The organism is Limosilactobacillus urinaemulieris (genome assembly GCF_932750685.1).
In the GTDB taxonomy this organism is placed as follows: Bacteria; Bacillota; Bacilli; order Lactobacillales; family Lactobacillaceae; genus Limosilactobacillus; species Limosilactobacillus urinaemulieris.
On record NZ_CAKOBX010000001.1, the window covers coordinates 173,014 to 230,684 of the forward strand.

Genomic DNA, 57,671 nt, shown 5'->3' on the forward strand with positions numbered 1-57,671 from the left:
GAACATTTAATACTGGTTTGAGACCAAAAATGGTCATGGAAACCATATTTGAACAAAGAGAACTAATAAAAGTTGCCAGCCAAATTAATGGCGAAAAGTTATGATAAACTTCCTCCAAAATAAAAATAGTGCTTGCAATTGGCGCATTAAACGCTGCCGCCAATCCAGCAGCGGCACCACTAGCAATACCAACACGGCGGTTAAGCGAATTAACGTGAGCCGTTTCGGCAACCCCCTGGCCAATTGTTGCTCCCAACTGGATTGATGGTCCTTCGCGGCCGAGAAACAAGCCAGAACCGATAGCAAAAATTCCACCGAGATACTTTCGCCATAAAACTGGCCACCATTTTTCATCAAATTGGCACTTTAACTGCCCCTCAACCTGAGGAATCCCGGATCCCTTAATATTCGGGTATCGCTGTGCGAGCTGTCCCAAAATTAATGCCAGAATTACCGAACCAGCTGCCCAATAAATTAGTCCCGTTGGGTGATGATGAAAATAAGCAAAACTCGTACTAACAAACTCCAAAAGGTGTTGAATGATTAACCGAAACGTACTAACCACTAACCCTGTCAACAATCCAATAATAATGGCACGAATCATTTGCTTAACTTGGCTATCCTGGTTAACAATTGCTTGCTTATTCATTATTTCTCCTAACTTTTCCCTAAGATTCACCCAAGTATTGTACTACATCTCCAAAGAAAAAGCAGGTGGTGGATAGTGATTAATCCAGAACCTGCTAGTTAAGGTCTTATTCAGCTGTTGTTTTCTTTAAGCCATGACGAACCAGATAAACAATTGTTGCAACGATGAGGACAATTGCCCCAACAATAACCGAAATCCGGGTATCAGGATTAATGAACATAAAGATCACAATTACAATTAGCATAATAAACGCGAAGTAATTTGAGAATGGATAGAGGGGTAACTTAAACGGATGATCTACCATCAAGTCCGCATTATTCTTCCGGAAACGTAATTCGGCAAGAAGAATCACAAACCATGGAATCATTCCTGGCAGAACTGAAGAACTAAAGACAACGACAAACATATCGGAAGTTGAGTGATTATAAATTGAGGAAATCATATCAATGATAAAACCGATTAAAATCCCCCCAGAAATTCCAAGAATTGCTGCATCAGGGACAATTCGCTTAGAAAGACGACCAAAAATCTTTGGCGCATCCCCTTCGTGAGAAAGCTTAAACAGCATCCGACTTGAACTGTAAATTCCGGAGTTAGCACCAGAAAGGGCTGCCGTTAGCACAACAAAGTTAATAATTGATGCCGCAGCAGTAATCCCCACCTTGGCAAAGGTTGATACGAATGGTGAGCCAACACTGCTCAGCTTATCCCATGGGTAAATCGTTACGATAACAAAGATTGCTCCAACATAGAAAATCAGGATCCGGAAAAGAACCGACTTAACAGACTTAATAATTGCTTCTTGCGGGTCGGCAACTTCACCAGCAGAAATTCCTAGCAATTCAATTCCCTCATATGACCCAACGATAATTGACATTGAGAAGAAGAAACCACTAATTCCGCCCGTAAAGAAACCGCCATGTGCCCAAAGGTTACTAAAACCTGTTGGGTGCCCACCGTTACCAAAGCCGAAAAGAATCACCATGAAGCCCAGAAAAATCATGAAAATAATTGTGACAACCTTGATCATCGCAAACCAAAATTCTAGCGAGCCATATGCCTTAGCACTAGCAAGGTTTGCTAATACCAAGAAGATAATGATCACGATTCCGGCAATCCAAGTATGCATATGTGGCCACCAAAATTTCAGATATTCGGTTGCCGCCACAACTTCCGACATTCCAACAACAATATATTCAAAAACATTAGCCCATTTAGCAAGATATCCTGCAAGCGGGTGAACATATTCAGTAGCGTAGTCCGCAAACGACCCCGTTCCTGGATTAATATAGATCATTTCTCCAAGAGCCCGCATAACAATGTAGAGAATTAAGCCAACAAATGCATAAGCCAAAAGGACTGATGGTCCGGTCCACTTAATTGTTGACGTTGACCCCATAAATAAACCAACACCAATTGCCCCACCTAAGGAAATCATTTCCATTTGGCCGGCGGTCATTGTTCGCCGTAACTTTGGCGCAGAATTTTTCATTAGTATCAAATCCCTTTCTCAAATTATAACTTTTCAAATTATATTATATGAATCCCTAATTGCCAAGAACTTTTCTAATCATTCTCTCATTATTAATTAGTTAAGCAAAAAATAGTTAACTTAATTAAGAAAGCAACGCCGATAAAATAACTAAAAAAGCTAGTTGAACAAAAAATAGACCTTCCACAGTCAACTAAAATTGACTATGAAAGGTCTGTTATTTTTTAACGTTAAACTAATTAACGGTTTTCGATGTCTTGACGAGCTTGTTCGCTCAAGTTGTAGAAGGAATGGATACCCTTGTATTGAGCAACGTCACCAAGTTGATCTTCAATCCGCATTAATTGGTTGTACTTAGCAAGACGATCAGTCCGGCTCATAGAACCAGTCTTGATTTGTCCAGCGTTAGTAGCAACAACTAAGTCCGCAATGGTTGTATCTTCGGTTTCACCAGAACGGTGTGAAACAATAGCAGTGTAACCAGCTTCCTTAGCCATTTCGATAGCTTCAACAGTTTCAGTCAAAGTACCGATTTGGTTAAGCTTGATTAAGATTGAGTTAGCAGCACCCATCTTAATACCCTTCTTAAGGTAATCAGTATTAGTTACGAAGAAGTCGTCACCAACAAGTTGAACCTTCTTACCAAGCTTGTTGGTAAGGGTTACCCAGTCGTCCCAGTTGTTTTCATCAATTGGGTCTTCAACAGACACAACTGGGTACTTTTCAATAATTCCTGAAAGGTAGTCGATAAATTCATCAGTAGTGAATTCTTCACCAGTTGACCAACGAAGCTTGTACTTCTTGTCTTCGTCGTTCCACAATTCTGAAGCAGCAACGTCAAAGGCAATTGCAATATCCTTACCTGGCTTGTAGCCGGCATCCTTGATAGCTTTGATCAAGTATTCGAATGGTTCTTCGTTGTTAGCAAAGTCAGGAGCAAATCCACCTTCGTCACCAACAGAAGTTACCTTACCAGCAGCTTCCAATTCCTTCTTCAAAGCGTGGAAAGTTTCTGAACCCCAACGAATTGCTTCACGAACAGTTGGTGCACCAACTGGCATGATCATGAATTCTTGGAAGTCAACCTTGTTATCAGAGTGGGCACCACCGTTGATAACGTTCATCATTGGTGTTGGCAATACGTGAGCATTGAAACCACCAAGGTAGTTGTAAAGAGGAACTTGTAATTCGTCAGCAGCGGCACGAGCAGCAGCAAGTGAAACGGCTAAAATAGCGTTAGCACCTAACTTACCCTTGTTTGGAGTACCGTCTAACTTGATCATTGCCTTGTCAATTGCAATTTGGTCGGTAACTTCCATACCAACAATTTCCTTAGCAATAACGTCGTTAACATTAGCAACGGCCTTTAATACTCCCTTACCGCCAAAACGGTTCTTATCACCGTCACGTAATTCAACGGCTTCGTGTTCACCAGTTGAGGCACCTGAAGGTACGATTCCACGGCCAACACCACCAGCTTCAGTATATACTTCAGCTTCAACTGTAGGGTTACCACGTGAATCAAGAACTTCACGTGCATAAATATCTGTAATAAGTGACATTTGATGAATCTCTCCTCTGTCTTAAATTCGATAGCAATCGCGCTATTTCATTAATATTGTATTATTTTGTGCAACCAAAAACAAGCTTTTAGTGGTTAACTAATTTTAAAAATGTTTCAGGATCCAAGCTCGCACCACCAACGAGGACCCCATCAATATCCTGACTTGACATTAAAGCATTGATATTACTAGTTGTTACGCTTCCTCCGTAAAGGATCCGAACGTCATTAGCAACGTCATTCCCGTACATATAAGCTACCGTCTGTCGAATTAGGTAGCACCCCTCTTCAGCCTCATCAGGATCAGCACTTTGACCAGTTCCAATTGCCCAACTTGGCTCATAAGCAATTGTAACGTGCCTAATCTCATCGCTTGAAAGCCCCTTAGCATCGTAAAGAATTTGGTTTACAACCCAATGAACCTTTTTCCCTGCTGTTCGTCGCCCCATTGTGTCGTCACAACAAACGATGGGACAAAGGTGGTCTGCTAATGCTGCTTTAATTTTTTTATTTACGATTTCATCAGTCTCATGAAAATACTTCCGGCGCTCCGAATGTCCAAGAATGACATGATGAATTCCTGCTTGATAAAGAGCGTATGGACTGGTCTCACCCGTATATGCACCCTCATTTTTATAATAGCAGTTCTCAGCAGCAATTTTCAGCGGAGAGCCTGCAGCAGCTTCTTTCATTGAAACTAATGATAATGTCGGTCCCGCTAGTGCAGTTTCCAACTGTTCCGCCGGCGGTAGTTGATCCCTTATCTTCTTAACAAAATCGACTGATTCAGCCACCGTTTTATGCATTTTCCAATTGCCAGCGATAATTGGTACCCTCATCAAAATCACTCCTTTAAACCGCAAAAAAAGCAGAATAGTCCAATTTCAACCATTCCGCTTTATTATATATTACTTTTCAGAAATTGCAGCAATTCCTGGCAAAGTCTTACCTTCAAGGTAGGTTAATGAAGCTCCACCACCAGTAGAAATGTGGGTGAGTTGGTCAGCAACACCTAATTGCTTAACAGCAGCGGTAGAGTCACCACCACCAACAATCGTAGTTGCATCATTCAAAGTACCAAGGAACTTACCTACTTCAAGGGTTCCCTTAGCAAAGTTAGGCTTTTCAAAGACACCCATTGGTCCATTCCAAACAACTGTCTTAGCATCCTTCAAAACATTCTTGAATTCTTCAACAGACTTTGGACCAATATCAAGAGCCATCCAGCCATCGTCAATGTCGCCTTCAACAACCTTAGTGTTAGCATCATTATCAAACTTGTCAGCTACAACGTTGTCAATTGGAAGGACGATCTTATCGCCAGCCTTATCAAGGATCTTCTTAGCAACATCAATCTTGTCTTTTTCAACAAGTGAGTCACCAGTCTTAATACCCTTAGCAGCGTAGAATGTGTAAGCCATTCCACCACCAATGATAATCTTGTCAGCCTTGTCAAGAAGGTTATCAATAACGCCAATCTTGTCGGATACCTTAGCACCACCAAGAATAGCAACGAATGGCCGTTGTGGATTATCAACTGCATCACCCAAGAACTTGATTTCCTTTTCCATCAAGAAACCGGCAGCAGCCTTACCTGGCATGTTAGTAGCAATTCCAACATTAGAAGCGTGCTTCCGGTGAGCAGTACCGAATGCATCGTTAACGTAAACATCACCCAATGAAGCCCAGTACTTACCTAATTCAGGATCATTACCGGATTCACGCTTTACGTATTCGCCATCCTTAACATCTTCATAACGAGTGTTTTGAACAAGCAATACTTCGCCATCCTTAAGTTCGTTAATAGCATCTTCTAGTTCCTTACCTTCAGTAACTGGAACAAACTTAACAGGCTTGTCGAGTAATTCAGAAAGACGTTCAGCAACAGCCTTCAAAGACTTAGCAGGCTTATCTTCTTCCTTCTTAATTCGACCAAGGTGTGAGAACAGAATAGCCTTACCACCATGTTCGATAACATACTTAATAGTTGGTAAAGCGGCAACAATCCGGTTGTCATCTTCAACCTTAGTACCGTCGTCACTAATCGGGACATTAAAGTCAACCCGCATTAAAACTTTTTTACCACTTAAAGGTAAATCTTCAACAGTTAATTTTGCCATAAATTATGTTTCCTCCTTCTTTGTTAAGAAAAAGGGTGGTTGGAGTCTCCTCCTCCCACCTTTTTATGCCGCTAATATTTCAGCATTCCGGATTAAAGGTTTGCAAAGTGAAGCAAAGTCCGGATCATGTTGCAAGTGAAACCATTTTCGTTGTCGTACCATGCAACAGTCTTAACTAATTGAGTACCATCTTCGCCTTCCATGATTTCGGTTTGTGATGGGTCAAATACAGAACCAAAAGTAGAACCAATAATATCAGTTGAAACGATTGGGTCATCAGTGTAACCGAATGCTGGGTTATCCTTGGCAGCTTCCTTCATAGCGTTGTTAACATCATCAACAGAAACCTTCTTGTTCATGATAGTAACAAGTTCAGTTAATGAACCATCAGGAACAGCAACACGTTGTGCGTGACCTGAAAGCTTACCGTTCAATTCAGGAATAACAAGACCGATAGCCTTAGCAGCACCACTTGAGTGAGGAATAGTGTTAACAGCAGCAGCACGGTTGTTACGGAACTTCTTACCACGTGGTTGGTCAAGAACAGCTTGGCTACCAGTGTAAGCGTGAACAGTAGTCATAGTACCAACCTTGATACCGAAGTTCTTGTTCAACCAGTAAGCCATTGGTGCAAGACAACTAGTTGTGCATGAACCAGCTGAAACAATCTTGTCATCAGCCTTTAAAGTATCCAAGTTAACACCAGGAACAACAGTTGGAATGTTACCAGCAGGTGCAGAAATAAGAACACGCTTTGCGCCGGCATCCAAGTGAGCTTGTGACTTTTCTGCAGAAGTGTAGAAACCAGTACATTCAAGAACAAAGTCAACACCGTCGTTCTTTACCCAAGGAATGTTACGTGCGTCACGTTCTGCGTATACAGGGTATTCCTTACCATCAACAACGATACCCTTGTCAGTTGATGAAACTTCGCCATCAAAACGACCTTGGGTTGAGTCGTACTTAAGTAAGTAAGCCAACATTTCTGGTGAAGTCAAGTCGTTGATAGCAACAACTTCAATATCATCAGTGTTGAGTTCGTGAATACGACGGAATGCCAAACGACCAATACGGCCGAAACCATTAATACCAATCTTTACAGTCATACTGCAATTTCCTCCTTTAGGAAAAACATAATTAGTGTCTTTGCTAATTCAATCACATTCATACGATACCAATCACATCTAAGTAATATTAGGCATCTATGCCAGATCATGATTTAGCAATTACAACCTTACGGTATTAATAATACTCACATTTCACTAACTTGTCTATCCAATTAGCCTGAAAAGTTTTATTTTTCTTGTGAAAACGTTATCATTATTAAAATAGAAATTTATTGTTGCAATTATGCTTAAAGTAAGATAATATAATATTTGTTGACGCGCCCTTAGTGTAATGGATCGCACGTGAGATTCCGGTTCTCGAGATCCGAGTTCGACTCTCGGGGGGCGCATTTTTTATAAGGAGACTAACAAAATTTGTTAGTCTCCTTTTTTAGTAATATTTAATATAGAGGGAAACTGGGAATTAACCCATTTAAGAGCCTGATGGGCTAACCTAGAACGACGAGTGATGATAAACTCGTCAGAGTCGTTCGTAGCCGAATAGGCTTGCACCGCTGCGTTAGACTCGAAGGCTCGGTTTACGAAACGAAGTGAGCCTATTTGGATTCCCGCAATTAGACTCAGTAGTTTCGAAAATTACTGGTAATAGTAAGAAGCCGAGAAAAAACGTCTTGTTTTTTCTCGGCTTCTTACTATATGTTTAATGATTTCATCAACATTTATCGTCCTATACCAGTCAGTCTTTCCTCTAAGAAAGTTAACTTCCGGTTGATCCCTATTATTAAATAAAGTAAATAAAAAAGTTGACTAAAATAGATTCAGTCAACCATTACAATATTAAATTACTTTTCTTCAGCTGGCTTTTCCTTAGCCCACTTACGAATAGCTTCAATCTTCTTTTCCTTTAATGCTCGCTTGTACTTAGGAGCAATTGGCCGACGACCTTGAACGCCGTATGGGTGTGCTTTACGCATAGCAAATGCCTCCTTATATATTAAACGTAAATTAATTAACGTTCCAATTATACCGGGCATGGATTTAAAAAGCAACCCTTCATAAAATGCTATCTCTTGTCAGGATTATCATAGCAACATTTCCTAGAGTAAAAAAATTTCAAAAAATTAAACTAGACCAATTTTAAAATATCTTTAGAAAAATTAATAGATAAAAGGACTTGCAAAGTATACCAATAGGAGGTACTATATAGTCGTAAACAAAGAAGGGCCAATTAAAATGCCCAATATATGAAAACGAGGTAATTTATTATGACTAAAGATACATTCAAAGCATTCGTTAAATTTAACAATACCGACTGGACAACCCTTGATAAGGAATCAGCTGCAACTGAACTTAGTTTGATTGCTAAGGATCTTCACTAAATTAATACCAACTATGCGGCTCATTATTTCCTCTCCCCCTATCATTAATGATGCTTAGCCGTATAAACACCACGAATTGACCATAATAAAATAATGAGACCGTTAAACTCCCGGTCTCATTTTTATTTTTCGTGACAAATTATTTGACCTTTTTTGACCAAACGAGTATAGTATTCACATAAGTTAGCAATTGATGCTAACAAGTGCTAAAAATAAGGGAGGCTAATCGACTATGAATTTAGTTCCTACTGTCATTGAGCAATCATCTCGTGGTGAACGTGCTTATGACATTTATTCACGGCTTCTAAAGGATCGGATCATTATGTTGTCTGGTCCAATTGAAGACGATATGGCTAATTCAATCGTTGCGCAACTTCTTTTCCTAGATGCGCAAGATTCAACAAAAGACATTTACCTTTACATTAATTCTCCAGGTGGTGTGGTTACATCTGGAATGGCAATTTACGATACCATGAACTTCATCAAGTCTGATGTTCAAACTATTGTTATCGGGATGGCTGCTTCCATGGCCAGTGTCCTAGTATCCTCAGGTGCTAAGGGTAAGCGTTTTGGTTTGCCACACTCACAAGTTTTGATTCACCAACCATCTGGTGGTGCTCAAGGTCAACAAACCGAAATTGAAATTGCTGCTACTGAAATTTTGAAGACACGAAAGATGATTAACGAAATTCTGGCCAAGAATTCAGGACAGCCAATCGAAAAGATTAACCGTGATACCGAACGTGATCACTACTTAACTGCTCAAGAGGCTGTTGATTATGGTTTGCTTGACGGAATTATGGAAAATAATTCAAAGTTGAAGTAACTAATGATCAGAAAATAAGCTGAAGGAAAATTTCCTTCAGCTTATTTTCGTTTAAACTTACTTATTTGGCTAGTGCTCGGTTTCGCAGCTCATCCGCATATGCATTCAACTTTCGCAAGCGATGATTAACACCAGACTTCGAAATTGGGCCACCGGGAACTAGTTCGCCTAATTCTTTTAAACTGACTTCCTGGTGAGCAAGTCGCGTTTCAGCAATCTCGCGTAGCTTATCTGGCAAGCTTTCTAAGCCGACGCTTGCTTCAATGAGCTTAATATTTTCAATTTGCTTAGTTGAAGCATTAGCGATCTTGTTCATATTTGCATTCTCACAGTTAACGAGACGGTTAACCGAATTACGCATGTCGCGAACTATTCGAATATTTTCAAATTGTAACATCGAATTAGTCGCACCAATTAGCGACATAAAATTAGCAATTTTCTCTGCTTCCTTAAGGTAAACAATATACCCACTTCGTCGAGCAGTTGTTTGAGCATTTAAGCCAAACTTATTCATCATTCGGGCAATCATTTCATTATGTTCTTCATAGAGAGAATAGATTTCCAGATGATAACGGGAAGTTTCAGGGTTATTGACAGAACCACCAGCTAAAAATGCACCACGTAAATATGAACGAACCATCCACTCATCCTTTAACAATTCGACAGGAACCTGTTCTTTGATCTGCATCCCTTGTAAGATCTGTAAATCATCCAAAACACGTTCTGCAGAATAACGCAAACGAACAATGTACTGGTTATTTTTCTTTAGTTTCATCTTCCGCCGGACAACAATCTCGCTTTCGACGTGATAAAAGTCTTTTAATAATGAATAAATTCGCCGAGCAATGGCGGGATTTTCAGTCTGAATATTCAATACTAGGTGATGATTACTGATCCCGATTGATCCATTCATCCTGATTAAGGCCATTAGCTCTGCTTTAGCATTATCACGGTGGACCTTAATTGCTGTTAGCTCTTTTTTTACTTCGCTAGCATAGGACAATGCCAGTCACCTCCTAATCATGAACTTCATGGAGGCGATTCATTAACTCATTAACAACCTTATCTCGGTCATGAAATGCTCCATTATCCTTTAACTGTAAAAAGTTGGAACTAATAACTCGACACCCCTGCTCCCGGAGTCCCTGAAAATCATGTCCTACAGGCTGGGAAATTTCATTCCATTCCTTAAAGTCAATATAATTATCAGGAACTGGCTGAATATTAACTAATACAGTATCAATAAAGTTTTCACCAAGATGACGGTTAAGCACCCGAACATGATCGGCGTCAGTAAAGTGATCGGTTTCTCCTTTTTGTGTCATAATGTTGCAAATATAGACTACTTCTGCCTTGCTTTTGCATACAGCTTCGGCAACATCGTGAATCATCAAATTTGGCAGAATACTTGTAAACAGGCTACCGGGCCCTAAAACAATTTGATCCGCGTTTTCAATTGCCTTAATAACCTCAGGCACTGCTTTGGCTTTGTGACCATCATCGTCATTTGATGGCGTTACCCAGACACGTTTAATCTGCTTATGAGCCTTAGTAATTTCTGACTCACCACTAAGAATTGAGCCATTCATAAATTCAGCATTCAGCGTTAATGGTTCATCAGAAACAGGAAAAACATGACCCCGGATCTCCATCATCTCTGAAAGCTCCTGGACTGCATCAAAAATATCACCCTGCATTTCCGAAAGCGCGGAAATAATAAGGTTACCAATAGCGTGACCTGCCAAAAATTGGTCAGTCGTTTTGAAACGGTACTGGAAGATCTCCTTCTGTAATTTTGGTAACTCAGAGAGCGCCACCAGAACATTTCGAATATCGCCAGGCGGGACCACATTAATATAATCTCGAAGGATCCCCGACGAACCACCATCATCAGCGACGGTAACCACCGCTGTAATATCAGCATTTTGATCGCGCAACCCGCGAAGGATAACTGGAAGACCAGTTCCGCCCCCGATCACAACAATCTTTGGCTTATGAAACATATAATCCTTCCTCTTCTTTTTTATTTTGCCTTATCAACGTCCCGATGGTGAATATTAACTTGATAACCATCAGTTTTTAAATCAGTTGCAATCTTATTTGCAATGGTAACGGAACGGTGTTGTCCTCCAGTACAGCCAATTGCAATTGTTAGACTACTTTTCCCCTCATGAATATAGCCTGGCATTGCCGTTTCTAATAGTGACTTTAAATGTGCATAAAATTCCTTTGCTAACGGGCTTTTCATCACATATTCCTGAACAGCAGCATCATTTCCTGTTAAATGTTTAAGCTCCGGGACGTAAAAGGGGTTGGGGAGAAAACGAACGTCAAGTACAATATCAGCGTCTAACGGCAATCCATACTTGAAGCCGAATGACATTACTTCAATATAGAAATTGCTCCCCTCGCCATGACCAAAAATCTTATTGAGTCTTAGTTTGAGGTTTCGTGGCGTCAAAGAAGTAGTATCAATCCGAATATCTGCCTCACTCTTAAGATTGTTCAGCAATTTTCGCTCAGCCGTTACGCCATCCAACAACCGACCATGAGGCGATAGCGGGTGTGAACGACGCGTTTCTTTATAACGAGAAATTAATTTATCATCGGCAGCGTCGAGAAAAAGTAAACTAACATCAAGATCCTCACGTTTTTTTAATTGGCGAATACTTGGCAGTACTTGATCATAAAATCTCTGGGAACGAGAATCCATCACCATAGCAACCTTATTAAATTGACTCGCTTTCTCCATCACATCGACAAATTTTTCTGCCAAGTTAGGCAGCATATTATCGAACACGAAGTAGCCTAAGTCTTCAAGACTATGAACAGCAACGGTTTTCCCAGCACCGCTCATTCCGGTAATAATTACCACTCGCATCTTTTCTACCATGTTCTCCCCCTCTTTTCTACACTTATACCTAATTATTGTATCACAACAATCCGGGTGTGTCTTTTAATAACTAAAACTAGGGTTGGGCTTATCATTTTTTACAAAGCGCTAGTTAATGATTAAAACCTACAGAAAAGGTTTCAAAGCTCGACAATCTCGAACTCTGAAACCTTCTTGTGGATTTCCCAAGAAATTGTTATGCGTTAATAATGGGCACCACTGATGCCAGCTTCCTTAGGTTATTTAGAATTTTTAATGTTGTTTTTTTCTTCAAGCGCTTTATCTCGTTCTAACATCTTCTTCAGATATTGTCCGGTATAACTTTCCTTAACCTTTGCAACCTCTTCAGGAGTCCCGGTAGCAACAATATAGCCACCTGCTTCTCCTCCCTCAGGACCGAGATCAATAAGCCAATCAGCTGACTTAACAACATCAAGATCATGCTCAATCACTAGGACAGTATTCCCAGCATCTACTAATCGCTGCAAGACCGCCAACAAGCGTTTAATATCATCCATATGTAACCCGGTTGTCGGTTCATCCAAAATATAAAAGCTTTTTCCTCGCGATTGACGATGAAGTTCGGCAGCAAGCTTCATTCTCTGAGCTTCACCACCTGATAGCGTAGTAGCTGGTTGACCAAGAGTTACGTAACCTAAGCCAACATCTTCAATCGTTTGCAGCTTTCGCTTAATTTTTGGAATTGCGCTAAAGAATTTCAATGCTTCAGAAACGGTCATGTTCAGAACCTGTGAAATATTCTTTCCCTTATACTCAACTTCAAGTGTTTCCGAATTATAACGCGTTCCATGACAAACTTCACACGGAACGTAAACATCCGGCAAGAAATTCATTTCAATTTTAATAATCCCGTCACCATGGCAAGCCTCACAACGACCACCTTTTACGTTAAAACTAAAGCGTCCTTTGTTATAGCCGCGCATCTTTGCCTGATTTGTTTGGGCAAAGAGTTCGCGAATATCATCAAAGACCCCGGTATATGTAGCAGGATTACTCCGTGGTGTTCGACCGATTGGCGATTGATCGATATTAATTACCTTCTCGATGTTTTTAATTCCACTAATTGATTTATACTTACCTGGCTTAGCAGAATTATTATTTAGCTTCTGTGCCAAAATCCGCTTCAAAATCACGTTAACTAACGTGGATTTTCCAGAACCGGAAACACCAGTTACACAGATAAACTTACCAAGAGGAAAATCGACATTAATGTTCTTTAGGTTGTTCTCGGCAGCTCCCTTAAGAATAATATGTTTTCCATTACCTTCCCGGCGTTCTTTAGGGACCTCAATCATTTTTTTACCAGAAAGGTACTGGCCAGTTATTGACTTTCTGGAACGCATGATTTGTTTTGGTGTTCCAGCAGCCATTACTTTTCCACCATTAGCTCCAGCTCCCGGACCAATATCCACAATATAGTCCGCAGCCCGCATAGTATCTTCATCGTGTTCAACCACAATTAAAGTATTACCAAGATCACGCATTGCTTTAAGGGAAGAAATTAGTCGATCATTATCCCGCTGGTGTAAACCAATTGAGGGTTCATCAAGAACGTACATTACCCCAGAAAGATTTGAGCCAATTTGAGTTGCCAAACGGATTCGTTGAGCTTCACCACCAGAAAGTGTTCGTGCAGATCGACTCAGTGTCAGGTATTCAACACCGACATTTTTCATAAAAGTCAGCCGATCTAAAATCTCTTTTAAAATTGGCCAGGCGATTTTTTCTTGTTGTTCAGAGAATTGCACACCTTCAAAAAATGTAATTGCCTTACTAATAGGTAATTCAGAAACTTCACCAATATTTTGACCGTTAATTTTAACTGCTAATGCCCGTTGGTTAAGCCGGTAGCCATGACAAGCCGGACAAGGTAGCTCTGTCATGTACTTTCGCATTTGCTCCCTAGTAAAGTCGGAATTGGTTTCCTTGTACCGTCGTTTAATATTATTAATAACGCCCTCAAACGGCACATCGACATCCCGAACTCCGCCAAAGTCATTTTCGTAGTGGAAGTGGAATGTCTGATCACCATTACCATATAGAACCTGTTGCTGTTGTTTTTTTGAAAGTTTATTAAACGGCGTATCCATATTGATTCCGACAGCTTCACAGAATTGTTCTAGTAACTGCGGGTAATATTGTGAGGAAATCGGGTTCCACGGAATCATTGCTCCTTCCCGAAGTGTCTTAGTTCGGTCAGGAACTACTAGATCCACGTCAACTTCTAGTTTCGAACCCAAGCCCTCACATTCAGGACAAGCACCAATTGGAGCATTGAAAGAGAACAGTCGTGGTTCAAGCTCCCCTACAGTAAATCCACAAATTGGGCAAGCATACTTTTCGGAAAACGGAATTGAGTCCCCACCGATCACATCTGCAATCGCGTAACCGTCACTTAACCTCAAAGCAGCTTCAAATGAGTCAAACAAGCGAGAGCGGATCCCATCTTTGATAATAATACGGTCAATGACAACATTAACCGTATGTTTCTTATTCTTATCAAGTTCTGGGACCTCGTCTAGTTCATAGGTTTCACCATCTACTTGAACCCGAACAAATCCTTCCTTTTTGATCTTTTCAAAGACTTTCTTTTGTGTTCCACGTTTATCACGAACAACTGGAGAAAGAATTTGAAGCCGAGTTCGTTCAGGAAGTTCCAGTACCCGGTCAACCATCTGGTCAGGTGATTGGCTGCTAATCGGAATATGATCATTGGGACAAATCGGGGTTCCTACCCGTGCCCACAATAACCGCAGAAAGTCATTAATCTCCGTAACGGTTCCTACCGTGGAACGGGGGTTATGAGATGTAGTCTTCTGGTCAATCGATATTGCTGGTGAAAGGCCATCAATTGAATCAACATCCGGCTTATCCATTTGCCCTAAGAACTGACGAGCATAAGCAGATAAACTTTCTACATAGCGGCGTTGTCCCTCTGCATATAGGGTGTCAAATGCTAGCGAACTCTTCCCCGAGCCGGATAGGCCAGTAATGACAACTAACTTATTCTTAGGAATTTTCACATCAATGTTCTTTAAGTTATGTGCACGTGCGCCATGAATAATAATTTTATCGTTTGCCACGAATAATTCACTCCCCCTTATTTTTACTATGCTTCATCCTTTTAGTTTTCTTCCCTGTTATCTGGGCCTTTAATTCCATTATCGTGTCACGAAGCATTGCGGCCTGTTCAAAGTCCAACCGCTTGGCTGCTGTCCGCATTTGTTCAGTTAATTCTTCAACCATCTTTGTCTGATCATCATGGCTTAGCTTAGCAAAGTCTTTAGTAGTAAATTCTGTACTGTCAGCTTCTTTTCCACTATCCTCAGTTTTCGTAGTTGAGGAAATAGCCTCTTGAATTGGCTTAATGATGGTTTTAGGAGTGATCCCATGCTTTTTATTGTATGCCATCTGAATTTCCCGTCGCCGCTTCGTTTCATCAATTGCCTTTTGCATTGAATCAGTAACGGTATCAGCATACATAATTACGGAACCATTTGCATTTCGTGCTGCCCGACCAATTGTCTGAATTAAGGAACGCTCATTCCGTAAAAATCCTTCCTTATCAGCATCAAGAATCGCGACTAAAGATACTTCTGGAACATCCAGTCCTTCACGAAGAAGGTTAATTCCCACAAGAACGTCAAACTTGCCTAAGCGAAGATCACGAATAATTTGTGTCCGTTCTAGCGTTTTGATGTCGCTATGGAGGTATTTAACTTTTAATCCAAGATCTTTAAGGTAGTCAGTAAGATCCTCGGACATTTTCTTAGTCAACGTTGTAACAAAGACGCGTTCATGCTTTTCGATCCGCTTATTAATCTCGCCAACCAGATCATCAATTTGTCCCATTACCGGTCGAACCTCAATCGTTGGGTCTAGTAAACCGGTCGGTCGAATAATTTGTTGAACAACGTGATCTGTTTGTTCCATCTCATACGGACCAGGAGTAGCCGACATATAAACAACTTGGTTAACATGTTTTTCAAATTCTGCTAATTTTAATGGTCGATTATCAAGGGCACTCGGTAGCCGAAAACCATAGTCAATTAGCATCTGCTTCCGGGCCCGATCACCATTGTACATCCCCCGAACTTGAGGCATCGTTTGGTGTGATTCATCAACTACTAGTAAGAAGTCTTTAGGAAAGAAATCCAGTAAAGTGTATGGCGGCTCTCCAGGTTTTCGACCATCCATATACCGTGAGTAATTTTCAATTCCGTTACAATACCCCATTTCACGAAGCATTTCGATATCATAAGTTGTCCGTTGCTGAATTCGTTCTGCCTCTAGGAGTTTTCCTTCATCAGTAAACTTTTTAACCTGCTTTTTCATGTCATTTTCAATCTGCGGAAGTGCCCGATCCATAATCTCTTCACTTGTTAAGAAGTGAGTTGCCGGGAAGATTGAAATATGTTCCCGATCACCAATTACTTCGCCAGTCAGAGCATCAACTTCACGAATCCGGTCAATTTCATCACCAAAGAATTCAATCCGCAATGCTTTATCCTCACGTGATGCGGGAAAGACTTCAATAACATCTCCGTGAACTCTAAACCGTCCCCGTTGAAAATCAATATCGTTACGTTCAAATTGAATATTAACCAGCTCGCGGAGTAACCGATCCCGCTCAATTTCTTGGCCAACCCGTAATGAAACTACGTGATTATGGTACTCACTCGGATCACCAAGGCCGAAAATACTGGAAACAGATGCCACAACAATAACATCGTCGCGTTCCATTAATGAACTAGTAGCGGAATGGCGCAATTCGTCAATCTCATCATTAATCGATGCGTCCTTTTCGATATATGTATCGCTAGAAGGAACATAAGCTTCTGGCTGGTAATAATCATAATAGGAAACAAAATATTCAACCGCATTATGTGGGAAGAACTTTTTCATTTCACTATATAATTGTCCAGCTAGCGTTTTGTTATGGGATAGAATTAATGTTGGTTTATTGACTTTCGCAATAACATTTGAAATCGTAAAAGTTTTTCCCGTTCCGGTGGCCCCTAACAGGATCTGGGCCTTTTCGCCCTTTTTGATTCCAGTGGTTAATTCCTTAATTGCTTCTGGCTGATCCCCAGTCGGCTTGTAGTCTGAAACTAACTCAAAATTTTTATGAGGTTGACGATATATCACGATTAATCCTCCTCAGCACTCGAAAATGGAAGGCAACAACTCGTTCTTCGTTACCTTCCGTCTTTCTGATGATAAATTACCTCTTTTAGTTTATCATCAGAACATGCATTCGTCTATCAATATAGAATTTCTAAACTGTCTTACTATAAAACAATCCACATCAGTAAATTAACTTTACCTTAATCATTTTCTCTACTATTGAATCACGACTTTGCTTGTACATATAATAGTAATGTTTAAATTTCATAAAAGGAAAGTTGGAGATCAATGTTTAGTAGTTTAAAGCAAAAGCGTGGGCAACAATTGGGGACTTTGTTTGTTGCCTTAACAATTATTTGCTTTTTAGGAACCGCAAGTCAGCTTCTCACCCACCTCCAAGAAGCAACCCTGCCCTTTATTCTTTGGTGGATTCTAAAAACATTTGTTAGTACAGTTGTTTTATGGGTACCAATCGCCATTGGTGCTAATCAACAGCAACGACAATTTAATCGTCAGGTAGTTGTTCTTACCCTATGGATTATTGGAATAGTTACCTTCACCTGGGCAAAGTTTACTACCCAACCAGTAACCACAACTGCTCAACCGTCTCCCGAACTCTACGTCGTTCAGCAAGTATTCATCACCTGGCTCATCTGCAGTGGGATATACCTTTTTGCTCACCCATTACAAAAACTATGTCATCGTTGGTCAACAATTACGCGTCGTCACTGGTTGATTAGCTTTTCATTCATTTTCTTCCTTATCAACTTGATCAGCGGTTACGATGCATTTGGATTTCATCGTGGGACAAGCCTAATCTGGTTCAGCTATCTTTTCGCCCTTGGCGACTGGCTAGCAAACGATCAACAATGGCTGAAAAAATGGTCAAACAAGCGCTATGCCGGATTAACACTCATCAGCTTACTGTTTTCCTCACTAATTACCTGGCTCAATATGAACCATGTTGATTATAGTCCGCATAGTGATCTTACTCCCAACACACACTATTTATTAGGAATTAACGCATACCAACCATTCCTTCTCCTCACTTGTTTACTAATGACCGCATGGTTTTTCCGAACAATCAACAAGAAGCCTAGAGAGCACCTTTTACCTGTTACCGGAATTCTGCTTCTTAACTTGCTCGGGTTACCGATGATCTTTACTCCATTGCTCTTACCACATGTTAATTGGCAGCTTGGGCTTTTGGTTGGTATCATAATTGCTGTCGTTTTCGCTGGAATTTTAGCGCTAATTAATTTCCTGGGAAATAAAATAACTTGGCAGTTAAGTTACCATAACCTTCTTAGCCGCTTTAAACGAACCTGCCAAAACTTCTGGCCAGTTCTCTTAACCTTTCTTATTCTCTGGCTGATCACTCTTGGTTCGTTTGCTATCCTTTGGGGTGGCAAATTTACGATGGTTCAGTGGATGTTAACCGAACGACCAAAAATTATTACGGTAAACGTTCTTATTATTTTTGCAATTGCTTTGATCCTAATGGCAATTACTAATCGTTGGTGGTTAAGCTCAGGAATAACCATCCTTTTCTACTTAATCTGGTTAGGAGTTTCTATCCTTAAAATTGCGGCCAGAAATGAACCAATTATTCCTACTGATGTCTCAACATTAACTGCCCCTGGTGAAATGCTGGGGATGGTTAATAAGTGGACGATTGTTTTCACTTTAATTGTCGCCATCATTATTATTACTCTCTGTTGGCAACTAGAAAAACGTGTCGGTAGTTCTTGCCATTTTACCCCAATTATCCGGATTGCAATTGCGGCGCTTTCCTGTGCCTACCTCTTTAGCTTCAATTTCGCAAACCATAGTAATTCGATCGTCTATAAGCAATTGCAGGATATCGACGATACTCCATACTTTTACTCCCAATTACGGGGGGCTAAAATGAACGGCACTCTTCTTCAATTTGCCAATAACATTGACGTCCACGTAATGAATAAGCCTAAGGGATATTCAGCCGCCACAATGAAAGATTTAGCTAACCGTTACTCTAAGTTAGGAGCAAAAATTAATCAAAATCGTACCCATAATAGTGTTGGCAACCAAAATCTGGTGTTTGTCCTCAGCGAAAGCTACTCTGATCCATCCCGGATTCCGGGAATGAAAGTCAGCGGAAACCCAATTGCCTACCTTCACCAGTTAAAAAAGCATTCAACTAGTGGATTAATGCTTAGCTCAGGCTATGGTGGCGGAACAGCTAATATGGAATACCAGGCCCTAACTGGTCTTTCAATTGCAAACTTCTCGCCAACATTACCAACACCATATTCACAACTAGTCCCTTACCAAGAGCGAACCTTTACCATTAACAACCTGTTTAATTACAGTATTGGAATCCACCCATTTTCCGCAAATCTTTATAGTAGAAAAACGGTTTACAAAAAGTTTGGCTTTAATAAGTTCTATCACTTCGATGGTGGCGACCAAATTACCTATACTCAAAAAATCCAACGAAGTCCCCGCGTTAGTGATGATTCTGCCTATAAAGAAGTAACGTTAAACCTTAAACGTCAACCTCACGGTAAGTTCGTTCAATTAGCGACCATGCAAAATCACATGCCATATGAACCAACCTACTACACAAAAAAGAATTACCATGTTTCCGGAAAAGGATTTAAGACTCCTGATCAAAAAGCACAAATCGAAACTTATATTCAGGGAATTCACTATACTGATCAAGCATTAAAGGAGTGGATTAATCAGCTGGATAAGCTTAAGCAGCCAACTACTATTGTTTGGTATGGTGATCACCTCCCTGGAATTTATCATGGCTTACCAATGGGAAAGTATGGTACCCAGCTCCACGAAACTGATTACTTCATTTATAGTAACGCAGCCGCACGAAAGACTAACCAAAATCGCCTTACCTGGCAGCACCAACTTGTTGGGCCAAACAATTTTGCTGCAATGGCGCTTGCTCAAATGGATGTTAAAGTTTCACCCTACTATGCCCTACTAACGAAGGTTGCTGAAGATATCCCGGCAACATCATTACCGACTAACGGTACCGCAAAAAACAACTCAGCCCATCAAGGAGGAACCGACTTTGTTAACGCTCGTGGAAAACACGTTAAGCTCACTGCAAAACAAAAGAAACTTTTTCATGACTATCAATTAGTTCAGTATGACCTTACCGCTGGTCGCCATTACCTACTAAAGGATTCATTCTTAAAACAAATCGCAAAATAGATAGAAAAAGGGCGGGAAAAAACGTTAAGTTTTTCCCGCCCTTTTATATATACTTATTAATCTCCGAACTTAGAGAGTCTAATCGCGGGAATTAACTGAGGGACTCGAGCCTAACGCAGCGAAGCAAGCCTATTCGGCTACGAACGACTCTGATGATTTCATCATCATTCATCGTTCTAGGTTAGTCAACTGTCCCTCCGAGAAAGTTAATTCCCAGCTTCTAATAATCTACACTACTAAACCTATTCTTCTGCAAATTCCTTCAATGCCTTTTCAAAATCAGCTAGTTTAGAATTAGCTTCATCAAGGGATGGTGCACTAGTACCGATATAGAACTTCAATTTTGGTTCAGTACCGGATGGCCGGATAGCAATCCAGGTTTCATCATCAAGGACATAGCGGAGAACGTTTGATTCGGGAATTCCAAGTTCACTAACTTGACCATCAGCGGTTGTCTTTGTCCCCTTTGAAAAGTCTTCAGTTACCATCACCTTATGACCAGCAAAGTTAGTTGGTGCTTCTTCACGGAACTTCTTCATCAAGCCTTGAATCTTGGCTGGACCATCAACACCTGGGTACATGTTGGCAACAGTCTTTTCACGGAAGTAACCATACTTCTTGAATAATTCTTGAAGACCATCATACAATGTCATCTTCCGGCTTCTGTAGTAAGCAGCAACTTCAGCCAGTAAGGTTAATGATTGAATAGCATCCTTATCACGGACAAATGGCTTAATGAGGTAACCGTAGCTTTCTTCAAAACCGAACATGAACGTGTGATCAGCCTTACCAGTTTCATACTGATGAATTTGATCCGCAATCCACTTAAAGCCGGTTAAAACATTAATCATCTCAACACCGTAACTTTCGGCAATTTTAGCTGCAAAGTTAGTTGAAACAATTGATTTTACAGCAGCAGCATTCTCTGGCAAAGTACCTGCTTGTTTGTGAGCTTCAAGGATGTAGGCCAACATGATTGAAGCAATTTGGTTACCAGTTAACAATTGGTATTCACCATTTGGTTGACGAACTGCACAGCCAAGACGATCCGCATCAGGATCAGTAGCAATCAGAACATCTGCATCAATTTCTTTTCCTAACTTAATGGAACGAACAAATGCCTCTGGAAATTCTGGGTTAGGGTGTTCCAAGCCAGGGAAATCACCGTTTGGTTGTGCTTCGGTTGGTTCAATTGTGAAATTAGTGAAACCAGCTTGACGTAATGCCCGTTCACCAAGCATCCGACCAGTACCACATAATGGGGTAAAAACAAACTTCATGTCCTTACCATATTCTTTTGCCAAATCCGGATTAACGGTAACACTCTTTGCATTGGCCAAGTATGCAGCATCTACATCCTCACCAATAATTGTTTCCGTCCCGTTATCTAACAATTCTTGTTCATCAGCTAATTTGATGTCAAAAATATCGGTAATCTTCCGGATATAACCAGTCATCATGTCTGATTCCTTTGGTGGCATTTGACCACCATCTTCACCATAAATTTTGTAACCATTATATTCTTTAGGGTTGTGACTAGCCGTAATCATAATCCCAGCATAAGTATGTAAGTGACGAACAGCAAATGACAATTCTGGTGTTGGCCGTAAATTATCGTAAATGTAAACTTTAATTCCGTGAGCACCTAGTACTCGTGCTGAATCGTGAGCAAATTGGCGTGAATTATGACGAGAATCATAACTAATTGCAACCCCACGATTTTTAATTTCATCCCCTAAAGAATCCATTAACGTTGCCAAGCCTTCAGTCGCTTGACGAACGGTATAAACATTCATCCGGTTAATTCCAGGACCCATTAGTCCTCGCATCCCGGCAGTACCGAAAGACATTGGTGCGTAAAATGCATCTTCAATTTCCTTATCATCATGCATTGCAGCTAATTCTTTCTTTAATTTTGGTTCAAGATCAGTCCGGTCTTTCCAAACTTGGTAAGTATCTTTCCAGCTCATCAAAATTGCTCCTTTGTTTCTCATAATCTGCTATCAGTATAACTCATTATCAAGTAGCTGTGTTCGTTTACTTCATTGTTTTACTAAAGTTTTACTCCGACTAATCGATCGTTCGAATCCAGTCGATCATCTTTTCTACTTGATCATTCTCGAAGACTAAGTACTGGTCATTTCCGGCCATACTCATCGTATTATTAAATGCCAGAACTGGTTTCCCGCTTTTAAGAAACTGCCTAATTACTTTAATGTCTTTCATCCCCCGATTAACATCAAGATAGGCTTTCGCACAATTAAGCCGGTCTGTCATTACTTGTGGAAGAATTCCCTGATATAACCGAACATTGGGGTACTTTAGGAGTGACACTAGCTTTGGTCCCATTGAAGTTCGCGCGGCAATTTCAAATTGGTAATCTGATAGGGTCGTCACAAGTTCGGTCAAATGGCTAAAGTCCTGACTATTCGTTAAACAAAATAGTGGACCACGAAGTTTTGACCATCGTGGCTTATTTGTTCCTAAAGTGACGTGATCAATAATATCCCGGATGCTCATTCCGTTATAGTACCACCACAATTCACGGTAGCGAACTGTTGAAAGTAAATTCCAGGGCTTATCGTCAGAGTCAAAATGAATAATTACCGGATCACTGATTCGTGCTAGTTCACTAATTATGCGGTCAATATGGTGATAGACCGCATAACCTTCTATGCCAACCTCATAATTATAGGTACGGGGCAAAAATTTGGCCTGTTGGTAAAAGAACTTACTTAAAACCGATTGATCAGCATTCTTTAATTCAGGTCGTTTACTAGCAGACAATAACTGATCAACAATCCCCTGTTGGTGGTTAATTACTGGATTATTAAAATACACTACCCCAGCATTAATTTCACTGTCTGGAGAATTGAGATCCTTAACTGCAGCTACTGGTTCAGAAAAATCAAGGTTAAGTAAGGTAGTTATTGAATGATTAATAATCACATCACTGTCTAAATACAGTACCTTTTCTCCCGGCAAAAGCTTTGGTAACAATAATTTATTAAACGTCATCGTATTTAAGCGATTACTAAATGAAATTTGGCTATCAACGAAAACCGACTGATCCACTTTCAAGTCAATTACACTATCGCCAATTGAATTCAACTGCTGATTTACATTTTTAAACCACTCTTGAGGAATATCAGGATTTAAAATATAAACCTTCAAGCCACTATTATGATAAAGAAGTGATTTTAAACTAGTAAATAATTTATCAAGGTACGCATAGTTACATTGCATTGCGATTACTGGTACTGACATTTTAGTGCTCCTCCTCATTTATCATAACTATACCCTTTTAAAATTAAAAAGAAAACAAGAAAAGAGAGCGATGACATCAGCCTTAAACAGCTTCTGCCACGCTCTCCCCGTGATTAAACTATTTACTTTTCTAATGATTGAATATATTGGTAAACCTGTTGTCCTGCGATCGAGCCATCACCAACAGCTGTTGCGATCTGCCGTAATGGTGTTTCACGAACATCACCAACAGCGAAGATCCCAGGAACTACTGTCTTCATCGTGTTATCAGTCTTAACCCAGCCTGCATCGTCAAGGATGTCTAATGAGGTAAACTGCTTTGTCATTGGGACGTTACCAACATAAATAAAGATCCCATCTGCATCCATAGTTCCATCCTCACCAGTTTGATTGTTGTGAGTCTTGACACCAGTAACCTTTGTATCATTACCAGTAATCTCAGTTACGCTAGTATTAAAGATAAAGTTCATTTTATCGTTTTTCATTGCTTCATCTTGGAGCATTGGTTGTGCGCGAAGCTTATTGCCACGAACTAAAACTGTTACTTGAGATGCTAAATTAGCGAGGTACATCCCCTCCTCAACAGCGGAATCGCCACCACCAACAACAATCAGGGGCTTATCCTTAAAGAAGGCACCATCACAGACAGCACAATACGAAACACCACGACCACTAAATTCTTCTTCACCAGGAACCCCTAAGTGACGTTGCTCAGAACCCGTTGCAATTACAATTGCCTTGGCAACAAATTGTTCATCCATGTCAGTGGAAACCGTTTTGGTCCCATCAGCATTTACTTCAACATTAGTCACAGTTCCGTAGGCATATTCAGCGCCAAATTGAATTGAACCATCATACATCTGTTGTGCGAGCTCTGGTCCCTTAATGCTCTTAAAACCAGTATAGTTTTCGATCGTTGCCGTATTGTTCAAATTACCACCGTAAATTCCGCGATCGAGCATTAAGACGGATAGGTTAGCCCGTGAGGCATACATTGCAGCAGTCATTCCACCGGGACCAGCACCAATTACTACTACATCATAACGATCCTTGTTAGCCATATTAAAGCTCCTCCTTAGTACACAATTTAATTATTATTCATAATAACTTGTTTCAGTAATATTGTCTATCACTATGCTTACTTTTTATAAGTAATAAGGTGCGCTTTAAGGAAAAAAGATCCTTAAATCCAATTACCGGAATTTAAGAATCTTTTTTCTATATTACTACTGTACCTAAAGACGTTCACCGCGACCGCCACCTCCGTCTAACGATCGACTGTTACCGTGTCTAAAGACGTTCGCAGGAAAGAGCCCTAGAGACAACAAACTCCCTCCTAGATGCTTTTAGCATCCAGTCGGGAGAAATTGTTGTCTTACAGGCTTTTTTAAACCTGCTCACGTTCTACTTTTTCTTATCCTCAGCTTCGAACTTGGTGCCGAGTTCTTTAATGTATTGACGGAGTTCGTCCTTAACTTGTGGGTGCTTCAAACCGTATTCAATGTTAGTCTTGACCCAACCAAACTTATTACCAACATCATAACGGTCACCCATGTATTCACGAGCGAAGACCCGTTGAGTTTGGTTAAGGGTATCAATTGCATCGGTTAATTGGATTTCGCCACCCTTACCAGGCTTAGTCTTTGCTAAAACATCAAAGATTTCTGGGGTAAAGACATACCGACCAATAATTGCTAGGTCACTTGGCGCCTTCTTTGGATCTGGCTTTTCAACAAAGCTAGTAACGTTAAAGAGACCTGGTGTAACTTCCTTACTTGGATTAATAACACCATACTTAGCAGTATCTTCATGTGGTACTCGCATAACAGCAAGGGTTGATGCGCCAGTTTGTTCGTAACTTTCGATCAATTGCTTAGTTAATGGTTCACCATCATTGTTAATGTTGTTCAAATCATCACCTAACATTACAACAAATGGTTCATCACCAATAAAGTCACGAGCTGTTAAGACAGCATCCCCAAGACCACGTGGGTGTGATTGACGAATGAAGTAAATGTTAATATCAGTTGTTTCTTCAACTAACTTCAACATTTCATTTTTATGCTTAGCCCGTAAATTATCTTCAAGTTCTGGGTTAGAATCGAAGTGATCCTCAATTGAGCGCTTGTTCTTGCCATCAACAACAACAATATCTTCAATCCCCGACTTCCGAGCTTCTTCAACAATAAATTGAATCGTTGGTTTATCAACGATTGGTAACATTTCCTTTGCTAAAGCTTTTGTTGCTGGAAGAAAACGAGTCCCCAAACCAGCAGCAGGAATAATTGCTTTACGTACGCGTTTCATAATAATAAACCCTTTCCATGAGATTTTTTAATTCCCAATCTCTACTGTATGCATTTTACCATACTTATTCAATTTCTGAAGTAAGATCTCGACTCATCAGCTGGGAAATTGCATTTTTAATGTCCTCACCCTCATACAGAACCCGGTATAGGGCATCAGTAATTGGCATCTTAACTTGACGCTTGAGACTTAACTCATGGGCTGCTTTGGTAGTGTATACTCCTTCAATCACCATTCCCATATGTTCAATTACATCGTCAAGTTTTCTCCCTTGCCCCAATTGATAACCTGCACGCCAATTCCGTGAGTTCTTACTGGTTGCAGTAACAACAAGGTCACCAACACCAGAAAGACCAATAAAGGTCATCGGATTAGCACCAAACGCCACACCAAGACGCCGAATTTCAGCAAGCCCCCGAGTAATTAATGCTGCACGAGCATTATCATGGTAACCGAGTCCCTGAAGTGCCCCTGCACCAATCGCAATGATGTTTTTCAGAGCAGCACCAAATTCCGCACCAATGACGTCATTATTCGTGTAAACCCGGAAGTAATTGTTGCTAAAAAGCTTCTGAATCTTATCTGCGTCATTGATATTAGCACATGCAGCAGTTACGGCAGTCATATCCTTAATTGCAACATCTTCGGCATGACTAGGGCCAGATAATACGACAATGTCTCGCCGATTTTCTTCATTTATTTCTTCCATCAACATTTCAGAGGGCCGCTTATATGTATTTTGTTCCAATCCCTTAGTGGCATGAACAATTAATGGCCGTTGATTGTTCTGTTCCAGAATCTTATTGAGTTGGCTCGCTACTTGGCGAAGTCCCTTAGTCGGAATAACAATTAAAATAACCTGGGCACCCTTAACGGCATCTGCCATGTCAGCAGTTGCCACTAGCTTGTCTGAATAAACAAAATCCTTCATGTAATGAGGATTTACATGCTCATTATTTAATTGTTCAACCTGTTCTTGATTGCGTGACCACAACTTAACGTCATGACCGTTTTCAACCAACATATTTGCCAATGTACTTCCCCACGAACCTGCTCCTAAAACTGCAATTTGTTCAGCCATAATTATTCTCCTTTAACAAATTAAACTTATTGATTTACATACCACGGAAGATTTGCCCGTCGTCTTCGAACGATTAAGGTAATTAATGCCACGATGAAAAAGACTAATGATAATATTTGTGACACTCGAAGTGTATTACCAATCATTAAACTATCTGTTCGCATCCCTTCAATGAAGAACCGTCCCACGGAATACCACATAACATAGGTTAAGAAAACTTCTCCCCGCTTAAATAAGTGGTGCCGGTGACGCAACAGCATTAATAGGACAAAACCACTAAGATCCCATAACGACTCATATAAGAAAGTCGGTACGCGATAGTGATTGCCAATATCCATTTGGTTAATAATCCATATTGGTATATGCTGACTAATCAATGCTGCACGACTAGTAATGGCCCCGAATGCTTCTTGATTCATGAAGTTTCCCCAGCGACCAATCCCTTGCGCCATAATCAAAGCTGGTGAAATAACATCCATCATTGTCCACATTGAAATTCGGCGAGCACGACAGAAAAAGTATAGTGTAAGGATTCCACCAAGGATCGCCCCGTAGATCGCAATTCCACCATCCCAAATCGCAATAATTTCTGCAGGATGCTGTGAATAATAACCCCACTGAAAAATAACGTAATAGAAACGAGCACAAATAACTGCAATGGGTAACGCCCATAAAAGGTAATCATAGAAGTAATCCTCATTAATACCTCGTCGTTGTCCCTCATGTACCGATAAAATTAACGCGAGAACAACTCCAGTCGCAATAATAATTCCGTACCAATGAACTTGAATTGGTCCAAGATTGAAGGCAATTGGATTAAGTGCCAGAAGCGGTAAGCTTAAATTAATCATTACTTTGCTTTTCCTTTGTATCTCGTGCAGAATTCTGCTTAATTAACCGGTTCAAATTATCATCGAACGTCTTGGTAGCATCATATCCCATCGTTTCCGCCCGGTAGTTCATTGCAGCGGATTCGATGATAATTGCCAAATTCCGTCCAGTCTTAACGGGGACAGAAACCTTAGGAACAATTACTCCTTGGATTGTCTGCTTATCACCCCGATCGCCCAACCGGTCAAACTGAACATCTGGGGTCCACGTTTCCAAGTGAACAATTAGGTTAATAACATCGCTTGGCATAATTGCCCCAGTTCCGTAAAGAGTAGAAACATCAATAATTCCGATACCCCGAATTTCCATGAGGTGCTTTAAAATTGCTGGTGCTTTACCGACAAGGGTTTGTTCATCTCGAGCATAAACTTCAACCCGGTCATCAGCTACTAAACGGTGCCCCCGGCGAACTAATTCAAGCGCGGTTTCACTCTTCCCAACTCCCGAATCACCAGTAATTAAGACCCCAACACCATTAATATCAACAAGAACACCATGTAAAGACTGTCGCGGTGCTAATCGGCCAAGGAGATAGGAAGTCATGTTACTCAAAATTTGTGATGACGTTAAGTGGGTTCCTAAAATGGGAATCTTGGCATTTTTTGCAGCAACTTGTAGTTCTGCAGGAATCGGTAAGTTAGTCGAAATAACAAAGCACGGTGTCTGGGGAGCACACATCTTTGTTAAGTACTTCTCTCGCTTTTCGTGAGTCAAATCCTTGGCAAAAGACGTTTCGGTAATCCCTAATAATTGAATCCGCATTGCAGGATAGTGTTTAAAATAACCAGCGAATTCAAGGGCCGGCCGTGAAATATCACTAGTAGTAATTGGTCGTTGAAGATATTCTTCACCCTGTAAAACTTTTAACCGAACATTATCAACAAGTTCTTTAACAGTAATATGATCTGCCACTATTTCCACTCCTTCACTAATTATTAATGTGATCGGAAATAATCACATTGCAAATCGACATAACAATTGCAATCAACATTGCTGAGCCAAAGGATGAGAAGTGAAAATAATATGATCTGACAAAGGATGATGTTAACTGTAACATCAGAGCGTTAATCACAATACTAAACAATCCTAAGGTAAGCACATTAATGGGCAACGATAGTATTAACAAAATTGGTTTTACTAACACATTCAACACTGCTAAAACAGCACTTGCCAGCAAGGCAGTTCCCACACTGTTGACATAGAACATTCCAGTCCGCGAAAAAAGACCGGCTAATGCAATAAAGAGAATTGTATCTATTATTACACGTTTGATAAATTCCATCTACGACCGTCCATTCTTCTTTATATCTTTCTCTTCAACATCAGTTAATTGCCGTCTTCCTTGTGAATCCCGCGTTTTTTGCGGGGTTGACGTTAAATCAGCAAACGTCTTAAAGAGACCAGCAATTCCGGGATGGGCTGGATCGGGTGGGATAATTGCCAGTAAAACAATGTAAACAATAACTCCAGGAATGATCCCAGTAATTGCGGTAAAGAGAATATAGGCAATCCGCAAGTAAAGTGGTTTGGTATTGAAATACTTAGCAAATCCACTAAGGACTCCAGCTAGCCACCGATCATCGTAGGATCGAGTTAGCTTTTTCGACATAATTCATCCCTCCTAATAGCTTAATCTTACTGTGTTTTTCTGGTAACTGCAATTAGATTTACTGAGGATTCTTCTGGCTTAATTTCCATTGGAGATAGGCATTAATAAATGGATCTAAATCCCCATCCATGACCGCTTGCCCATTATGTGTCTCATGGCCGCTCCGGTTATCCTTAACTAAAGTATAAGGATGGAAGACATAGGAGCGAATTTGGGAACCCCAACCGATTTCAAGCTGTTCCCCTTCAATTTCAGCCCGCTTTTTTGCCTTCTTTTCTTCCTCTAATTCATACAGTTTCGACTTCAACATGTTCATTGCGGTTACCCGGTTTTGCAACTGGGAACGTTCTGCTTGGGAAGAAGTAACAATCCCCGTAGGAATGTGAGTAATCCGGACTGCTGATTCCGTCTTATTAATGTGCTGACCACCAGCCCCGCTTGAACGAAAAGTATCAACCCGAAGATCAGAAGGATCAATATCAATGTTTACACTCTCATCAAGTTCAGGCATTACATCAACCGAGGCAAATGAAGTGTGTCGTCGACCTGCCGCATCAAATGGTGAAATTCGGACAAGGCGGTGGACACCCTTCTCACTTCTTAAGTAACCAAATGCATTATGTCCCTTAATTAACAAGGTAACACTCTTAATTCCGGCTTCTTCACCTGCTTCATAGCTTGCAGTCTCAACATTAAAGCCATGTTGTTCACCCCAACGAACATACATCCGCAGCAACATTGCTCCCCAGTCCTGAGCTTCTGTTCCCCCGGCTCCGGGATGAATTTCCAAAATTGCGTTTTTAGCATCATACTCGCCATCAAGCAACTGATTTAACCGGTATTGCTCTAGTTCCTTCTGCGTTTCACTAAACGATTTTTCAAATTCAATCTGTAACTCATCATCAGGTTCTAGTTCCAGCAGCTCAATTGACGTTTGCAAATTACCGATATTATCCCGTAATTTCACAAAGGTATCGCGCTTATCTTTTAATTCATTATTCGCATTAATTACTTTTTGTGCTGCAACATTATCGTCCCAAAAACCAGGTTCAGCCATTTTTTGGTCATTTTCTGCAATACTTTCATCTAAAGCATCGAGGTCAAAGAGACCTCCCGAAGCGGGCAACCTCTTGTTGCATTGCTTCTACTTTTTTCTTTGCTTCACTAAGTTCCAAAATGGTTCCTCCAATATTTAATTTAAACCAAAACGGTAACAGGTACCGCTTTGGGGCCACCTGCTACCGTACCTTGATAGTTAACAATATTTAATTATTGATTAACGGGTAACATTTTGCCGAATTTGCGACTTCATAAAGAGGCGAGTTGTTTCGTATTCAATATCCGCAATCATTTGTTCAAACATGTGGTAACCAGCAGTTTGATATTCAACTAACGGGTTTAACTGACCATAACCACGGAGACCAACAGATTGACGGAACTGATCCATCACATCGATATGATCTGTCCAATGTGAGTCAACGACCCGCAAGAGAACAACTTTTTCGAATTCAAGCATTTGTGCCGGATCGTAAAGTTGCTTCTGCTTGTCCTTGTAAATCTGCTTAGCATACCCCATTAAGAAATCAACCATTTGTCGTGGCGACTTATCTGCCAAGTCGGCAACGGTAATCGTATCCGGCTTAACAATGACTTCTTCTGCGAAATCAATAATTCCTTTAAGATCCCAATCCTTACGATCACCTAAAGTATGTTGTTCAACTTCTCGTTGGATCGTCCGCTTAAAGATTGGCATCAGAACCCACTTCAATGACTTATCTTCTGTGATAATTTCCTGACGTTCTTTATAGATGATTTCCCGTTGTTCACGCATTACATCATCATATTGAAGAACGTTCTTCCGGGAATCGTAGTTATTCCCTTCAACCCGCTTTTGAGCTGACTCAACTTGGTGGGTTAAGAACCGACTCTTAATTACCGCATCATCATCGTCAACCTTCATCCGTTCCAAGAAGGCCTTGATCCGGTCACCACCGAACCGTTTCATCAAGTCATCCTCAAGGGAAAGATAAAATTGGGAAAGACCTGGATCACCTTGACGACCAGAACGTCCCCGCAGCTGGTTATCAATCCGTCGTGATTCATGTCGTTCGGTGCCAATAACTGCTAGTCCGCCTAATTCACGGACTCCTGGGCCAAGCTTAATATCGGTTCCCCGTCCAGCCATGTTCGTTGCGATTGTAACCGCACCCCGCTGACCAGCATTCTTAATGATATCAGCTTCCTTTGCGTGGTTCTTCGCATTCAAAACAACATGCGGAATGTGTTCTTGATCCAGTAAGTGGGAAAGGTATTCTGAAGTTTCAACGGCCACAGTACCAACTAGGATTGGCTGTCCCTTTTCGTGAAGACTCTTGATCCGCTTAACTACCGCGGCAAACTTACTCTGCAATGTCGGATAAAGCAAGTCGGGTTCGTCTTTCCGTTGAACTGGCTTGTTAGTTGGGATGGTGATTGTTTCCATGTTATAAATCTCACGGAATTCTTCTTGCTCAGTCTTAGCAGTACCGGTCATCCCCGCAAGCTTGTTGTACATCCGGAACAAGTTCTGGTAGGTAATATTAGCCATTGTCTTGTTCTCTTCTTGAATTTGAACGCCTTCCTTAGCTTCAATCGCTTGGTGAAGGCCATCAGAGAACCGCCGTCCCTGCATTACCCGTCCGGTAAATGAATCAACGATCAAAACTTCACCATCAGAAACCACGTAATCCTTATCCAGAAGCATAATGTAGTTAGCACGTAATGCTTGATCCAAGTGGTGGGTCAATGCTGTGTTCTCCGGATCATACAGGTTCTTTAAGTTAAAGTACTTTTCAGCTTTTTGAATTCCTTCATCAGTTAAGGCAACCGTTTTTGATTCGAGATCGACCTTATAATCAACCTCGTTCTTTAACGTCTTAACAAAGCGATCAGTTTGCTTATAAAGCTTTGAGGTTCCTGTTCCCGGACCAGAAATAATCAATGGAGTCCGCGCTTCATCAATTAAAATTGAATCCACCTCATCAACAAGAGCATAGTTTAACCCTCGCTGGACCTGGTCTTCTTTATAAACAGCCATGTTATCACGAAGATAGTCGAACCCAATCTCACTGTTAGTGGAATACATAATATCAGCCTTATATGCTTCACGCTTTTGATCAGGAGACATTTCAGAATTATTCACACCAACACTGCAGCCTAACCAATTGTAAAGCTGTCCCATTTCAGTAGCATCACGTTTTGATAAGTATTCGTTAACTGTAATAACGTGAACACCCTTGCCACTGATTGCGTTTAAGTAAACAGGCATGGTAGCAGTCAGCGTTTTACCTTCACCAGTCTTCATTTCGGCAATGTTCCCCTCATGAAGAACAATTCCCCCCATAATTTGAACATGGAATGGGTAAAGCCCCAAGACTCGTTTTGCCCCTTCACGCGCTACCGCAAAAGCTTCCGGTAACATGTGGTCCAAATCTTCGCCCTTTTTATAGCGCGCACGGAATTCATCAGTCTTAGCTTTTAATTCATCATCTGATAGCGCTGCCATTGGCTTAGCATATTTTTCAACTTTATTAGCGATCTTATTAATTCGTCGCAGTTCACGACGATCGCTTTCAATCCATTTTTTTAGAATGTTAGCCATAAAAGCGTCCTTCCTAATTAACGTTTTTAAATTTTAACTTGAGATTTAGCAGCTACTCAAGCCAATTTTAATTTATATTCTAACCCTAATATTCTAACACGTTTCGGATTAGAGTGCGAGTCAGCAAAATATGAAGTCTTAAAAAGCTTCCGGATGATAACGAGGTCTCTCGACAAAGGCAAGTTGCGGGGGTGTTATCTTGAGGAAGCTAAAATTTTAGCTCTGTCACTTAAAATGTTAGTCAAAATAAAAAAGACTGGTTTTTTACCAGTCCATTTATTACTTAATTATTCAGCTTCAATCAAACCATAACGACCATCTTTACGACGGTAAACAATACTGGTTCCGTCAGTTTCGGCATCTTGGAAAACAAAGAAGTCATGTCCAAGCATGTCCATTTGGAGAACTGCTTCTTCTGGATCCATTGGTTTGAGTGAGATTTGCTTTGTCCGCACAATCTTCAAGTCCTCTTGACTTTCAGTATCGTCATCAGTTGGGACAAATTCTAAGTTCTTGAAGCCCTTTTCACGCGACTTCCGGTTAACCTTAGTCTTGTACTTCCGAATTTGCCGTTCAAGCTTATCGGTAACGAGGTCAACACTACCGTACATGTCATTAGAAGTTTCTTCGGCCCGTAATGTAAGGTATGGTAATGGAATAGTAACTTCTACCTTGTAAGTACGGTTAGGATAAACTTTTAAGTTCACATGGGCTGTTGCTTCTACGTTGTCTTCGAAGAACTTTTGTAACTTATTAATCCGCTTTACCACATAATCACGAATTGAATCAGTTACTTCGATATTTTCACCACGAATATTGAACTTTAACATAGTAATTTCTCCTTTCAGTTCAAGCAATTTGCTTGATCTGGTATCAGAAGGACCACTCTTCTCATATCCTTAACTATATTATAGTGTAGTTAATACTATTTAACAAATGAATCAGGGGAATATTTAGATTTTTTTAACGGGCAAGCGAAAGGCTTTGAACACGTTTACAACCATTCTGATAGCAAAGTTCTGCGGCATGATATAAGGTCCGTCCAGTGGTGTAAATATCATCAACCAGGACAATCCTTAATCCTTGCAAGGTGATATTCCTATCGAGAAAAAATGGCTGTTTAGTTTTGAGACGTGATTGACGGTCTTTCTTTGATTGAGCTACCTTCTGCTTTTCCCGATGTTTGATCAGTTCGGTATACTGAATATTTTCTAACAACCCCGTTACCTGATTAAAGCCTCGCGTTTTCATAGTATGATCAGTGACCGGGATCGGGACTAAAAGGTCATAATCCATCTGGCTAATCACCACTTGCAGAGATTGCTGAAAAACTGCCCGCAAATGATATTGTCCCTGAAATTTATACTGTTGCATAAATTCCCTCATTGCCTGGTTATAATGAAAAATTGGCCGATGGCTTAAATGCCACCCATATTGTTGCTGCCATCTTTGGCAATCAGTACATAGCTTATCCTTATCCTCACGACCACACCCTTGACAAGCGTTCGTGCCAGAATAACGAATAAATTTTTGAAAGCAGGCATTACAAACTACTTGTTTCCTAATTGGTCCAGGAAAAATAATCTCGCTAACCGTTAATCTTTTTGTTAATGAACGGTTACAAAGCAGGCAATTAACCACGAAGCAAACGCCGCCCTTTCCTATTCATATAAGCAATTTGCCGCTGAGCTTCCCGGACTTGACGACTATATGATTGAACCCAAAACATTACTTTACCGGTAGGACGACTAGCCGAACGCCCTGCCCGTCCTGCAATCTGAACTAGTGCTGATGATGAAAAGACCTGATCATCAGCGCCAAGGACAAAAACGTCAATGCCCGGAAAAGTAACTCCCCGTTCTAAAATTGAAGTAGTAATTAAGAATTCATACTTTCCGTCCCGCATTTGCTGAACTTTTTCTAGTCGTTTAGGATCCGTAGCATGAACGGTAGTAAATTTCTTATCAGTTAAAGCTTCTTGCAAACATAAAAAAGTTGGTTGGAGATCTGAAATATGAGGGACAAACAAAAGACACTGGTAATTAGCCAGTGTTTTCTTTAACTCATTCAGGAGTTTGTTAGGGAGTCGTTTTCTTTGCAGCTGTTTTCGCCAATCAGATGTTAAGAAAATCTTGATTTGAGGAAGCAGGTTCCCGTGATAACGAAGTGGAAGATAACTAACCATTAATTTTTTCTTGCTAATTTGGCGAATCAACTTTTCCCCAGGGGTCGCTGTCATAAACAATATCCCGCCATCCTTCTTAACCGCCTGCTTAGTAGCAAAGAGCAATGCCGAATTGGCAGCATACGGAAAAGAATCAACCTCGTCGATAATTAAATTATCAAAGGCATGGTAGAAGCGTAGCAACTGGTGAGTTGTGCAAATTGTCAGCTGACGATACTTATATTTCTGTGGCTCTCTCCCGTGAAGAAGAGCAATTGAGAAACCAGCAAAAGCCACCTGGAGCCTAGGATATAGTTCCAAACAAACATCGACCCGTGGTGACGCAATCGCAACCCGTTCACCCCGTTTCAGTGCAGCGGTAATTCCGGCAAACATCATTTCCGTTTTTCCCGCACCCGTAACTGCCCATAGTAACTGGCGGCGATGCTGATCCATCCGTTCTTTCACCATTGTTGACACCTTAGTTTGTAGTGGCGATAGTTGCCCCCTCCACGTTAAAATCCGCTGAGGAACTTCAAATTGATTTGGTTCTGGAACATGGTAAAATTTATCAAGAGTTGATACCCGTCCTAATGTAACGCATTGTGGGCAATAGTATTGCTGATTAGGCATTGCGGTAATCCACTTATTTGTTACCGTTCCACAACGTAAACAGGTTATCGTCTTTTCTCCTACTTTCAACGTTGGTAAAATCTGGATTTGCGAACCATCAATTGGTAATTGTTCTACTTGAGGGCATAGTACCCGTCGTCCATATAATTCACTAATATCCATTTTGATCCCTCCCATTAAGTTAATACGGAAAAAGGCCAAAATTTCACCAAAGGAGTAATAATCAATGTCAGAACCATTTCTCACTATCGCTAAAAACACTAGCAACGAGATGGTCATCAAAAAATCTCGTTTCATATGTTCAGTTGCCCGAGTAACCTCCGATGAAGCAGCCCAACAATTTATTGACCAGGTTAGTACCGAAAACAGAAAGGCCACTCATAACTGCTATGCCTACATGGTCGGTGACCGTGACCAAATTCAACGAGAAAGTGATAACGGTGAGCCTAGTGGGACAGCCGGTGTCCCAATTTTAGAATCACTTCAATTAGCTAACCTCCATAACGTGGTTGCCGTTGTTACCCGTTATTTTGGCGGAATCAAGTTAGGCGCTGGAGGCCTTATTCGTGCCTATAGCAACTCAGCTACCAACGCTATTCATAAGGCAGGACTAGTCCAATTGGTTACTCAAGCCATCCTTGAAATTACCGTTAGCTATGCACAACATGACTCCCTCCTCCACTATTTAAAAGAGCGTCAGATCGAGGTTGCTGATGAGCAATTTAGTGCTACAGTTCAAACAAGCATTTACGTTGATGAGGATAAAGTCGCCGCTTTCACTAAGCTGTTAATCAACCGTTTTAACGACCAATTAACAATCAAAAAAGGAACCTCGCGCGAACACGAAATTCCTTACTTTGCTAACTAGCTTAATACTGTTTCAATTACGTTAAGGATAACAATAAGTAGTAATAGAATAATAACCCATGTGGTGACCACCCTTGTTTTGTGATCACCGCTTTTTAATTTCGACCAATTAAAGCCAATATAGGAACCAATTAGAAGAACGGTCCCGAAAATTCCAATCAAATTAGAATGAAAGCCCAATTGGTCAAGGCTAAAGCCACCCATTAAAAATAAACCAACAGCAAACAACAAGCCCAAGACGATATTTCTTTTTCTCACGTTATCCACCCCGTAAATAATTTCCCGGGAAATTTCAAGCTAACTTTTTATAACATTGAAAACTGTCCCTGAACTCATTAGTATTCACCAGTAAAGCTATTCAATTTACGCCTACTCATGTAAATGATAATTGTAGCTTGCAACAACAATATTCTGACGAGAATTAAGAACCGTCCGTAGCCGAACACTAGTCTGGTTATGAAGGGCAAGTTGCCATGGATGCTTAGGGATAAACTGCGGAACTAGGACAGTGGTTGAATAGTTACGGGCAGCCGCTCTTTTAGCAATCACATCTACAAACCGCAAAGTTGGCTTAGCAATTGACCGATACGATGAATGAATATCAACAAAACGAACATCTGGAAATTCAGCCTTAAATTCATTAGCAGTCTTATGCTCTTTACCCGGATTTTCATCAAACGAAACGTGCATTGCGATCACGTAATCACCAATGGAGCGGGCATAGTTAATCGCTCCTCGAGTAACCCGCGTAACATTCCCGACTAGGACAATAACGGTTGCTCCGTCATAATCATGTAATTGTACCTTCGTCTTTTCGGCAACCCGTAATTGTTTGGCAACCTTAATATAGTGACGATGAATTGCGTGAAACATGTAAAGCAATAGCGGCATGATAATTAAGTACGGCCAAACGTTGCCAAAGTGCTGCCAGAATAATGCAAGAACTAATGCCAGCGAGATTAACGCCCCGACAAGGTTAATAAATGCCTTTCCCAGCCAAAGACCTTCCCGTTCACGGAACCAGTGAATAATCATCCCAGATTGAGATAATGTGAACGGAACAAAGACCCCGACGGCATAAAGCGGAATTAACATATTCGTTTGTCCATGGAAGATCAAGATTAGGATAATTGCGCCCACCGCTAACGAGATAATCCCGTTAGAATAACCGAGGCGATCCCCACGATCCATAAATGCATGGGGCATGTACTTATCCTTTGCCATATTAAAGGCAAGAATTGGGAAGGCGGAAAAACCAGTATTAGCAGCAACTGCAAGAATCATTGCAGTCGATAGCTGAAGAAGATAAAAGCCAATTCCATGACCACCAAATACGGCGAGACCAATTTGCGAAAGCACAGTGGTTCGTTTATCGGGAACAATTCCAAAATAAAAGCCGTAGAAAATAATCGCAATGAAGAAGATTGCCAAGATCGTACTCATAATTGCAAGAGTAATTGAAGCGTTCTTTTCTTTTGGCTTATTGAAGTTCGGCACGGCATTACTTACCGCTTCAACCCCAGTTAATGAGGATGAACCAGCAGAGAATGCCCGAACAAACAGAACAAATGTCATTCCGGTAACTGGAGTTCCATAATCAGCAGGTGCTTGGTAATGAACCTGACCCGTGACTATATTGTAAGCACCCCACAGAATCATTACAGAAATCATAATTACGAAAAAGTAAACCGGAATTGTCAGAAAATTGGCACTTTCACTCATTCCCCGCAAGTTCATGAACATAATTAACAGAACAATAACAATTGCAATTGGAACAGAGAACCGGTAAAGTGCCGGGATTGCAGAAGTAATTGCTTCTACTCCTGATGTCGTAGAAACCGCTACGGTCAACATATAGTCAACCAAAAGCGATCCCCCGGCAAATAATCCACCATTGCTTCCCCAATTCCGGGTGGCAACAACATAGGCACCACCACCGCTTGGGTACGCACGAATAATCTGTTGATACGAAAGAGTAATTGCCAATAACAGCAATAATACGATTGCGGCAATCGGAATCGAGTACCACATTGCCATTGCAGATAAGGTTACTAAAACCGTCGTGATCTGCTCTGGCCCATAAGCAACTGACGAAATTGCATCGGATGACAGCATCGCTAATGCTTTAAATTTAGTTAGGTGAGTTTGACCCTCATCCAAAGTTTTCAAAGGTTTCCCAATTAAAACTCGTTTAATATAACGCCACATACTATCCTCCCAATATTCATGGAATGTAATCGTTTAATCGATTTCGGATAACTGAACAATAATACAATTATTTTAACTACTTTGCAATCGCTAAAACAAGACGTAATTACTACTGACTGTCTATTTTTCTTTAAGTCGCTCATTAACTTTCTTTGCTGCTGGATCAATTTTAGTCATTCGACTGTTAACTGCCCAGACATAAAAGAATAAGGAAACAAGGATAATCACAATGAAATCAAACGGGTACGGAATCCAATCCTGACCACCAAAGCCCTCACTTCCCGCGTAAGAAATTACGGAAATAAAGACCATATAACAAATTAACCAAGCGGCACTTCTCAGCTGCTGACGCCAGTTTGTCTTTTGATAGCGCCATTCATAGTAGAGATAAATCGGTAAACCAAGCGCAATCACAAAGATTACCTGAACTGTTGTTGGCCACATTGTCCAATAAATTGCCAATCCCGTTACCACGAATGCAAATGGTGCTAACCACTTCATATAGTTAGGCGCAAATGGTCGCTTTAAGTCCGGTGCCATTTTTCGTAAAGAAATAACTGTTACTGGCCCAGTTAAGTAAGCGATCAGAGTTGAACCAGTGATGACCGTTGCCAATAAGCTCCAGTTTCTAAAGACATTTACCAAAATCGTGGCTAAAATCAAGTCCGCTACCATGGCAAACCGTGGAATCATATAGCGCCGCTCCAACCGGCCAAGCCATTTTGGTAGGTGTCCAGTATGAGTCATTGCTGCTAATGCTCGGGATGCTGTTGCTACAAACGCAACTCCTGTCCCAAATGGTGAGACAAACGCATCCATGTATAAGAGAATTGCTAACCAATTTAAGCTCAGCAAAATTGCAATATCAGCAAATGGTGACGCAAAGTTAATCCCATGCCAGCCGCTCTTTGCTAGTGATGCAGGACTAACTGCACCGATAAATGCAACTTGAAGCAGAATGTAAATTGCAGCGGTTATCAGCATTGAGATGAGGACTCCCCGGACAATATTCTTATGGGGGTTCACCATTTCACCACCCATATTAATAACTGTTTGGAAAGCATCATAGGACATAATGATCCCTGATACTGCTGCCGCTTCAAAAAGCGAACGACTTCCATATGGCATAAACGTCTGAATGTTGTGACCAAAGTTCTCAGTATGAAAGCCGCTGATAATCAACATAATAATCGTTAAAGTTGGCAACAGAATTTTAAAAACTGAAATCAAATTTGTAAACCGGGTCATTAATTTAACAGACCAAAAGTTAATCAAGGTAAAGATCAGCATAAAGATGAATACAACAAACATCCCCATTGAAGTAATATTTCCCCCGCTAACAAAATGATGCGTCCAGTTAGCCCATGACCACGGCCACGAACTCATATATTGAACTGATGCAACTGCTTCCATTGGAACAAGGGTAATCAATGAAATCCAGTTAGCCCAAGCGGCGACAAAACCTAGTAGCGAGCCATGACTATACTGTGCATAGCGACTCATCCCCCCGCTTTCTGGAAACATTGCTCCTAATTCAACATAGGTTAATGCAATGCTAATTATAATTACCGCACCAATAATCCATGAAATAATGGCCGCTGGTCCGGCAACTTTAGCAGCGGTTCCGGCACCAAATAACCATCCAGAACCAATTAACGAATTTAGGGCTAACATCACAGCGGAAAATAACGTTATTTTATGCCCTCTCATCTTATCCATGCTTTTCTCCCCTATTAATTGCTTTTTTGAATAGATAACTAATCATACCACTAACTCTAACACTTTATTATTAAAATCGAAAAAGAGCTGGATTTTTTGATAAACGTATAACTATTATTTATTTTTTGTAAGATATAATACTATTTCGTTTTAATTGATTTATTTCGTACATCGTTTGATAATATAAGTGATATTTGTTGTAGATTAAGATGATGGGAGGAGAAAAAATGATTGATCATGCTACCAAACGATCCGATGAGATCGTTGTTAGCAAAAAGTATAAATACTTTATGGTTTTTCTTTGTATGTTAACTCAAGCCATTCCGTATGAAGTAGCGCAAACAATTCAACCACTGTTTGTACACCCAATCGTTAATACTTTTCATTTTACGTTAGCTTCATACACGTTAATTTTTACCTTCGGAGCGGTGGCTGCTTCGTTTACTTCGCCATTTATTGGTAAAGGATTAGAAAAATTCAATTTTAAGCTGATGTATCTTATCGGGATCATCTTATCAGCATTGGCTTACGTTGTTTTTGGAATCAGCACTAAGCTTCCTGAATTTTACGCTGCCGGGATTCTCTGTATGATCGGTTCAACATTCTATTCTGGCCAAGGTGTGCCATGGGTTATTAACCACTGGTTTCCATTTGAAGGTCGTGGTGCTGCGTTAGGAGTAGCCTTTTGTGGTGGTTCAATCGGTAATATCTTCATGCAGCCAATTACCCAAAATCTTCTTAGTCACTACATGACTGGTAATGCAAAGACTGGTCACCTGATTTCCATGGCTCCATTTTTCTACTTTGCTGGAATGTTATTAATTGTTGGTTTAATTATTACTTTCTTTATTCGAACACCAAAGAAAGATGAGACAGTTGTTTCGGAAGCCGAAATTAAAGCTGGTAAAGAGGCCGCAGCAAAGAAAAAGGCTAGTGAATTTCAAGGCTGGACAAGTAAGGAAGTTATTCAGATGAAGGAATTCTGGATCTTCAGCATTGGTTTTCTGATCATCGGCCTTGGCTTAGCCTCGCTTAATGAAGACTACGCTGCCTTTCTTGATACTAAGTTGACCCTTACAAAGGTTGGCCTAATTGGCTCAATGTACGGTGTCGGGGGATTAATCGGTAATATCACCGGTGGGATTCTCTTTGATAAATTCGGTACCGCTAAATCAATGTCTTACGCCGGAGTAATGTATGTCTTAGCTATTTTAATGATGATTATTATTAGTTTTCTCTCCTTCGGTAATAAGATGAATATGATTGCTGGATGCGGTTATGCCATCTTCACTGGATTAGCAGTCTTTAGCTATATGTCGGGACCTGCCTTTATGGCCAAGGATCTCTTCGGTGCCAAAGAGCAAGGGGTTATGCTTGGATATATTGGTTTAGCCTATGCAATTGGCTTTGCAGTCGGTGCACCCCTTTTCGGAATGATCCGAGATAGTGCTAATTTTACAGTTGCATGGTGTGTAATGATGATCTTTGTTGTTGTTGGTTTCCTGCTACTTGTTTCTGCTGCTGTCAAAATAAAGCATCGTCAGAAAGAACTTATTAACAATAACCATTAGTTCTAACGCATAAAGGAGGAATTAAATTGCCTAGTTCATCATCAACAGCTAACCATCCTACACGGACAGTTAGTAACGCTTATAAATATTTCATGGTCTTCCTATGTATGCTAACTCAGGCCATTCCTTATGGGATTGCCCAAAATATTCAGCCACTGTTTATTCACCCATTGGTTAACACATTTCACTTTACACTTGCTTCTTATACCCTAATTTTCACTTTTGGGGCGGTTGCTGCTTCAATTACCTCACCATTTATTGGTAAAGGACTGCAAAAGTTTAACTTTCGGTTAATGTATATTATTGGGATTGCCTTATCTGCATTAGCCTACGTTATCTTTGGCTTTAGTACCAAGCTTTCCGGGTTTTATACGGCAGCGATCGTTTGTATGATTGGTTCAACATTCTTCTCCGGCCAAGGGGTTCCGTGGGTTATTAATCACTGGTTCCCACTAAAGGGCCGGGGTGCCGCATTAGGAATTGCCTTTTGTGGTGGCTCAATCGGTAATATTTTCTTACAACCAGTTACTCAGGGAATTTTAAAGCATTATATGACAGGAAATACTAAAACTGGTCATTTGCTTTCAATGGCGCCATTCTTTTACTTTGCTATTGCCCTTTTAATTACTGGTATAATTATCGCTTGCTTTATTCGGACACCAAAGAAAGACGAAGAAGTTGTTTCAGAAGCTGAAATCAAAGCGGGGAAAGCTGCCGCTGCCGAAAAGAAAGCCAAGGAATTTCAAGGTTGGACTGGTAAAGAAGTCCTTAAAATGAAGGAATTCTGGGTATTCAGTCTCGGCTTCTTAATTATCGGTCTCGGTTTGGCCTCATTAAATGAAGATTACGCTGCATTCCTTGATACTAAGCTTTCTCTAACTGAAGTTGGCTTAATTGGTTCAATGTACGGAATTGGTTGTCTAATCGGTAACGTTTCTGGCGGAATTCTTTTCGATAAATTCGGAACAGCAAAGTCAATGGCATACGCTGGTTGTATGTATGTTCTTTCTATTGCCATGATGATTTTCGTTAGTCATCAACCATTCGGTGCCCACAGTAGTAAAGTTGCCGGGATTGCATATGCGATATTCTGTGGATTGGCTGTCTTCAGCTATATGTCAGGACCAGCATTCATGGCAAAGGATCTTTTCGGTTCTCGTGAACAAGGGGTCATGCTTGGATACATTGGTTTAGCTTATGCTATCGGATATGCCATCGGTGCTCCACTCTTCGGTATCATCAAAGGAAAAGCTAGCTTTACTGTTGCTTGGTACTTTATGATGGCATTCATTATTATCGGCTTCATCCTCTTAGTCTTCGCCGTTGTTCGAATTAAGCGTTACCAGAAGCAATATATAGCTAGTCATAAAGAAACTAATTAATGGAGGTCTTTAATATGTGTACAGGTTTAAGATTTACTGATCCAGAAGGAAATTTATATTTTGGACGAAACTTAGATGTTGGAATTGATTACGGTAAAAAGTTAATCATCACTCCTCGTAACTATCCGCTTCCTTATAAGTTCTTAGATGATAGCAAAACCGTTAAGGCTACTATCGGGATGGGAATTGTCATGGATGATTACCCATTATACTTTGACTGTTGTAACGAAGATGGGCTGTGCATTGCTGGTCTGAATTTCCCTCACTATGCCCAATTTAGTGATGGTCCAGTTGAAGGTAAGACGAACCTCGCCCCTTACGAATTAATGATGTGGGTCACCCAAGAATTTTCATCAGTTGCCGAAGTCAAACAGGCACTTAAGAACGTTAACTTGGTTAATAAAGCTCTGATTGACTCTCTTCCGGTTGCTCCACTTCACTGGCTTATCAGTGATCAGCACGAAGCCATCGTTCTTGAACAATCACGACAATATGGTTTACGCGTATTTGAAAACCATTTAGGAGTCCTCACTAACAGTCCTGACTTTGCATGGCAAATGACTAATCTTTGTAATTACACTGGCTTAACTCCTCACGATGCTAAGCCACAGACCTGGACAAAGCAAAATATCATTCCGCTAGGCGTTGGGACTGGAAGCATCGGTCTCCCCGGTGACAGCGTTCCAGCATCACGGTTTGTTAAGGCTGCATATTTAAATGCTAACTATCCTACAGTTGAAGGTGAAACTGCAAACGTAGCAAAATTCTTCAACATTCTTAAAGCTGTTGCCATGGTCAAAGGAAGCGTCGTTAACGTTAAGGGAAAGTATGAGTATACCGTTTATACTGCTTGTTACTCTGCCAAGACTAAGACTTACTACTATAACCTTTACAACGACTTTAACCTTCATTCTTGCCAGCTCACTGATGATCAGATTAATAGTAATAAGCTGATTGTGATGGACGCCTAGCTGAATACTGGAAGTTAACTTTATTATTCGGGATAACTATTCTGAACTTAAAAGTTAACTTCCAGTTTTTTTGTTAAAATAGTCTAAAACGAAAGGCATCATTATGAATTATTTCATCACTAGCCGTGAAGACATCAAAACTTCAGCAATTGAACTGGCTCAAGTTAAACGACTACAGATTTTTGATTACCTTCATCAACCAGCTAAAATTATAACCATGTATTATAATTTTGCTCACCTTGATGCTGAGAACAAATTAGGCACTAGCGGACGGGTAATTAATCTTTTTCAATTTTATCAACGACTTCCTTATCATATGGATCCGAACTTCGATCAACCCCTTATTAAGCAAATTTTAAATGTTCCAGGCTATCAGGTAAAAGGCAACCAGGCTGAACGCAATGGGAAAGTCAGAATTAGAGTAAATCAAGATAATAACCGTCTTTACTATGTCGATTATTTAGATCAGTATGGGTTTACTGATCGACGTGACTACTATGATTGTGGCTGTAAAACTTATACCGAATTTTTTGAAGATCGCGCCCGGCTAGTTTGTCGGCAATATTATGATCAATCAGGAGCGGTCAAAATAACTTATCATTATCGTGGTGGTCAGGGAAACGTCCCCGTCCTTACTTTGATCCAATTGGTTGATCAGAATCGAGAACTACAATTTGATAACCAAGACGAATTCCGCGCATACTTTCTTGATCAGTTAGTTGCTAACGATCCTGATGCACTGCTAATTAACGATCGTTCTGACGTTACACTAACCGCTTTTCGGTTAATGAATACTTCTCCCCGACGCTACCAGTTTTTTCACTCTGCATTTACCGTGGACGGACAAAGCAACAGTAAGATCTCACCTGTTTACCAGCCCATTAGTGATATGCTAACTCAAGGACAACTAACCGGATTAATCTCATCAACGAAACGCGAAGCAATGGATGCCAGTCACCGTTTCAATACCAATATGAGTTTCAATATTCCAGTAACCTTCCTTAATCAAGGGCAACTTGAAAAAAGGATTCCAGATGCACAACGACAGGTCGGTCATTTCATTGCCGTTGCCCGCCTTACAAAGGTTAAACAACTTGATCAGCTAATTAATGTTATTATCCGTCTCCATAAAGATTTTCCCAAAGTACAATTAGATATCTACGGCTATTCCGATGGTTGGAACAATTATCAAACAGCGAACGATCTTAAAAAGATTGTTAATAATCAAGGTGCTGACCATTATATTCATTTCCGTGGTTATCAACATGATCTTACTCGCGTCTATGAAACCGCCCAAGCTGAAATTTTAACAAGTCAGTATGAAGGATTTGCCATGGCACTATTAGAAGCGCAGGGGCATGGTTGTCCAGTAATTAGTTACGATATTAATTACGGCCCTGCTGAGATCATTGATAATAACATTAGTGGTAAACTGCTTCCAGCTAATGATTGTGACGCCCTTTATCAAAGTTTGCGTCAACTACTAGTTAATCCTAAATTATTTCACCGGTACACGCAAAATGCTCAACATGCCGCTGCTAAATTTTCCCTCAATGAAGTGGCTAAAAAGTGGCAGGATTTTCTCAAAAAAGCGTAATCAAATAACCTTTCTCGTAAAAAAGGCCTCCAGAGCTAAACTCTGAAGGTCTTTTATAGTCTAAAAGAAATAATTATTAGTTTCTCACTATTAAATTAATCACGCCGTTTCCGACTAATTTTGCCAAGTCCAAACGCAGAGAGTAAGCCCATGATGCCTAATGCTAATGCGCCATGACTATTTTCATTACCAGTTTGTGGTAACTGAGTACTCTTTTGCTTCTTAGCCATTACCAGTGAGCTAGAAGCTTGTCCTTGACTAACTACTTTTGGTTGGTCACCTGTTGTTTGTGTAACTTGCGTCGGCTGAGTGACTTGCGTTGGCTGCGTGACCTGCGTCGGCTGAGTGACCTGCGTTGGCTGCGTCACCTGCGTCGGTTGGGTAACCTGCGTTGGTTGCGTCACCTGCGTCGGCTGAGTGACCTGCGTCGGCTGAGTGACCTGCGTTGGCTGCGTTGGCTGCGTCACTTGTGTCGGTTGCGTCACCTGCGTCGGCTGAGTGACTTGCGTTGGCTGCGTCACTTGCGTTGGCTGTGTTACCTGTGTTGGCTGCGTCACTTGCGTCGGCTGAGTGACTTGCGTTGGCTGACCACTTGGCTGTTGCATATAAACAACGTAACCGTCTGGAAGCTTATCTTGCCAGTCAGCACTACTTGGATCAACAGCAATAATACCAGTATCTTGATCTAAACTAGCTTTATGTTGCCATTGCTCTTTGCCTTTACCAATAGTATCAGGTGAATCTACCTTAGCAAACTCATATTTACCATTATCTTCGGTAATACCAGAATGATCGCCATCAACTGTCCACGTTTCCTTAGCCGGATTTTCAGTAGTTGGCTCAATCACAACATTATATGTCCAATCGCCAATCTTAAGAGTCTTTACATTAACCCGCTTACCATCATGATCAGTGTAGTAAGTACCAGTTAAAATTACCTTTTGTGTTGTTGGGTCTTGTAGAACTTGACCTTGAGTTACATCGTCACTATCCTTCTCAACACCAACATAATGGATCGTCCGTTCAGCTTGCTTAGTTTCGGTCTGCTTATTAGCAATTCTCATTAAGTAAACGTATTGGTCCTGTACATCCTTGGTCAATTTTTGTTTACCTAATTGATCACCAGCTGGATTTTCAACTAAAGCATAACCTTCATCAGCGTAGTTCTTCCATAAATTGGCAGTTCTATCGGGTGTTTCACCCACAATACCATTAATATCGGTAACTCCATGACCTAAGTCAGTACCATCAGTTGACTTAAAGTCAGTTATTTGACCTTTAGCTACTAAATCAGTCACATCACGGTAATAGATATTGTAACTACCCTCTGGCTTGTAAATTAAGTAGCCATCTTTAACCTTAAATTGACCGTCTTTACCAGTAATTGTTCCATTCTTCAAGGCAGCTTGCCAATCAGAATCTAGGGCTTGTTCATCGTTATCCTCTTGTGATGCTAAATGCCAAGCGTCCTTACCTTCACCGATTGTTTTCGGAGTATCAATTTTATCTAAGGAAATATTGCCATTATTAACAGTTACCTGATCGTCCTTTGCTGGAGCTACTGGAGTCCATTTAATAGCGACACTATCGCCTTCATCACCCTTAGCAGCTTCAACTTGGTGACCATCTTTATCTGTAATTGTTTCGTGATCAGCAACTTTCTTCCCAGTAACGGCATCTACCCAAACTTTTCCAGTAAACTTAGCTGTTTGGGTTGTCTTACCTTGTAAGTCCTTGCCGTCTTTGGAATTAGCCTTGTAATATACGTCACGAGTAACAGTAACTGTTAAAGTTGACGGATCAACAGCTGGTTTACCATCCTTATCTTTTGGTACATCAGTTGTCTTAGGAGTTACCTCAACCGCCTTATGTTTCAAGTAAACATAAACATCTTCAGTAGGTTTAGAAATTACCCCACTCGTGGCAGCATCAGGAACAGCTTCAGCTAAAACGTAATTATCTTTAGCATAATCCCAAAGCTCATTCTTGTATCTATCACCATAATTCTTTTTAGTAATATTTTGCTGAGTACCTGAAATTTCTGTACCATTATTAGGCGTGAAGTGTCCATCAGCTTCCTTGCCATTAACATCAATGTAGTGGATATTTACACTACCTTGCTTGTGAGTGACATAAATAGTAAATAGTTTAGGCTCAGTTTCACTAAAGTTACCGTTGATCTTATCAGTCGCCATTAACTTGCTATCATCTGCTTTGTTCAAAACAACATCATAGTTTGGAAATTCTGTAGCTAAATTCTTGATAATACTTTGATATTTTTGCTCTAAGGTTTCTGAACTCTTACCTGATGGATCAGACAAACTAGTAGCAATATCTTCATCTTGACCACCAATGCCTAATTTAGTGGTTGTTACTAGTGGCTCTTTCTCTACCGTACCATTTTCGTCTTCTACAAGGACTTGATAATTTGCCGGATATTGAGCTTGTTTCTTAAGAAATACATAGTAGTTTAGTGTTGCATATAAATATCCAGCATATCTCATCCCCGCATCATTTCCGTCGTATGATCTATTACCTTGATCACTGTCTAAAACATCAAATTGATGCTTACCACGAGTTTGCTTATCGCGTTGAACAACAACATATCCCTCTTTAGCTAATTTAGAGATAATGTCATTATCTTTATTTGTATTGTCAAAGGGTTGATCAACATTAGCTAAGTTAAAGATCGATGGCGGATTTCCTTGAGCATCTGTTTCTAATTCTTGCCCCATATAAACACTATAAACACCATACTTACTTGTTGCAGGATCAAGCTTGTAACTAATATTTGCATCTTCTGGATTAAGGTGGTCTACTCCAGTTACATCCACATAGTGAATTTGTACCTTCGCACCACTACCATCCTCTGGCAATAGAATAGGAGCGTAGTGTAAGTTCAAGATTTGAGGACTAGGATCCTGCATCTTTTTAGCATCATATTCAGTATTATCAAAAACCCAAGTTTGATCAGCTGGAATACTGATATACTGACGTCCCGATTCATCAGTCGATACTTTCCAATTTTCATCACCAGTAATTTTTACTTTGTATGGTGTCGTTTCTGCTGTATACCCATCTGGAGTTAAATAAAGTTTATTATCCCCACCATATTGTGAAGGGCCACTAACTAAATAATTAAGAATCGGTAGTAAAACACTATCACTAGAATAGTAAAAACCTGATAATCCTTGACTCGGATCATAATTTTTCGTCAATTCTACAGTAAATGTAAGTTCATGCTTCTTCCCTTGAGAATCGGTGTACGCATAACTTGCTTTATCAATACGATAACCTGTACGTTGGTACACCAGCAATTGACTTAGATAAGAGTTAGAATCATCTTGTGGTATAGACGGCGTGTGTTTAATTGGGTTACCGTTTTCATCATAGTCATATTGACCAACTGAATAGTTAACTGGACTTCCATTATTATACAAAGCATTATATGTGCCTGAACCATTCGTTTTAGTCGGTAAAACAGCATTCCCTGTCTCACCTTGTATCTTAAAGTAATCGGTGCCTGATTTATCAGCATCCTCTGTCGTTTCAGGCAAAGCAAACTTCTTTGTTACGGGATCTCTTCTATATGGGTCGTTATCACTCAAGATATAGAATTCTTGTTTTCTTTCTTGAATTGGCGTATAAACTACAAAGAAATTCTGAGAATACTCTGCTGGAATATTTCCATCAGTAACTGAATCATATTTTCCGTTAGCCCTTAAGGCATCGGCTAAAGTATCATAAGCTGAAAGAGTCCCATCATTTACATGACTCAATAAAGAGGATTGTGACAATGAATGAACAGCTTCACCTTCTGTACTTTCATAGTCTTGAGAAAGGGCCATTAAATTTTGCTGATTTGAATAGTAAATCTTGTAGTTATAACCATCACGCTTCAAATCAGCATCAGTTAGCCTGAACTTAATATCCGTATCACTATTCTTACCAGATGATGAATCTAATATCTGATTTGGTTTACCTAATCCTTGACCTATCAAAACCAAATTAGCATGGTTAAGTCCATACTTAATGACGATAGTTTGAACAAATTCAAAGGTGTTCTCGGCAACTTTACCATCAACTACTTTTTTAACATCATTATTGCCAACAATATTATATAGTTCACCAGGAGTATTTAACTTAATGCCATCAGTATTCAAAGAAGTTCGAACAGCATTGAGCAATAATGAACCGTAAACTAGAGATGTTTTCCAATTAATTTGATCTAATTGATTGGTAGTAGTATTAGTAGCAGCTTGAAACATTAAACCGTTAACTACATTTGGAAATTCATATTCGCTTAGGGTTAACTTATCTCCAATATTTGAGAAATCATTAATAGTTAATACTTTCCCTGTTAATGGATTATATGATCCTGTAATTTCAACTGGATCTAATTCCTTATTATCGTCTGGCTTAAGTGGCACACCTGGCTTATCGATATCCTCAAATTTAACAATTCTTTTAACTATTATTTTCTTAGTAAAAGTCTCTGCCTTAACCAAATTATAAACAACCGTATCACCATCAAAATCATACATTACCGTTTTGCCAAATTCGGCCGGATTATTTACACGATTGTCTGGATACTTAGTATTTGAATTTTCAATGTTAGCACCAGATTCAACATCTAATACATATCCATCTGGAATTGCATCGATCACTGCTTTAGGGATTAAAGCATAATTCTTATTCTTAACGGCATCATCAAAGTCACTATTCTTAGTTGCTTTAATAAAATCAGTCTTTTGCATTGTATCTTTACCATCTTGGTAAGTATGACTTAATTCAGGAATAGCGATATCTGCCTGACTATTATCATTAAAGTGTAGCTTAAAGTTCACAATTGATTGACCTGTAATTGTAACTGAAGCAGAATCCTTACTTCCAGCAGCTATTACAATTGGCTTTAGCAAATCTGTCCATACAACGGAAGAAGCATATACCGTCTTATTGTTATCATGAACAAAATTAGGGTCATAGCCATCAAGATTAAGGCCATAAACTGTATCCCCTGGAATTTCATCGATCGTGGCCATAACGGTCTTAACATTTGACCAGTCGTTTATTTGATCAGCACTAACAAAGTGGGTCATCAGGTCAGAGTCATCTGAATTAAGCTGAGTTAAGTCTAGATTTTCTGTCGAATAATAAATTCGTACTCCCTGAGATACGGTTTGGTTAGTAGTAATATTTTTTACTTTAGCTGAATTCCCGTCTTTCAACTTAAAATCAAATTCAGACTTCTTATCATCCGTTCCAGGAACATGAGCAATAATCACTGCATCATGTTCTGCCTTGGATTCAGAATTAACTAAAACATTAGAGATTACCATTTCTGATGAACCCTTATCATCAGATTGGCCTTGCATAGTTAAATCTTTATTTTGGTTACCTTGGGCTTGAGTTTTTGGATAAACACCTGTTGCGGCAATAACACTCCAATCACCCCAAGCAAGCTGGTAGGCATTAGTAGAGTTTTCTACAAAAGGCAACTTATCAGGATTTGTTAGTGCAGGATAGCTATAATTTCTTTCACCATCAGGCAATACTACATAGACCTGATAATTACTACTCAAGTTATTATGAGTAATTAAATTAGAATTATCTAGGTTGATTCTCCATTGTGTACTTGGATCCTTCCGACTAAAATCACCCACAATCTTAACAACATTCCGCCCATTAATTCTCAGTTCAGATACCTTTGCATTCTTAGGTAAGTCTGCACTATTAAAGACTGCATTAGTTGGCAGTACCACATAATAGGTCAATTTTTCTGGATCATTTAGGAAATCACTCGCATAGGAATATATAGATCCAGCATTCTTGGTTCCAGGTTGCTTATTGGTCTGGGATTCCGATGCACTAATTTGATTGTTGTGAATTTCAGGCTTTACCGGAATTTTTTCAACAATTTTCTGATTTTGGGTAAAAGTGGCTGGCTCACCTGGTGATGCAATTCCACTGGCAGTTAAATGGAGTTCAGTGTGTAAGTTATTACCTGCTTTTACTTCAGAGCCATCTTGGTAGTTCTTAGCCAAAACCCCGTTCAAGCCAAAATTATTTACTGAATCAAAGGCAATTAGTTTATCAAATACTAATTGAACGTTTTTGATCTTCTTTCCAGCCGTTGCACTAAGTAACGTTGATGAACTACCTGCATTAAATGTCCCCGTCTGCTTACTACCATCATCTAAAGTAAAGGTATAAGAGAAACTGTGTTTTGTATCATTCACCGATAAGCCACTAATGTCCATCCCATCAGGAACATCGATCGTTGCTTGAACATCAGTTAAATCATAAGGACTATTATTAGTAATATTGATGTATTTATTTAGATCGTGGTTAGTCTTATTTTCAATTGCCGTTACTGGCTTTTGGGTATCAAGATCACCATTTTGATCATATTCATAAGCATCCGGTCCGATGTTGCCTGAAAAAATATCGCCCGCTGGAACCTTATCTAGTCCATGGTCTTGTCCCAAAATTATCACTGACACAGGATTAACCGTATCGCTTACACTATCATTGTTTCCTGTTTCTTGGGTTACTTTAGGATTAACATTACTTGCTAGCGGAGTATCTCCCTTGGGGACATCCATCTTAAACTGACCAATGATTTCAAAATCTAAAGAAGATGAATATCTAATCTTTAGATTTTTTAGCTGTTCGTTAGACAATTGTGGCAAATTAATCTTTACGACATTACCATCCTGAGTTACAGAAACATTATATGATTTTCTCAAGTTAGTAATCGCATTATTAGTAGCATCTGTATTTAACACAAAATGATCGGGCATCGGAATTTCTAACGTTGTCCCGTGATTAAATTGCGGATAAAAAGTACTAATAATTGGTTTCCAAACATAATCCGTATTAGCCAGAATTGCCTTATTCGTTACTTCTTTACCTGCCGTTGTATATATGGCTTCATTACTAGAATATACACCGTCTTTATGTTTCCAAGCTAAGCTTACATAAGTAGAGACTTTTTGATTAAATTCGACTGTCTTAAGTAATTGGTCATTCTTATACAAATAAGCCTTACGTTTAAATGTACCAGTTGAATGAAGCTTACTTGTATCAAAAGAACTATTTGTAGACAAAATAATTGGCTGCGTATTGGCATTATCCTTAGTAAAAGTATCAGTTAGTACCCACTGTTTATTGGCTTTATCGTAAGCTAAACTTCCGTTCCCGTAATCACCTTGGAATTGACCAAAATCAACTGTATCAATTCCATTGCCATCTGAGTCGGTTGCGTCAAAGCCATCACTGGTTTCGGGGATGACGACTTTGTAAATATCCCCCGCCCTAGCCTCATTGGTATTGAAGTTAAAGGTAATGTCATTACCTGAATTAATATCAGTCTTATCAGCTGTAAATTCAGTATGTTTTACTTGGCTATTACCATCTTGAGTTTTCTGTTCCTTAACAGCATCCTGCGTAAGTGGTTGTTGTGTCTGAGTTGAATTAAGAGTCGTCGTTTCCGCAGTTGACTTTGATTTCTCCGAATTCTGAGCATTATCGCCTTGCTTATTTGATAAGCTAACCGTCTTTTCAGACTGAATAGCTACCGCTGAAGAGGATGCACTTTCCGAAGAATCCGTTTCAGGCTTAACCGGTGAATTGCTATCAGCGTGGGCTACCGTACTTCCTCCAATAACAATAGTCGTTCCTAGTAAAACTGAAGCAACGCCAACTGTAAGTTTTCTTAATCCGAAACGTTGACGTTGCTTTTCCATTTTACGTAAATATTCTTGAGTATTTCTACTAGACAATGTCCATTTCCTCCCCATTAGCTAACTATCTAATAATTAAAACTATAACTTCAATCGATTTAATTAATTATACGATCAATTTAACCTATTGAAAACTAATTCCAACAACTCAAACGATAAGCAAAAAGACTGCCAGCCCCTCGCTTTTTAACGAAGGACCGACAGTCTTTTAATTAATTAAATTTAATCTGTGATTAGCGGAATTACATCATTCCACCCATTCCAGCACCTGGTTGAGGAGCTGGAGTTTGGTTATCATTTGGGTCTGGCTTGTCAGCAACAACTGCTTCAGTAGTCAACAATAATGCGGATACTGATGCAGCGTTTTGAAGTGCAGAACGTGTAACCTTAGTTGGGTCAACAATTCCGGCTTCAACCATATCTTCAAACTTGCCATCAGCAGCGTTGTAACCGATTCCTGGCTTTTCGCTCTTCAATTGGTTAACAATTACTGAGCCTTCAACACCGGCGTTTTCAGCAATTTGACGAACTGGTGCTTCCAAAGCATCCTTAACGATGTTAACACCAGTAGCTTCATCGCCAGTAGCCTTAATGTCATCTAATGCTGGAAGAACGTTTACTAAGGCAGTACCACCACCAGGAACGAAACCTTCTTGAACAGCAGCCCGGGTAGCATTCAAGGCATCTTCAATCCGGTACTTCTTTTCCTTCAATTCGGTTTCAGTTGCAGCACCAACCTTAACAACAGCAACACCGCCAGAAAGCTTTGCAAGACGTTCTTGAAGCTTTTCCTTGTCAAAGTCAGAAGTTGACTTACTAATTGCTTGCTTAATTTGGTCAACCCGTTCAGTGATTGCTTCCTTGGAGCCCTTACCATCAACAATAGTAGTACTGTCCTTAGTAACGGTTACCTTGTTAGCTTGACCAAGTTGATCAACGGTAGCATCCTTCAAGCTCATTCCTAAGTCATCAGAAATAACAGTACCACCAGTCAAAACAGCGATATCTTGCAATTGAGCCTTCCGCCGGTCACCAAATCCTGGAGCCTTAACAGCAACAACGTTAAAGGTTCCCCGAATCTTGTTCAAAACAAGGGTTGGCAGTGCTTCACCAGTAATGTCATCAGCGATAATTAAGAGTGAACGACCTTCTTGAACAACTGATTGGAGAAGTGGCAAAATGTCTTGAATATTGCTAATCTTCTTGTCAGTAATCAAAATGTATGGGTTATCCAAATCAGCTTCCATCTTATCATTGTCGGTAACCATGTATTGTGACATGTAACCGCGATCGAAGCTCATCCCTTCAACAACGTCAACGCTGGTTTCAACACCACGAGAATCTTCAATAGTGATAACACCATCGTTACCAACCTTTTCCATTGCATCGGCAATCAACTTACCAACTTCTGGGTTAGCAGCTGAAATTGAAGCGATTTGTGCAATGTCGTCCTTGGTCTTAACGTCATGGGACATCTTCTTTAATGCTTCAACAGCAGCTTCAGTAGCCTTGTCAATTCCCCGACGAATACCAACTGGGTTAGCACCAGAAGTAACGTTCTTCATTCCGGCATTAACAATTGCTTGGGTCAAAACAGTAGCAGTGGTAGTACCGTCACCAGCAATGTCATTGGTCTTGGAAGCTACTTCAGAAACAAGCTTAGCACCCATGTTTTCAAAATGATTTTCTAATTCGATGCTCTTAGCGATTGTAACACCATCATTAGTAATGGTTGGTGTGCCATAGCTTTGTTCAAGGACAACGTTCCGTCCCTTTGGTCCCATAGTGGTCTTAACTGTGTCAGCTAATTTATCAACACCGCGAAGCATTGAGCTCCGTGCATCTTCAGAAAACTTAATTTCTTTTGCCATTTTTTTATTCACCTCATATTAATATTAATGCTGTCATCAACTAAACCCTAGCTACTTATTCAACAATAGCAACAAGGTCCTTTTCATGAACAACGAGGTACTTTTCGCCGTCGTATTCAACTTCATTTCCGGCATACTTATCAAAGAGGACGCGATCGCCTTCCTTAACAACTGGTGCTAACTTTTCTCCATTATCTAAAGTCCGTCCAGCACCAACAGCAATTACCTTTCCTGTAGTAGGCTTTTCCTTAACGTTAGAAGCAAGAACAATGCCACCAACAGTCTTTTCTTCTTCTGTTTCTGCTTTAAGAAGAACGCGATCTCCTAATGGTTTTAACACGTTAATCCCTCCATTTTGATAAATTCCATACTCAAATTAGCACTCTCATGTACCAAGTGCTAATTACATTTTCTACTATACCATTTTTAGAGTTGATTGCAACCAATATGCTCTTCAGACGATGCTAACTAAAAAGTCGTCGGTAATTACATCTAGCGTAACTACCGACGATTCTATAATTTAGATTGTTTTCTCATCATGATTATTTTCAGCATAATTCTTGATGAAGTAGATTAACGTTTGGAGTTCATTAGTTAAGTCAATATTTTGCACTTGAACATTCTTTGGAACCGAGAGACGAACTGGCGTAAAGTTCAAAATCCCTTTTACCCCAACGCTAACTAATTGATCCGCAACCTTTTGAGAAGTTGAGCTTGGAACAGTTAAAATCACGGCATCGATCTGCTGTTCCTTAATTTGCTTTTGCATCTCACTTGCTGGGTAAATTGGGATCCCGCTCTTTACAGTATTTGCTAATTCCGGCTTAGTATCGAACGCTGCACTAATCCGCAAGTTAGTATCTTGATGGAAATTATAGTTAAGGAGCGCACTTCCTAATGAGCCGACACCAACAAGGGCCACGTTAGTAAGGGTATCCTGATTTAGGATTCCCTTGAAGAAGTTCAACAGGCTCTCAACATCATAACCATAGCCCCGCTTTCCCAATTCACCAAAATAAGAAAAGTCACGACGGATGGTTGCGGAATCAACCTGAACCGCTTCTGAAAGCTCCGTCGATGAAACTCGTCGCTTATTTGCACTCAATAGTACACTAAGGTAACGGTAATAAATTGGTAAACGTTTTGCCGTTGCCTTAGGAATTTTCTTGGTAACCATTCTTTATTATTCCTCCTACGATTTTTATGTTATTCAACATTAGTGAGCTTAAAATCTTTACTCAATTTTGCTAGTTTGTGAAATCCAATTCTCTTATTATTCTAGCAACAAACTCTCCTATTGTGAACACTCAAACAAAATTATTTTTAAAAAATTTTTCATTTGCTTAATCGTTAACGTAATTTGTAGGTTAAACTTTGTGAAATCAAGGTCAACCAGCGTATAATGGAAAAGTACATCTTTTGAAGAACGAGGTAAACAAAATGATTCTTTTGCAAGCCAATAATGTAATGCGTCGCTTTGGCGCGGATGTCCTCTTTCATGACATCAATCTCCAAATTCAAGAACATGGACGAACTGCCCTTGTCGGTCGTAATGGTGCCGGAAAAACGACCCTATTAAAAATGATTGCCGGAATCACTAGTCCTGATGAAGGGACAATTTCTAAGAGCAAGAACCTGACTATCGGTTACCTAGCCCAGGATCAAGGATTGGACAGCCAAAATAGTATCTGGGCTGAGCTTGACCTAGTGTTTGCTCCCCTCCATAAAATGGAAAAGCAAATTCACCAGTTGGAAGACCAATTAGCTTCACTCGATCCAACAACGAAAGAATTTCAACTA

Annotated in this window: 41 protein-coding genes (2 of these 41 only partly in view); 8 read left to right on the plus strand and 33 right to left on the minus strand. The window is 40.2% G+C overall.

All coding sequences use genetic code 11. From position 1 onward, the window contains the following. The 7 genes from MR181_RS00845 to MR181_RS08730 form a co-directional block, all read right to left on the minus strand. A protein-coding gene (locus MR181_RS00845; RefSeq protein ID WP_191911153.1) for a ClC family H(+)/Cl(-) exchange transporter crosses the window boundary here: on the minus strand, positions 1 to 649 show its start. It extends 896 nt beyond the left edge of the window; the window shows 649 of its 1,545 coding nt (coding positions 1-649); the start codon lies at positions 647 to 649; its stop codon lies off the left edge, out of view. 106 nt (positions 650 to 755) lie between these two features. Further along, on the minus strand, positions 756 to 2,141 hold the full coding sequence (locus tag MR181_RS00850) for an amino acid permease (protein WP_242333773.1): 1,386 nt from the start codon (positions 2,139 to 2,141) through the stop codon (positions 756 to 758). Between the two features lie 239 nt (positions 2,142 to 2,380). Next, a complete protein-coding gene (gene eno / locus MR181_RS00855) occupies positions 2,381 to 3,703 on the minus strand; it encodes a phosphopyruvate hydratase (protein ID WP_003717603.1) in 1,323 nt (440 codons plus the stop codon). 88 nt (positions 3,704 to 3,791) lie between these two features. After that, positions 3,792 to 4,541: a triose-phosphate isomerase gene (gene tpiA / locus MR181_RS00860; protein WP_191911151.1), complete on the minus strand. Its 750-nt coding sequence runs from the start codon at positions 4,539 to 4,541 to the stop codon at positions 3,792 to 3,794. A gap of 69 nt (positions 4,542 to 4,610) precedes the next feature. Next, positions 4,611 to 5,822, minus strand: coding sequence for a phosphoglycerate kinase (locus MR181_RS00865; RefSeq protein WP_003717601.1), 1,212 nt, complete (start codon positions 5,820 to 5,822; stop codon positions 4,611 to 4,613). Between the two features lie 92 nt (positions 5,823 to 5,914). Next, entirely contained in the window at positions 5,915 to 6,928 is a 1,014-nt protein-coding gene (gap, locus tag MR181_RS00870; protein WP_102169191.1) for a type I glyceraldehyde-3-phosphate dehydrogenase, read from the minus strand. Between the two features lie 803 nt (positions 6,929 to 7,731). Then, on the minus strand, positions 7,732 to 7,863 hold the full coding sequence (locus tag MR181_RS08730; protein ID WP_255372237.1) for a hypothetical protein: 132 nt from the start codon (positions 7,861 to 7,863) through the stop codon (positions 7,732 to 7,734). A gap of 637 nt (positions 7,864 to 8,500) precedes the next feature. Between MR181_RS08730 and clpP the strand changes: the two genes are divergently transcribed. Next, positions 8,501 to 9,094 carry an ATP-dependent Clp endopeptidase proteolytic subunit ClpP gene (clpP, locus tag MR181_RS00875; RefSeq protein ID WP_003717598.1) on the plus strand — a complete coding sequence of 198 codons (594 nt, stop codon included), beginning with the start codon at positions 8,501 to 8,503 and terminating at the stop codon, positions 9,092 to 9,094. A 61-nt stretch (positions 9,095 to 9,155) separates the two neighbouring features. Here the strand turns inward: clpP and whiA are convergent, their stop codons facing one another. The 5 genes from whiA to uvrB form a co-directional block, all read right to left on the minus strand. Then, positions 9,156 to 10,097 (minus strand): DNA-binding protein WhiA, encoded by a 942-nt coding sequence (gene whiA / locus MR181_RS00880; RefSeq protein WP_003717597.1) that lies wholly within the window; start codon positions 10,095 to 10,097, stop codon positions 9,156 to 9,158. 13 nt (positions 10,098 to 10,110) lie between these two features. After that, positions 10,111 to 11,097, minus strand: a complete 987-nt coding sequence (locus MR181_RS00885) for a gluconeogenesis factor YvcK family protein (RefSeq protein WP_242333776.1) — start codon at positions 11,095 to 11,097, stop codon at positions 10,111 to 10,113. A gap of 20 nt (positions 11,098 to 11,117) precedes the next feature. Continuing rightward, complete coding sequence (rapZ, locus tag MR181_RS00890) at positions 11,118 to 11,987, minus strand: RNase adapter RapZ (protein ID WP_191911146.1); 870 nt, start codon at positions 11,985 to 11,987, stop codon at positions 11,118 to 11,120. A 239-nt stretch (positions 11,988 to 12,226) separates the two neighbouring features. After that, positions 12,227 to 15,091: an excinuclease ABC subunit UvrA gene (gene uvrA, locus MR181_RS00895; protein ID WP_242333779.1), complete on the minus strand. Its 2,865-nt coding sequence runs from the start codon at positions 15,089 to 15,091 to the stop codon at positions 12,227 to 12,229. Positions 15,092 to 15,098: 7 nt separating this feature from the next. After that, complete coding sequence (gene uvrB / locus MR181_RS00900) at positions 15,099 to 17,156, minus strand: excinuclease ABC subunit UvrB (protein ID WP_242333782.1); 2,058 nt, start codon at positions 17,154 to 17,156, stop codon at positions 15,099 to 15,101. Positions 17,157 to 17,423: 267 nt separating this feature from the next. Between uvrB and MR181_RS00905 the strand changes: the two genes are divergently transcribed. Further along, positions 17,424 to 20,348, plus strand: a complete 2,925-nt coding sequence (locus tag MR181_RS00905) for an LTA synthase family protein (RefSeq protein WP_242333785.1) — start codon at positions 17,424 to 17,426, stop codon at positions 20,346 to 20,348. A gap of 242 nt (positions 20,349 to 20,590) precedes the next feature. Here the strand turns inward: MR181_RS00905 and MR181_RS00910 are convergent, their stop codons facing one another. From MR181_RS00910 to MR181_RS00975, 14 genes are all read right to left on the minus strand, one after another. Beyond that, positions 20,591 to 22,318, minus strand: a complete 1,728-nt coding sequence (locus tag MR181_RS00910; protein ID WP_242333788.1) for a phospho-sugar mutase — start codon at positions 22,316 to 22,318, stop codon at positions 20,591 to 20,593. A gap of 100 nt (positions 22,319 to 22,418) precedes the next feature. Then, on the minus strand, positions 22,419 to 23,615 hold the full coding sequence (locus MR181_RS00915; protein ID WP_242333791.1) for a glycosyltransferase: 1,197 nt from the start codon (positions 23,613 to 23,615) through the stop codon (positions 22,419 to 22,421). A 122-nt stretch (positions 23,616 to 23,737) separates the two neighbouring features. Next, a complete protein-coding gene (gene trxB, locus MR181_RS00920; RefSeq protein ID WP_242333794.1) occupies positions 23,738 to 24,676 on the minus strand; it encodes a thioredoxin-disulfide reductase in 939 nt (312 codons plus the stop codon). Positions 24,677 to 25,019: 343 nt separating this feature from the next. Beyond that, positions 25,020 to 25,922: a UTP--glucose-1-phosphate uridylyltransferase GalU gene (galU, locus tag MR181_RS00925; RefSeq protein WP_003717587.1), complete on the minus strand. Its 903-nt coding sequence runs from the start codon at positions 25,920 to 25,922 to the stop codon at positions 25,020 to 25,022. 64 nt (positions 25,923 to 25,986) lie between these two features. After that, positions 25,987 to 27,003, minus strand: coding sequence for an NAD(P)H-dependent glycerol-3-phosphate dehydrogenase (locus MR181_RS00930; protein ID WP_242333797.1), 1,017 nt, complete (start codon positions 27,001 to 27,003; stop codon positions 25,987 to 25,989). Between the two features lie 26 nt (positions 27,004 to 27,029). Beyond that, complete coding sequence (gene lgt, locus MR181_RS00935) at positions 27,030 to 27,854, minus strand: prolipoprotein diacylglyceryl transferase (RefSeq protein ID WP_242333800.1); 825 nt, start codon at positions 27,852 to 27,854, stop codon at positions 27,030 to 27,032. After that, positions 27,847 to 28,806, minus strand: coding sequence for an HPr(Ser) kinase/phosphatase (gene hprK / locus MR181_RS00940; RefSeq protein ID WP_040531592.1), 960 nt, complete (start codon positions 28,804 to 28,806; stop codon positions 27,847 to 27,849). The genes lgt and hprK overlap by 8 nt, the downstream gene beginning before the upstream one ends. Positions 28,807 to 28,822: 16 nt before the next feature. Further along, the gene (locus MR181_RS00945; protein WP_242333803.1) at positions 28,823 to 29,176 is read right to left on the minus strand and encodes a phage holin family protein; all 354 of its coding nucleotides are present in this window, start codon (positions 29,174 to 29,176) and stop codon (positions 28,823 to 28,825) included. Continuing rightward, positions 29,177 to 29,503 (minus strand): PspC domain-containing protein, encoded by a 327-nt coding sequence (locus MR181_RS00950; RefSeq protein WP_191911137.1) that lies wholly within the window; start codon positions 29,501 to 29,503, stop codon positions 29,177 to 29,179. A gap of 58 nt (positions 29,504 to 29,561) precedes the next feature. Continuing rightward, positions 29,562 to 30,678, minus strand: a protein-coding gene (gene prfB, locus MR181_RS00955) for a peptide chain release factor 2 (RefSeq protein ID WP_369807477.1) whose coding sequence is annotated in 2 segments (ribosomal slippage) — positions 29,562 to 30,605 and positions 30,607 to 30,678 — 1,116 coding nt in all. Because the reading frame shifts where the segments join, the coding sequence is not laid out codon by codon here. Positions 30,679 to 30,779: 101 nt separating this feature from the next. After that, positions 30,780 to 33,143: a preprotein translocase subunit SecA gene (gene secA, locus MR181_RS00960; RefSeq protein WP_191912206.1), complete on the minus strand. Its 2,364-nt coding sequence runs from the start codon at positions 33,141 to 33,143 to the stop codon at positions 30,780 to 30,782. 287 nt (positions 33,144 to 33,430) lie between these two features. Then, entirely contained in the window at positions 33,431 to 33,973 is a 543-nt protein-coding gene (gene hpf / locus MR181_RS00965; RefSeq protein ID WP_191911134.1) for a ribosome hibernation-promoting factor, HPF/YfiA family, read from the minus strand. A gap of 133 nt (positions 33,974 to 34,106) precedes the next feature. Continuing rightward, positions 34,107 to 34,784 carry a ComF family protein gene (locus MR181_RS00970; RefSeq protein WP_242333809.1) on the minus strand — a complete coding sequence of 226 codons (678 nt, stop codon included), beginning with the start codon at positions 34,782 to 34,784 and terminating at the stop codon, positions 34,107 to 34,109. After that, the gene (locus MR181_RS00975) at positions 34,777 to 36,102 is read right to left on the minus strand and encodes an ATP-dependent helicase ComFA (protein ID WP_242333812.1); all 1,326 of its coding nucleotides are present in this window, start codon (positions 36,100 to 36,102) and stop codon (positions 34,777 to 34,779) included. Before MR181_RS00975 ends, MR181_RS00970 begins: the two co-directional genes overlap by 8 nt. A 64-nt stretch (positions 36,103 to 36,166) precedes the next feature. On the opposite strand from MR181_RS00975, the gene MR181_RS00980 reads away from it, so the two are divergent. After that, positions 36,167 to 36,808 (plus strand): YigZ family protein, encoded by a 642-nt coding sequence (locus MR181_RS00980; protein WP_242333815.1) that lies wholly within the window; start codon positions 36,167 to 36,169, stop codon positions 36,806 to 36,808. On the opposite strand, the gene MR181_RS00985 is transcribed toward MR181_RS00980, so the two are convergent. From MR181_RS00985 to MR181_RS00995, 3 genes are all read right to left on the minus strand, one after another. Further along, positions 36,805 to 37,065 (minus strand): hypothetical protein, encoded by a 261-nt coding sequence (locus tag MR181_RS00985; protein WP_242333818.1) that lies wholly within the window; start codon positions 37,063 to 37,065, stop codon positions 36,805 to 36,807. The genes MR181_RS00980 and MR181_RS00985 overlap by 4 nt on opposite strands. A gap of 111 nt (positions 37,066 to 37,176) precedes the next feature. Next, positions 37,177 to 39,015 (minus strand): APC family permease, encoded by a 1,839-nt coding sequence (locus MR181_RS00990; protein WP_191911129.1) that lies wholly within the window; start codon positions 39,013 to 39,015, stop codon positions 37,177 to 37,179. 120 nt (positions 39,016 to 39,135) lie between these two features. Continuing rightward, the gene (locus MR181_RS00995) at positions 39,136 to 40,734 is read right to left on the minus strand and encodes an APC family permease (RefSeq protein ID WP_242333821.1); all 1,599 of its coding nucleotides are present in this window, start codon (positions 40,732 to 40,734) and stop codon (positions 39,136 to 39,138) included. Between the two features lie 227 nt (positions 40,735 to 40,961). Here MR181_RS00995 and MR181_RS01000 point away from each other — a divergent pair, with 227 nt between their 5' ends. From MR181_RS01000 to MR181_RS01015, 4 genes are all read left to right on the plus strand, one after another. Further along, positions 40,962 to 42,305, plus strand: a complete 1,344-nt coding sequence (locus tag MR181_RS01000; RefSeq protein ID WP_242333824.1) for a conjugated bile salt MFS transporter — start codon at positions 40,962 to 40,964, stop codon at positions 42,303 to 42,305. 92 nt (positions 42,306 to 42,397) lie between these two features. After that, positions 42,398 to 43,687: a conjugated bile salt MFS transporter gene (locus MR181_RS01005; protein WP_242333980.1), complete on the plus strand. Its 1,290-nt coding sequence runs from the start codon at positions 42,398 to 42,400 to the stop codon at positions 43,685 to 43,687. Between the two features lie 14 nt (positions 43,688 to 43,701). Further along, the gene (gene bsh / locus MR181_RS01010; RefSeq protein WP_242333827.1) at positions 43,702 to 44,658 is read left to right on the plus strand and encodes a choloylglycine hydrolase; all 957 of its coding nucleotides are present in this window, start codon (positions 43,702 to 43,704) and stop codon (positions 44,656 to 44,658) included. A 103-nt stretch (positions 44,659 to 44,761) separates the two neighbouring features. Beyond that, on the plus strand, positions 44,762 to 46,255 hold the full coding sequence (locus MR181_RS01015) for a glycosyltransferase (RefSeq protein ID WP_242333830.1): 1,494 nt from the start codon (positions 44,762 to 44,764) through the stop codon (positions 46,253 to 46,255). Between the two features lie 95 nt (positions 46,256 to 46,350). On the opposite strand, the gene MR181_RS01020 is transcribed toward MR181_RS01015, so the two are convergent. The 4 genes from MR181_RS01020 to MR181_RS01035 all read right to left on the minus strand — a co-directional run bounded on the left by MR181_RS01020 (position 46,351) and on the right by MR181_RS01035 (position 57,048). Next, positions 46,351 to 54,039 (minus strand): YSIRK-type signal peptide-containing protein, encoded by a 7,689-nt coding sequence (locus MR181_RS01020; protein ID WP_242333833.1) that lies wholly within the window; start codon positions 54,037 to 54,039, stop codon positions 46,351 to 46,353. A 203-nt stretch (positions 54,040 to 54,242) separates the two neighbouring features. Then, positions 54,243 to 55,871, minus strand: a complete 1,629-nt coding sequence (groL, locus tag MR181_RS01025; RefSeq protein WP_242333837.1) for a chaperonin GroEL — start codon at positions 55,869 to 55,871, stop codon at positions 54,243 to 54,245. A 55-nt stretch (positions 55,872 to 55,926) separates the two neighbouring features. After that, positions 55,927 to 56,211 (minus strand): co-chaperone GroES, encoded by a 285-nt coding sequence (gene groES, locus MR181_RS01030; RefSeq protein WP_102168655.1) that lies wholly within the window; start codon positions 56,209 to 56,211, stop codon positions 55,927 to 55,929. 180 nt (positions 56,212 to 56,391) lie between these two features. After that, on the minus strand, positions 56,392 to 57,048 hold the full coding sequence (locus tag MR181_RS01035) for a redox-sensing transcriptional repressor Rex (RefSeq protein ID WP_191911656.1): 657 nt from the start codon (positions 57,046 to 57,048) through the stop codon (positions 56,392 to 56,394). A 263-nt stretch (positions 57,049 to 57,311) separates the two neighbouring features. On the opposite strand from MR181_RS01035, the gene MR181_RS01040 reads away from it, so the two are divergent. Next, a protein-coding gene (locus MR181_RS01040) for an ABC-F family ATP-binding cassette domain-containing protein (RefSeq protein ID WP_242333840.1) crosses the window boundary here: on the plus strand, positions 57,312 to 57,671 show its 5' portion. It continues 1,593 nt past the right edge of the window; only the first 360 of its 1,953 coding nucleotides appear in the window; it begins with the start codon at positions 57,312 to 57,314; the stop codon falls past the right edge of the window.

Excerpts from the sequence above, each read along its gene's own strand:
- MR181_RS00850 (WP_242333773.1), bottom strand. The coding sequence starts at position 2,141 with ATGAAAAATTCTGCGCCAAAGTTACGGCGAACAATGACCGCCGGCCAA.
- eno (WP_003717603.1), bottom strand. The coding sequence starts at position 3,703 with ATGTCACTTATTACAGATATTTATGCACGTGAAGTTCTTGATTCACGT.
- tpiA (WP_191911151.1), bottom strand. The coding sequence starts at position 4,541 with ATGAGGGTACCAATTATCGCTGGCAATTGGAAAATGCATAAAACGGTG.
- MR181_RS00865 (WP_003717601.1), bottom strand. The coding sequence starts at position 5,822 with ATGGCAAAATTAACTGTTGAAGATTTACCTTTAAGTGGTAAAAAAGTT.
- gap (WP_102169191.1), bottom strand. The coding sequence starts at position 6,928 with ATGACTGTAAAGATTGGTATTAATGGTTTCGGCCGTATTGGTCGTTTG.
- MR181_RS08730 (WP_255372237.1), bottom strand. The coding sequence starts at position 7,863 with ATGCGTAAAGCACACCCATACGGCGTTCAAGGTCGTCGGCCAATTGCT.
- clpP (WP_003717598.1), top strand. The coding sequence starts at position 8,501 with ATGAATTTAGTTCCTACTGTCATTGAGCAATCATCTCGTGGTGAACGT.
- MR181_RS00885 (WP_242333776.1), bottom strand. The coding sequence starts at position 11,097 with ATGTTTCATAAGCCAAAGATTGTTGTGATCGGGGGCGGAACTGGTCTT.
- rapZ (WP_191911146.1), bottom strand. The coding sequence starts at position 11,987 with ATGGTAGAAAAGATGCGAGTGGTAATTATTACCGGAATGAGCGGTGCT.
- MR181_RS00905 (WP_242333785.1), top strand. The coding sequence starts at position 17,424 with ATGTTTAGTAGTTTAAAGCAAAAGCGTGGGCAACAATTGGGGACTTTG.
- MR181_RS00910 (WP_242333788.1), bottom strand. The coding sequence starts at position 22,318 with ATGAGCTGGAAAGATACTTACCAAGTTTGGAAAGACCGGACTGATCTT.
- MR181_RS00915 (WP_242333791.1), bottom strand. The coding sequence starts at position 23,615 with ATGTCAGTACCAGTAATCGCAATGCAATGTAACTATGCGTACCTTGAT.
- trxB (WP_242333794.1), bottom strand. The coding sequence starts at position 24,676 with ATGGCTAACAAGGATCGTTATGATGTAGTAGTAATTGGTGCTGGTCCC.
- galU (WP_003717587.1), bottom strand. The coding sequence starts at position 25,922 with ATGAAACGCGTACGTAAAGCAATTATTCCTGCTGCTGGTTTGGGGACT.
- MR181_RS00930 (WP_242333797.1), bottom strand. The coding sequence starts at position 27,003 with ATGGCTGAACAAATTGCAGTTTTAGGAGCAGGTTCGTGGGGAAGTACA.
- lgt (WP_242333800.1), bottom strand. The coding sequence starts at position 27,854 with ATGATTAATTTAAGCTTACCGCTTCTGGCACTTAATCCAATTGCCTTC.
- MR181_RS00945 (WP_242333803.1), bottom strand. The coding sequence starts at position 29,176 with ATGGAATTTATCAAACGTGTAATAATAGATACAATTCTCTTTATTGCA.
- MR181_RS00950 (WP_191911137.1), bottom strand. The coding sequence starts at position 29,503 with ATGTCGAAAAAGCTAACTCGATCCTACGATGATCGGTGGCTAGCTGGA.
- secA (WP_191912206.1), bottom strand. The coding sequence starts at position 33,143 with ATGGCTAACATTCTAAAAAAATGGATTGAAAGCGATCGTCGTGAACTG.
- hpf (WP_191911134.1), bottom strand. The coding sequence starts at position 33,973 with ATGTTAAAGTTCAATATTCGTGGTGAAAATATCGAAGTAACTGATTCA.
- MR181_RS00975 (WP_242333812.1), bottom strand. The coding sequence starts at position 36,102 with ATGGATATTAGTGAATTATATGGACGACGGGTACTATGCCCTCAAGTA.
- MR181_RS00980 (WP_242333815.1), top strand. The coding sequence starts at position 36,167 with ATGTCAGAACCATTTCTCACTATCGCTAAAAACACTAGCAACGAGATG.
- MR181_RS00990 (WP_191911129.1), bottom strand. The coding sequence starts at position 39,015 with ATGTGGCGTTATATTAAACGAGTTTTAATTGGGAAACCTTTGAAAACT.
- MR181_RS00995 (WP_242333821.1), bottom strand. The coding sequence starts at position 40,734 with ATGGATAAGATGAGAGGGCATAAAATAACGTTATTTTCCGCTGTGATG.
- MR181_RS01000 (WP_242333824.1), top strand. The coding sequence starts at position 40,962 with ATGATTGATCATGCTACCAAACGATCCGATGAGATCGTTGTTAGCAAA.
- MR181_RS01005 (WP_242333980.1), top strand. The coding sequence starts at position 42,398 with ATGGTCTTCCTATGTATGCTAACTCAGGCCATTCCTTATGGGATTGCC.
- bsh (WP_242333827.1), top strand. The coding sequence starts at position 43,702 with ATGTGTACAGGTTTAAGATTTACTGATCCAGAAGGAAATTTATATTTT.
- MR181_RS01015 (WP_242333830.1), top strand. The coding sequence starts at position 44,762 with ATGAATTATTTCATCACTAGCCGTGAAGACATCAAAACTTCAGCAATT.
- groL (WP_242333837.1), bottom strand. The coding sequence starts at position 55,871 with ATGGCAAAAGAAATTAAGTTTTCTGAAGATGCACGGAGCTCAATGCTT.
- MR181_RS01035 (WP_191911656.1), bottom strand. The coding sequence starts at position 57,048 with ATGGTTACCAAGAAAATTCCTAAGGCAACGGCAAAACGTTTACCAATT.